Consider the following 57671-nt stretch of genomic DNA (forward strand, 5'->3'; position numbering starts at 1 on the left):
TATTCCTGCGATTGTTACCGTACCCGTTGCATCAAGTACTACTGTGATGTCTTGGCAAGCCACTACTGGCGCCGTAACATCTTCAACAGTTACTATTGCAGTACAGGTATTAGAGTTTCCATTGATATCGGTAACCGTTAAAGTAACAGGGTTATCACCCACATCACTACAATCGAAACTACTCGGGCTAACAGTGGAAGTTGCAATACCACAATTATCGGTACTTCCTCCGTCCACATCGGCTGCAGTGATTGTGGCGTTTCCAGAAGCATCTAATTGAATTGAAATGTTCTGGCAAACCATTGTAGGTAATTCATTGTCGGTAACTGTAATTGTAAAGCTACAGACGGTTGTATTTCCACCACTATCTGTTGCTGTAAATTCAACAGTGTTTACTCCTATTGGGAAATCACTACCACTTGGCAGACCTCCTGTTTGGGTTGCGGTTGCAGTACAATTATCTAAAACTATTGGCATCGCGAAAGTTACATTTGCGGTGCACATTCCTGCATCGGTATTTGCTGTAATGTCTGCAGGACAGGCTATTGTTGGTGGAATGCTATCTTCAACAGTTACAACTGCTACACAAGTACTGGTATTTCCATTAACATCGGTAACAGTAAGTGTTACATTGTTTGGACCAATATCTGCACAAGTGAAATCTGTAATATCAATTGAAGTGCTTGTAATTCCGCAGGCGTCGGTGCTTCCACCGTCAACATCGGCCGCAACTATGGAAACATTTCCTGTGGCATCTAATTGCACTGTAATATCTTGACATACTGCCGTTGGGGCAACATTATCTTCAACAGTTACAGTCGCGGTACAAGTGCTTGTATTTCCATTGACATCGGTTACGGTTAAAGTAACTGTGTTAGGACCTACATCTGCACAAGTAAAGCTACTTGGAGTAACACTCATAGAAGCAATTCCGCAGGCATCAGTACTACCGCCATCAACATCGGCCGCTACTATGGAAACATTTCCTGTTGCATCTAATTGCGCTGTGATATTCTGACAAACTGCCATTGGTGCAATATTATCTTCCACTGTAACTACAGTGGTACAAGTGCTTGTATTTCCGTTTACATCGGTTACCGTTAAGATTACATTATTTGCACCTACATCTGCACAGGTAAAGCTACTTGGGGAAATGCTAAGTGAAGCAATTCCGCAGTTATCAGTACTACCGTTATCAATATCTGCAGCTACAATACTCGCCGCACCGCTAGCATCTAACTGAATAGTAAATGCTCCCACACAACTTGCAACTGGAGGTTCGGTATCATTCACTGTTACATCAAAACTACAAGTACTTGTATTGCCTGCTCCATCGGTTGCTACAAATGTATTTGTTGTAGTTCCTACGGTAAATGTACTACCGCTTGGTAAACCAGCTGTTTGAACCAGGGTTGCACCCAGAGAATAATTCACGGCGCCAACCCAGGTTCGATTTGGAAAAATTGTTGAAAACGGATAACTGACTCCAGCTCCGGCATTAATTGTAACGTATGCATCAGAGTAAGTGTTGTTTCCATTTACATAGCCTAATCTAACACCATTATTTGTGGCAAGATAGACCCCTAATGTTTGACCTGCGGGAATTGCAATATTCACAGAACTAAAGTTTACAGAAGCTGCAGCCACCTGCGTAGGATAAACTTGTGTTTGATGTAAGGTCCAATCTCCAGGGGTAGTTTCAGATCCCGTATAAGATCCTACTTTCGTCCACAATTCAACATTTGCAGGAGTTGTGCCGTCACTTCTAAAGGCAAAATCCAAACTATTAATTAAAATATCGTTAGCTCCAGCAACAATATCGAACATTTCTCCAGACGCGCTATTATTTGGCGGGCTTGCTGAAGGTAATGTCATACTACAATTATCTGCTACAACAGGCATGGGATAATTTACTATAGCGCCACAAGTACTGGGGTCATTATTAACGGTAATGTCTCCAGGACAGGTTACTACGGGGGCTTCGATGTCATTAATAGTAACATCGAAAGAGCAAGTTTGAACTGGGTTCACTCCATCGTCGTATTCAAAAGTATTTGTAGTTGTACCCACTGGGAAGGTGCTTCCGCTAGGTAAACCTGCAGTTTGGGTGATTGTACCCACTGAACTGCAAAATACGTGATCGTTAATTATTGGGGAAAATGAATTTGTTCCAACAATCACAATAGTTTTTATTCCAGTTATAGCAAATGATACCGGAACTGGAGTCGGGTCTGGTACAGATATAGGCCCTATCACACCCAGCGAGCCACCTCCTGTATCAAAGGCTTCTACAGTAACTGTATCTGGCCATCCACTAAAAGCACTTAAATTGAAGTCAACAGAACTAACTGGCGAATCGTAATTTAAATTTAAAGTGGCGTCGGTAGCTATGGATAAGATATTCCGATTCACTTGACCGAAATAGCCTGCATCATTCCATTGAAAAATGTCTGTAGCCGAATAGACACAACCATCTGCTACAAGACCTGGACCTTGACCATTGGCTACAGTAGTCTCATCCAATGCCGTAACACCAATAAGTTGGTCTGCACCACCAGCTGGAGGCGCATAAGTTTCAAAGTCATCAGTAATACAGGCGCTAGCACCACAGGCTGCGGGATTATCCACAACGTAAGTTACAACTGCACCGCAAAGACCTGGATCGGAATCTTGCGTAATATCTCCCGGACATACAAACGGTCCACCAGGGCCGGCAATAACATTTACAATTGCAGAGCAGGTTGAAGTTGCTCCATTATCGTTTGTTACCTCAACGGGTACATTATTAATTCCTACATCTGAACAAGTAAAGCTCACAGTTGCGCCTAAAGGAGTTCCGGCGAGCACTGTAAAGCCTCCGCAATCAACGGTCACACTTTCAAGAAAGTCTGCCGCGTTTACAGTTGCGTTTCCTGAAGCATCTAGCGTAACGTCCAAAATTGGCGATACTGTATTATAATCGTAATCGATGCCCCAGCTATTTAAGGTGCCTGTATCTGCGCCGGCATTGTCGGAAACTATTAATTCCCAAATACCCATCGTGTTTTCACCATCGAAAATGGAGAGTGGATTGTTTGGTATAAATGTTCCATTTATCGTTGGCGTTGTAGTTTGACATTCGGTTTCAACAGGAGTAGCAGCTTCATCGTCTAGCGTAGCATCAATATCATCTCTACTGCAACCGGCGCCGGAGGTTGTTCTTCCTGGTCTGTCAATAATTGTAGCTGTTGTTCCTGCAGGTGATTTTAATGTAACTATTATATCACCTACCCAAGTGTGGCTGATATTTATATCTACATCTAAATCGGTAATAGTTACATTTTCTGTAACATTCATTGTCGCGGTTACGCCCGTTGGGTTATTATCTGGAATCGCCAAGCCAGGACTATCTGAGCTCGATCCAGTCATTGGAATCGCGCCAGAGCCTCTACATATTATTACAGGTGGATCGTTAGTTACATTTATATCATCGGTAAGTGTTGTTGGATTGCCAGTACAAGGGTCGTTTACGGTATAAGTAACCGTTACCAATCCTGGACCTCCAACGGTTGGGTCGAAGGTAAAAGTAGTACCGTTACCATCATCTGTTACACCCGAACCAGTATATTGACCTCCCGTGGGGCTTCCACCGGTTAATCCTGTTTGAATTCCTGCGGACATACATACTTCGTCAATAACATCTAAGTTTGAAAAACCTGGTGGTAAATCGAATGCTTCTGTACCGTCGGTTGTACTGCTAGATGAACCTTGACTCGCACTAAAGCCTAAGCCTCGTCTTGCAAAGGCTTCCCAGATAGCACAAAAATGAGCTCCGCCATACAAAGCTTGATCTGCAGCTAGAATAGCATCGCGACCATCAACGAACCCAGGGCTACAAGGTTGCAGTTTTAAACCTTCGGTTACAATCGCCAATGCCACATTATTACCTCCTGTTCCACTGTAGACGTCTGGGTCAAACCCATCCGTTGCGATAATTCCCCAAGTCATATCCCAAAGCATCGTTGCCCAAACTTCACCAACACCATGAGGTATTGCCATGGTCTTTATATCATCGTAAGTATGATTGTTAACAGCAAAATCGGTACTATAGCGTTGGGTTCTTACACCCGGTCCAGTTGTTGGTTGACCTAATAAATAGGTTCCTACACCACGGGCGTCTGTACCTGTATCTCCTAGTTCGATAGTTAATAACAAACCGTAAAAGTCGCTCCAACCTTCACCCATTTGCTCTGCGTTATTTAAACAACTAACATTGCCACCACCACCGGTTAGTCTGTTAGAAACACCATGGCCATATTCGTGAGTTACCACGCCTGCATCTAACGAGCCATCGTGGGCTGGAGTTGAATTGCTACATAAAAACATATTCATTGTAGGGTTAGAACCATCTACCGGCGTACCAAAATTAGCGTTACAGTTACCCGGCGCTTGAGCGTTGGCATTTACACTGTCTGATCCTAGCCCTCCGCGTAAGTAGTTGTTTTCCTGAAAGTTTCCACTAGCCTCATCAAACCCATATTGATACAGTACATCGTGCATAATGTTGTTCCAATAAAACAAGTTAGTTATATATGGCGCTGTATTTAAAGCTGGGTTTTGTGTTAAATCTATAGGAAAGTCGAAGTTTAATGCTGCTGTTCCGTCGGGGCGATCTATACCTTTATGAGCATCTACATTATTACCTGTGGTAACTGTAAATTCTGGTCCCGCTACCCCATCTGTATCGTGCCATCCATAAGGAGAAGCTAAGGCGTCATCAGGATCAACTTGCATGGTACGTGCACCGTGATTAGGAGACTCAACTGGCATTGCGTAAACTCGGTATCCGCTTGCGAGTGCTTCGGGTACTTCCGAGATTAAGTTTTTAGGTGTTTCATCGTAAATATAACTGGCTTCAATTTCGTTGACTGGACCAATTAGTGTAGAAAAACCTACTGAGTTTTCACTGTGAAAATGTTCATTATGTTCATCCATAATGTTACAGGAAACCGTCAAATTATTTTTATCTATTATCTTTCCTGTGGAAGCATCTACGCGAAAATTCCACCAATCGGTTGAAGTTGTTTCGGCAATTGAAAGTTCCCAAATTAATTGAGTGCCAATTCCTTCCCTATAATAGTACATTAATTTAACAGGAATATCTACCAATGAAATTCCCGCTTTATTAAATACTGCGGCTTTATTTTTACCTCCTATATTTTTAATTTCGTGAAGGTTGGTAACCTGATACCCCATTTGGCCAGCAACCGAAGTAATGGCTTGGCGTGCCGTAATACCTTGTGAGTTGTTTTTAACGGTTGCTTGTACATCATTTAAAAACATATTGTGTTCTACTAAAACCTTACCGGTATTGTCAAGATGTACGTCAGATTCTGTACCGGCGACTTCCAATCCGTTAATTGCTTGCCGTAAATAATAATGTTTAATACCGCTAAGACGGCTCACGTGTTGTTGTGTTATTACATACGTATTGCTTTTTTGCCGAATAAGTGTATTTAGCGAAATGGTTGAACGTTCAACTGCATCTTGTGCAGCTTGCTTTTCCTTTTCAGGATTTTTGTGTTGCGAAGATAGTTGCAATGGCAACATGCATAACACAAACAAAAGAAGTGTTAATTTTTTCATAATTAAGAAATTATTTAGTTAGTTCTATAAATTTATAACAAAATATTGGCAATCAACACCTTAAAAGTCATAAATTTTTTAACAACTAAATTTTCTGAAAAATTAACGCATAAAAAAAGCCTCCCAATTGGGAGACTTTGTCAGAAAAAAATTGTGTGTATTAAAGTACTTTTACGTTAACCGCGTTCAATCCTTTTTTACCTTCTTGAAGATCAAATTCTACTTCGTCACCTTCGCGAACTTCGTCGATTAGGCCTGAAATGTGTACAAAATGTTCTTTGTTGGTTCCTTCTTCAGTGATAAAACCAAAACCTTTGGTGTCGTTGAAGAATTTTACTGTTCCTTTGTTCATTGTATTTAAATAAATAATTAATATAAGCGGCAAAGATAGGGTTTTTATTTACATATATGGTTTTTTGGAATATTTATTTTAAAATTCCAAAAAAACAGAGAAACCTCTATTTTTTAACGTTTATAATGCAAATTATGCAACACCACACCTTAAAGCAGTTTACAATTGGACTGCTATCTGATTTTTTATAATATCTTCAAAAGTTTCTCTTTTTCTAATAAGATGTGCTTTTCCATTGTACCAAAGCACTTCTGCCGGACGATATCGAGAATTGTAATTACTAGCCATTGTAAAACAATAAGCTCCCGCGTTGTGAAACGAAAGTATATCGCCTTCATGAATTTCTGGTATCCTGCGATTGTTTGCAAAGGTGTCTGTTTCACAAATATATCCTGTAACTGTATAAAAACGATCTCTACCACGAGGCCTTGAAACGTTTGCAATTTCGTGCTGCGAGCCATAAAGCATTGGGCGAATTAAGTGATTAAAACCACTGTCAACCTGTGCAAATACTGTTGAAGTAGTTTGCTTGATAACATTTACCTTTACCAAAAACTGTCCTGCTTCGCTTACCAAAAACTTGCCAGGCTCAAACGCAAGGGTTAATTTTTTACCGTAATTTTTACTAAACTCATTAAAACGCTTACTCAATTTAACGCCTAATTCTTCAACGTTTGTTTCAATATCACCTTCTTTATAAGGCACTTTAAAACCACTTCCGAAATCGATAAACTCAAGGTTATCGAAATTTTTGGCAGCGTTAAAAAGTATTTCCGAAGCGTACAAGAAAACGTCAATGTCGAGGATATCGCTTCCTGTGTGCATATGGATCCCGTTGATGTTCATTCGGGTATTTTCAACAATTCGCTTTAGCAATGGTAATTGATGGATTGAAATGCCAAACTTACTATCAATATGTCCCACCGATATATTGGCATTGCCACCTGCCATTACGTGCGGGTTTATTCTAATACACACAGGTGTTGTGGGGTGCTTGGTTCCAAATTGTTCTAAAATTGAAAGATTATCAATATTAATTTGTACACCAAGTTTTGCCGCTTTTTCTATTTCTTCCAAAGAAATTCCGTTGGGTGTGTAGATAATATCTTCAGGTTTTGCCCCAGCTTCTAGGCCCAACATTATTTCTTGAATAGAAACCGTATCTAAACCACTCCCTAAATTTATGAGTAATTTTAGCACCGATATATTTGAAAGCGCCTTAACCGCATAATTTATCTTTAAACGCTCCACCTTATCAAAAGCGCTTGTTAAACGTTTATACTGCTTTTCAATTTTAGCGGCGTCATAAACATAAACAGGGCTTCCGAATTCTTGGGCTATTGCCAAAAGGTCTTGGTTTTTCATGGGTAGTATAAATTTTTTAAAATTAGGGCGTAAAAGTAGTGATGTAGGTATAAATACTTCACAAATAATTACATAATTTATCAGTTTCAACCTAACAATATAAAAGTTGCAATTAATGCCTTAAAAAACATTAGCGCAATCCTATCACATTTGTTATTTTTGCAATCCATAAACAAGTACAAATCCGATACTATGAATTTACACGAATATCAGGGAAAAGAAATTTTAAACAGTTTTGGCGTTGAAATACAGCGCGGTATTGTAGCTACTACTCCGAAAGAAGCTGTAGAAGCCGCAAAGAAACTAACTAAAGATACCGGGACAGGCTGGCACGTTATTAAAGCACAGGTCCACGCTGGAGGTCGCGGAAAAGGTGGCGGCGTAAAACTTGCAAAGAATCTTCAAGAAGTTGAAACTATTGCCGGAAATATTATTGGAATGAACCTTGTTACGCCCCAAACATCTGCTGAAGGTAAAAAGGTGCACCAAGTATTAATTGCTGAAGATGTTTATTACCCTGGCGATAATGAGCCGGAAGAGTACTATATAAGTGTTCTTTTAAACCGTTCTACCGGAAAAAATATGATAATGTATTCTACCGAAGGCGGAATGGATATTGAAACGGTTGCTGAAGAAACACCACATTTAATTTTTACTGAAGAAGTAGATCCTGCTGTTGGTCTTTTGGGCTTTCAAGCAAGAAGAATAGCTTTCAATCTCGGGTTGAGCGGGAAAGCGTTTAAGGAAATGACAAAATTTGTTACCGCACTTTACAAAGCTTACAACGAGTCTGATTCTTCTCTATTCGAAATTAACCCAGTTTTAAAGACTAGTGACGACAAAATTATAGCTGTAGATGCCAAGGTGAGTCTTGATGACAATGCACTTTTCCGTCACAAAGATTATATGGCAATGCGTGACATTCGCGAAGAAAATGCCGTAGAAGTTGAAGCACAAGAAAAAGGTTTAAACTATGTAGATTTAGACGGAAACGTTGGGTGTATGGTAAACGGTGCCGGACTTGCAATGGCAACGATGGACTTAATTAAACAAGCTGGTGGCGAGCCCGCAAACTTTCTTGACGTAGGTGGAACTGCAAACGCCGAACGCGTTGAAGCAGCTTTTAAACTAATTTTAAAAGACCCGAACGTAAAAGCAATTTTGGTGAATATTTTTGGTGGAATTGTGCGTTGCGACCGTGTTGCACAAGGAATTATTGACGCCTATAAAAACATGGGAACCATCAATGTGCCTATTATTGTACGTTTACAAGGAACAAATGCCGATGTTGCAAAGAAAATGATTGATGAAAGTGGCTTAGACGTTCAAAGCGCAATTGAATTTCAAGAAGCGGCTGATAAAGTGAAGGCAGTACTTTCTTAAAAGAAAAACTATTTTACATTCTAAAAGCCCTTCGCATTTGCAAGGGCTTTTTTTGATTTAAAGATTATGAATACTAAAGATCAAGCCCTTTTAAGCGATTTAATACAAATGGTTATGGTTGATGGAAAGATCAAACTTTCTGAAATGGAATTTATTCAGAAGATGGCTTCGCGAATGAATATTTCAGATAAAGAATTAGTAAATCTTTTTGAAAACCCACACCCATCGCAGACAGTTTACAGCGAAGTGGAACGCATTACCCATTTTTATAAATTAATTTTGGTGATGAAGATTGACAACGAAACCCACGAAACCGAATTGGTAGCTTTAAAAAATTTCGGACTTAGAATGGGTATTCGGCCCATGGTGGCAGATCAAATATTAAAAAAAATGGAACAATTTAAAGGTGAAAAACTCCCAGCCGATGAGCTACTGAAAATTTTTAAAATATATTATAATTAAGCTTCGTACATTTTTTCAATGGCGCTCACATCAGTTTCGGTATCAAACGAATTTTTAGCCTGCTCCAACAGTGTTTTTATTTCTTCATTAATAATTAGTTGATAGCTATCTTCAGCAGCTAGTTGGCTTTGCAAATACTTCATCATCCATAATAACTTCGCAACCATAATGGGGTCGTGTTTACAGTAGGTTCTTAGCGACGCCATAACATTAAATAGTAGTTCCTTAAAAGTTACAACGGCCACTCTAAGATTTGCTTTTTCGTCGTGAACAATTATTCCGTTGTCTTGCTTTTGCATGCGCAAGGCAAACAAATCGGTTAAATAATCAACGGCATTAATGGCAGTACCGGGATCGTTAATTCCGGGAGACATTGCTTTTACGGCAATTTCAGTAATTTGCTTAAACGCCAAAGTGTAATTATCTTCAATCAATTCACCGCGTGCAAAACTAATATTCGAAATAATAGACTGCACTACTTTATCATCCAATGGCTTTTCAGATTTTAAAAAAGTAGCATTTTTTAATACAAAAAGTCCTTTTGGAATGGTTAGGTAAATTTTAGTTTTTTCCGCTTCGCAAATCTGTAGAATATTATTTATTGAAAGATTCTGAAAATAGCCACTACGCCCTGCAGGGTATGCATGCCAATTTGAAGTATCGGGAAACGTTTTCGTTTGTCCTTCTTCAGATTTAATTAACCTTTCCAACCTTTTCTTTGCACTTACAAAAATACCATCCAGTATATTATTTATCTGTATGCTCTGCGAAATGTTATGAATAAAATAGATAAAAGCCACCAAACAAATAATGGTTAATACAATTCCCAAAAGCACAGAAAATCCGGGCAACGTATATTTATCTTCGCTGGGTTCAATAGAAAAAAGCGTAAAAATATTATAGAGAATAGTCGCCAAATAAATGCCTAAAATAAATTGGTGACGTTTATCGCTAATTAAGCCCGGCAGCAGGCGTGGCGAATAATTGCTAGAAGCTTGGCTCAGCAGAAGCATTACCATTGAAAAGCTAAATACCATCAATGAAATTAGCCCGCCAAGACAGGCGCTGAGCACCGATAGTGCCGTATCGCCATCCTCTACCATTAGCAGCGGAAATACATCCATTATTTCTCTAGAAATTCCGTGCTGCTCCGCAAACATCATAATTACGGCAATTAGAAAACCAGTAATTGCAAGCAGCGTAGGGTAAAAAGCAATTTTACTTTCTACAGTATTGAAGAAATCAAAAATACGGATAAAGAGTTTTTTCATATTTAAATGGTTAGCTTTAAATAAAAGTAATTAAAACCAAGCACGTTAATTCTTAAAAATGAATTAATGTTGCACTTTCTTTTTAGATAAGCGACATATCGTCAGTGTTTATGTATAAAAACACGCCAAATTGTCTTTAATATAAAACTGGAATTGTTATTGAAATAAAGTTTAAAAAAATAACGAATTATAAACAATATTATAGATATGAAAACAGTTAATAAAGATAGCGTTTGGTTGCCTGGGCTAATAGACAATTTTCTTTTTGACAATAAGCTCGATACGTTTACTAATAATTATGAAACATTTAGCATTCCAGCGGTAAATATCAGCGAAAATTTGACGAATTTTGCAATAGAAATTGCAGTTCCAGGATTTAAAAAAGAAAACTTTACTATTGAAGCTGAGGAAGATACACTAAAAGTCTCTTCAAAAACAATAGAAACCGCAGAGGAAAGCAATAAGGAAACTCGGTACACGAGAAGAGAATTTAATTACAATAAATTTGAACGTTCTTTTACGCTTCCTGAAAATGTAAAAACAGAAGACATTGAAGCCAAATATGAAAATGGCGTTTTAAAAATTACGCTTCCCAAGTTGGAAGAAAAAAAAGTATTGAAGAAAATGGTTGAGATTTCATAATTGAAATTTAATTTGGTTAGTTAGTTGAATTGACCGCGTGCTACTCAATCGGTGCGCGGTTTTTTCATGGCGTTAATTCGGGCCGCGTCTTCTTCTTCCGCCCGTGCTTTTTTGCTCCCGTTTTAACCTGCGTTCTTCACGTCTTTTTATTTCGGGTTTTACTTTTTCTTCAGCTTTTTTCCGATCTTCTTTTGTAAAAACTTTTGGCTGGCCATCGCTATCTTTTACAGCTTCTTTTAATGTTTTAAGTTCGGCTGGTGTAAGGTCGCGCCATTCCCCTACTGGTAAATCACCCAACACTAAATTCATAATCCGTATTCGTTGCAACGCTACAACTTCGTATCCCAAATATTCGCACATTCGCCTAATTTGTCTATTTAAACCCTGTACAAGAATAATTCGAAATTCAAAACGGCTAACTCTTTCAACTTTACATCGTTTTGTCACCGTATCTAAAATAGGAATCCCCGAGCCCATTCGTTTTACAAACTCATCGGTTACATGTCTGTCTACTTTTACAATGTACTCTTTTTCGTGGGCGTTTCCTGCCCGCAAAATTCTATTTACAATATCGCCAACATTGGTTAATAATAGCAAGCCTTCACTGGGTTTATCCAATCTTCCTACGGGAAAAATACGCTCCGGGTGATTTACAAAATCTACTACATTATCGTCAAAGCGGGTATCGGTGGTACAGGTAATTCCCACGGGTTTATTCAGCATTATAAAAACTTCGGTGTCGTTTTTGGTAATGAGTTTTCCGTCCACACGCACCTCATCTCCTGGCATAACGCGATCTCCAAGCCCTGTTTTTTCGCCGTTTATAGTCACTCGGCCTTTTTCAATTAAGGTATCGGCTTCCCGGCGCGAGCAGTAGCCGCTATCGCTAATTGCTTTGTTCAATCGTACAGAATCTGGGTGGTGCATGGCTTCTTTTTTACAAAGATACCATTAATGAAGCGCAATAGGAAAAGGTTAAATTTGATTTAATTGCTTTAGTAAATTTTTTAAAAAATTGTAGTTTCCACAAAAATTAAAATATGGCAATACTCGGTTCAATTATTAAAACGGCAATAGACCTTCGCGGGGCAATTGTTTCGAAAAAATCTCCAGTAGCATCGCAACAAGAAGTTTTAAGAAACCTACTTGAAAAAGCGAAGGACACGGCATTCGGTAAATATTATGGTTTTTCGAAAATTCTTGAATCGGAAGATATTTCAAAGACGTTTGCAGCAAACGTTCCGTATTTTGATTACAATGAAATGGAGTCTAATTGGTGGTGCAAAACCCAAGAAGGTTTGAAAGACATTAGCTGGCCGGGATCTCCAAAATATTTTGCCCGAAGTAGCGGTACTACGGGAAAATCTTCAAAAAAGATTCCCGTCACCGACGAGATGATTGAAGCCATTCGCACCACTGGAATTAAGCAAGTTGGCGCATTGACCAATTTTGAACTTCCATCAGATTTTTACGAAAAGGAAATTATGATGTTGGGCAGTAGTACAGATTTGGAGGAACAGGATCAATTTTTAGAGGGGGAAATTAGCGGAATTAGTGCAAGCAATATTCCTTTTTGGTTTCGCGGATATTACAAACCGGGCGACGAGATTGCACAAATGGAAGACTGGGATCAAAAAGTAGAAACGATAGCCAAAAACGCTCGTAATTGGGATATTGGCGCACTGAGCGGTATTCCTTCGTGGATGGAATTGATGATGAAACAAGTAATTGAATATCACGATGCAAAAAACATACACGAAATATGGCCCAATTTACAAGTTTATACTTCGGGAGGAGTTGCTTTTCAGCCGTACGAAAAGAGTTTTAATCAATTGTTGGCGCATCCAATTACGGTAATTGACACCTATTTGGCTTCGGAAGGATTTTTAGCATTTCAGAACAGACCCGATACTACTTCGATGAAATTGGTAACCGATAATGGAATTTATTTTGAGTTTGTGCCCTTTGAACCTGAATACATAAACGAAGACGGGTCGCTTGCGCAGGATGCTCCTGCCCTTAGCCTTGCAGAAGTTGAAACAGATGTAGATTACGTTTTAATTATCAGCACCGTTTCGGGCGCATGGCGGTATTTAATTGGCGACACGATTGCTTTTACCAATGTTGAAAAGGCTGAAATTAAAATAACGGGACGCACAAAATTCTTTTTAAACGTAGTGGGCTCGCAGCTTTCTGTAAATAAAATGGAAGTCGCTTTGCGTGAAATGGAGGAACAATTTGATATTAAAATTCCAGAATTCACTTTGGCGGCAGTCAAGATTGATGGCGAATTTTACCATCATTGGTATTTGGGCACGGAAACTAAAATTAATACTGAAGAAATAGCCGATGCTTTGGATAAAGCATTAAAAGAAGCCAATAAAAATTACGCCGTGGCTCGTTCAAAGGCGTTGGAAGGGGTAAAAGTAACCACAATAAATCCTAAACTTTTTCACGAATGGAACGCCAAAAATAAAAAGATGGGCGGGCAAGTAAAGATGGAAAAGGTTATGAATGAAGAAAAATTTGCGGAGTGGGAGGAATTTGTGAAGACGCAGAAAGCTTGAGAATAATCAACTATCCTCTTCAATATTTTCAAGTTCTTCAGCCACTTTGTTTTTATTAATAAGCTCCATTACCTCTTCGGGGGAAATGTAAAGGCGGCGGATTCGTTCCTTGTATTTTTCGGAAAGGTTGGCGTTATCTAAGATGAAATTTTTCGTTTTTATGATATAATCGCCCATTCCGTGAATAATTGCATACGTATCTGCTGCGCGTTCAACTTCTTTTATGTGCTTAAAAGAAAACAAATATTTTATTCCAAAAATTAACATCCCCAGATTTGTACGGTCGCGATAATCCATTAAATGCCCCAATTCGTGGCCAATCCAACCAACTTTTACATCAGAGGGAATATCGTCCATTGTAAATTTTTCACCTTCAATTTGAATGCTTCGGCTAATTAAAATAACATATTCTCTGTTTTCCTTACTTTTAAAAAAACTAGTGAATCTGGGTTGGGCTTGCATCGTAGATTTCCGAATGTTGTTTTTAAACTTAAATTCAATTGCGGTATCGTAAAGTTCGGGAAAAAACGTCAAAGCTTCAATTGCTTCCTTTTTGATGCTCTCCGGAATTATTTTGTTCTCCAAATTGATACTTTGTGCTGTAGCCATAGAAATGGAAAAATACAAAATAGGTTTTATCAAGGACGTTAAGAGCATTGTAAAGTTTGGGATTTGGAGTTTGTTGCTTTGTTGCTTTGGGCGTTGTTTTTTAATTATTTCATAAAATAAAACTTAAAGATTGAAGGCGTGCGATGAACTGTACATCTACGTAGTTTCTAATTGTTTTTGAAAGGATTTTATTTTGTCGCGAAGTTTGGCTGCCATCATAAAATCGAGATCTTTTGCGGCATTTTCCATCGCTTTGCGCGTATCGCGAATTTTCTTTTCTATCTGCGCTTTTGTTAAATATTCCACTTCCGATTCGGCTGCGAGACTGTCAGCAGTGTCAAAAGTATAAGCAGCCTGTCTAGATTTTGTCAATGAATTTTCAAACGATTTTTTAATCGCGGTTGGGGTGATGCCGTGTTTTAAATTATATGCAATTTGTTTTTCTCTTTTATAATTGGTGCTATCAATTGTCTGTTGCATGCTCTTGGTTATTTTGTCGGCATACATAATTGCCATCCCGTTTAGGTTTCGCGCTGCACGCCCCACGGTTTGGGTTAACGAACGTCCACTTCTTAAAAAGCCTTCTTTATCGGCATCTAAAATTGCAACTAATGAAACTTCGGGCAAATCTAATCCTTCACGCAAGAGGTTCACTCCTACTAAAACATCAAAAAGTCCGAGACGCAAATCCTGCATAATTTCCACGCGTTCCAAAGTGTCCACATCGCTGTGAATATAACGGGTACGCACTTGTACCCTTTCTAAGTATTTGGTTAATTCTTCTGCCATTCTTTTGGTTAAAGTGGTAACCAAAATACGTTCGTCCTTTTCAATGCGAAGATGAATTTCTTCTAATAAATCGTCAATTTGATTTAAACTCGGGCGCACTTCAATTGGTGGATCCAGCAAACCTGTTGGGCGAATTATTTGCTCCACATACACTCCACCGCTCTTCTCCAATTCGTAATCTGCAGGGGTGGCACTCACATAAATTACTTGGTTTTGCAAAGCTTCAAATTCTTCAAATTTCAATGGGCGATTGTCCATTGCCGCTGGCAGTCGGAAGCCATAATCTACTAAGTTTTCCTTACGGGAACGATCCCCGCCGTACATAGCGCCAACTTGTGGAATGGATACGTGGCTTTCGTCAACTACCATTAAATAATCCTTGGGAAAATAATCTAACAAACAGAATGGCCGCGTGCCCGGAAGTCGCTGGTCTAAATAGCGCGAATAGTTTTCAATGCCGCTGCAATAGCCCAATTCGCGAATCATTTCAAGATCGAAATTGGTGCGTTCCTCCAAGCGTTTTGCCTCCAAATGTTTCCCGATTTCCTTGAAATATTCAATCTGTAAAACCAAATCGTCTTGAATATTTCGGATAGCGCCCTGTAAAACATCGGGCGAAGTAACGAACATATTTGCCGGATAGATATTCAGTCTGTCGTATTTATCTTTTATAGTATTGTTTTGTGGATCGAATACTTCAATTTCTTCAATTTCATCTCCAAAAAAATGAATTCTGAAAGCGTCATCTGCGTACCCCGGATACACATCTACGGTATCTCCCTTGATGCGAAACCGACCGTGATTAAACTCTGCTTCCGTCCGCGAATAAAGACTTTGCACCAATCGATGCAATAGTTTTGTTCTCGAGATGGTCTGTCCTTTTTCTAAACTAATTACGTTTTTCTGAAATTCCACGGGGTTTCCGATACCGTACAAACACGAAACCGAAGACACAACAATTACATCCCTTCTACCCGAAAGCAAAGACGATGTCGTGCTAAGTCGCATTTTTTCAATTTCTTCATTTATGGAAAGATCTTTTTCAATATAAGTTCCGCTGCTAGGTATAAATGCTTCGGGCTGGTAATAATCGTAATACGAAACAAAATACTCCACCGCATTTTCGGGAAATAGGTTTTTAAATTCCGTGTAAAGTTGGGCCGCAAGCGTTTTATTGTGCGCCAAAACCAATGTTGGTTTTTGTACTTTTTGTACAACATTTGCCACCGTAAAAGTCTTTCCGGAGCCGGTAACACCCAAAAGAGTTTGATATTTTTCGCCCGAAGTTAAACCTTCCGCCAAGGATTTTATAGCTGTGGGCTGGTCACCCGTAGGCTGAAATTCTGAGGAAATTTTAAAGTTCATATTTTCTTTTTCAATAGGTTACAAAAGTAGTGAAAATTGACGTGAGTATTGAAACATGTCAATTGACATAGATTGCAGTTATTTCTTTTTTGATAAAAATTATACTATAAAATGAGTTTGTTTTTAGGAAATTCAAAATGCATGCCAATTCACCTATTTATATATTTATTTTTTAAAACGTTAACATTTATTGTCGAAAAATAATTTGTTTTTATTAAGTTTATTCGTTTTTAAAAAAAAACCAGTCGCTTATAAATAACAAACTACCCAAATCAGATTATGAAATCCATCGCTTTCCGAATACTAATTCCCCTACTAATTATTCTTGCATTCAATGCGTGTAAAAGCGATGATGACTCTGGTTATGTTGCTTTAAATATTGACGCCAACGCAGATATTGGAGAGGTTTTTCAAAATTCTTCATTGGAAATTCCTATTTTAGAAAACGACCTCAATGTGCCGGCAGATGGTGAAATTTTAATAACCGCACCGCAAAGTGGCACGGCGATAATAAATACCAACGGCACCCCTACAAACATTCTTGACGATACGTTGCAATACACGCCAAATGAAACCTTTGAAGGCGAAGTCACATTTCAATATACCGTTTGCGACCTAACGGGACAAAGTTGCGCCACTGCAACTGTTACTATTAATGTTTTGCCATTTTCTCCAGTGAATTTTGATATAGAAACGGTGCCATTCGACAAGCTATCCGATTATAATTTCTTTGAAGGAAACTTAGCCGAATTAGCCCCTGTTTACGGGGTTTTACCCTACGAACCCATCAACGCGTTGTTTTCAGATTACGCACACAAAAAGCGTTTTGTTTGGATGCCCTATAATGTAGAAGCAACCTACGTGAGTGATGGAGATGTTTTAAATTTTCCGACGGGGAGTGCTTTAATTAAAACTTTTTATTACGAAAATGTTTTACCAAATAACACCACACAAAATATTGAAACGCGTTTGCTAATTAAAAAAGATGAAGGCTGGATTTTTGCAAATTACATTTGGGATGAAACCCAACAAGAAGCTTTTTTGAATACCACAGGCTACGGCTTTAACGTTCCAGTTGAATGGATTGAAAACGGGGAAACAAAATCGGTTAACTACAGGATTCCTTCAGATTTAGAATGTTTTATTTGTCATAAATTCAACGATGTAATATTTCCTATTGGTCCAAAACCACAAAACTTAAATGCAATTTATGAATATGCGGACGGGATTGAAAATCAGCTTGAAAAGTGGGAAGAAATAGGATATCTTTCAAACACCAATTTACCCACTACAATTGAAACCGTGCCAAGTTGGAAAGACATTTCACAGAGTTTAGAAACGAGAGTACGCTCTTATTTTGATATGAATTGCGCTCACTGCCACATCGTTGGCGGGCACTGTGGAGCGCGGTCGTTGCGATTGGCATTTAGAGAGAGCCACGAGCACGATAACTTGGGCGTTTGCATAGATCCGGATCTTCAAGTTCCGGGATATGATGGTGCTAAACTCATAAGCCCGGGCGATGCCGAAAATTCAATTTTATATTTTAGAGTAGCAACCACCTTAGAAGAATATGCAATGCCTATGATTGGGCGTTCTTTAGCAGATGAAGCGTTTCTTCCTGTTTTAGAAGAATGGATAAACTCATTAACCGAACCTTGCAACTAACCAATTAATATTTTACTCATGAAAAAAACACTAACTATAATTTTAATTCTCGCATGTATTGGTTTCGTAAAAGCACAAGTCTCGTTTACCTCATCCCCTATTTCAACCACAGGTGCAGAGCGTGCCGCAGTTGATATGAATGGTGATTTTTTAGACGATTTAGTTTCAGTCACTGCTACCAATATTCAAATACACTATCAACAGGCAGACGGGAGTTTTGTTGAAACGAATATCACTACTTCACCAACGGCCAACACTCCTTCTTGGAGCCTCGCCGCAGCAGATTTTGATAAAAATGGTTTTGTAGATTTACTTTATGGAGGAACCTCAGGGGTTACTTTTATGAGAGCAAAAAACAATGGCACTGCCTATGAAGAAGTTTCTTTTCCGGAATATGTTTTTTCGCAGCGTTCCAATTTTGTAGATATTAACAACGATGGTCATTTAGACGCTTTTGTTTGTCACGATGTGGCACCAAGTGTTTATTACATTAACAACGGCGACGGAACGTTCACATTTCATCAAGGAGATATTGGCGATTTCCCTACAGGAGGAAACTACGGCTCTGTTTGGATAGATTATGACAATGATGGCGATATGGATGTGTTTATTGCCAAGTGTAATGTAAATGGAGATGTGAATGAAAGAAGTGAAAATCAAATTTATCAAAATGACGGTGCTGGTAATTTCGTGGAAGTTGGGGATGCTACCGGATTAAAAGACGAGATGCAAACTTGGTCTGCAACCTGGGCAGATTTTGACAACGATGGCTTTTTAGATGTATTTATAGGAAGTAGCGACAGCAATTTTACCCATAAATTAAATAGAAATAATGGCGACGGTACGTTCACCGATATTTCTGCTTCTACAGGAATACACGCCTTAACAATTACGGGCATTGAAAATTGCAGCTACGATTTTAATAATGATGGTTTTGTAGATATTGCTTCTAATGGAAATATACTTTTAAACAATGGCGATTTAACCTTTACTTTGGTTTCCCACGCGCTTCCAAATAACAATGGATCTTTGGGCGATTTAAATAACGATGGATTTATCGATTCATTTACTGGCGGAAATATTTATTACAACGACGCCAACGCAAACCATTGGATAACTATTAACACCATTGGCGTGGAAAGCAATATTAATGGTATTGGTGCTCGCGTTTCTATCACTTCAAATTTAGGAACACAAATTCGTGAAGTGCGTAGTGGCGAAGGTTTTAAATACATGAGCACGCTTAACACCCATTTCGGATTGGGGGCAGATACCGAGATTACGACGCTCACAATTTCTTGGCCGTCTGGCATTGTAGATACTTTAGAAAATGTAACTGTTGATCAAGTAATTTCTGTGGTGGAAGGCTCTACAATTCTCGGACTCGAGGAAAATTTGGTGAACAATTTAATTCTTTACCCAAATCCAACGGAAGGCATTTTAAACCTTGGTAATTTAAGCGGTTTTACAAACCCCGCCTTTTCAATTTTTGATGTTCAAGGAAAAAAAGTAAAGGACGCCAAAGTAAGTTTAAATGCTATTGACGTTTCAAGGCTAGCTGCAGGAAACTACATTCTAAAAATCTACGATAATAATGTTATAAAAACGCAGCGATTTATTAAGAAGTAATTTGTAAAAGAAATATTACGAAGCACCGTTACAAGTTTGTGACGGTGTTTTGTGTTTTTAAGTATTTATAAATAAGCCTCTTGACTAAGTACAGTGTGCAATAAGTACAATCATTTTCGGGCCGGCACCAAACCAAAAGTATTCTTCTTTCTTCGTATTCCGTTCACCAAAAAGTTGTGGCAATTTCAAAAATATAAAATTACATTTCCTTATAGAGAAACCGAGCTTTACAGTAGCCTCTTGGGGTAAATATAATCACCGCTCAATCTTAACCTGATATTTATCCAAAAGTCCCACGACCTCAGCCAAAGAAAACTTTGCGCCCTTTACTCGGTTCTGTTCGGGGTTTATGGAATAATTGGTGGCATTTCTTAAATCTGCCATTTCCAAATTTGTATTTTGAAAAGTAGCATCTTGCAAGTTACAGCCTATGAGTTTCGATTTTTTTAAATCTGCTTCACTGAAATCGACCCCTTTTAATTGCGAATTTATAAAGGCACTTCTGTTCAATTTCACTTTATAGAAAATTGAATGATCTAATTGGCAGTCTTCAAAAATTGCGGCAAATCCAAATTGATTACAAGCATCAAAATGCAAGCCGAGCATTTTACAGTTTTTAAATTTTACATTTTGAAAAGAAACGTTTGCCAAAGTAACATTGCTGAAATTACATTCAAAAAACTGGCATTCTGAAAATTTGATTTCGGAAAGCAAGCTGTTTGAAAAACTACAATTGCTGAAAGTGCAGTATTCGTATTCAGCAATTGGTAGTGGCTTTTTTAAAAAATCGCGATTTGTAAACGATTGTTCGTCTATATAGTTAATGTTCATTGTTTGGTTGGATAATTTCAAGACTATCAGCTTTTATAATTGAATCTACTTTTTCAGCTTTTTTAATTTCAATTGCTTCGCCGTAAAATTTGGGTTCAACGTGAAAAATTATATCTAAAAATGCTTTTGTTCGGGCAAAGTACTCTCTTAATTTCACTTTTAAGCCGTATGTTCCTTCAACATCCTTCGCATTAAAACCAATGGCGGCAATATCGTTTTTTTGGGCAATATAAATAGCTCTTTCATTATGAAATTGCTGCGAAATAATTGTAATATTAGTTTGCCCAAAAACTGCTTTCGCCCGTACCACCGAGTCTAATGTTCGGAATCCTGCATAGTCTAAAAAGATTACTTCCTCAGGAATTCCACGCTTTATCAATTCGTTTTTAAAAGTTATGGGTTCGTTATAATTAAGCGCTCGATTGTCGCCACTTACTAAAATAAAATCGATTTTATTGTTGTTATAAAGTGCAACGGCAGCATCTATTCTATATTGAAAATACAGGTTAATTCCGCCGTCTTTATAATATTTTGCGGTACCCAAAAGCAAGCCTACCCTATTTTTTTGAATCGTGGAAACATTTGAGAATGTTTTATTTTTAGTCGCTTTTGTAATTGTATAATTAGAAAAGAAAATTAAAAGCATCATGGCAAATACTGCCAACCCTGCAAATTGTAATATTCTTTTTTTGGTCATTTTTTTAGTTTATAAAAATCAGTTGAAATTGTAATAAGACGGAGACTTTTTGAAAGTGAAAATTTGGTTTTTTGTGCAAGTATAATTTCAGTTCAATTTTATACTTTAACGCTATATCTACTATCTTATTTCAGTTAGTATTTCAGTGAAAACGTTTGTGTTTAAATGTAGGTCGGAAATTGCGCAGTAAAGTTTCAACTATAAAAACAACTCAGTAATTATACCTTCGGGTCTCTTCTAAATACCTCGGCCAGATTAAAGAGTAAAATACAGAAAAACACCCAGATTAAACCAGCAATAAACCCACCTGCAACATCGGAAGGATAGTGTACTCCGAGATAAATTCGGCTAATACCGATACTCAGGATAACAGTAATTAAGAAAATAGTAATTACATATTTTATCCATCGGTTTATTTTAAATCTGTAAAAAAGATAAATTAAAAAGCCGTAAAAGGCCATGGCACTCATGGCGTGCCCGCTGGGATAACTTAATGTTTCTACAACTACCAAATGTTCGGCTCCCGGTCGTGCGCGATCTACCAATCGTTTTAATAAAACGTTTGAAATAGAGGCTAACAATAAAACAAAAATCGTTTGTAAAATGTATTTCCAATTTTTAAAATAAAGAATTGATGCCAGAATAGCAATGGCAAACATGACTAAATAGCCGTAAACATCGCCTATATTTGTTACAAATATAAAAAACTCGGTTAGTGCCGGGGAACGGAATGAAATAACAAAATCTGAAATAAGCTGATCGTACTGAGACAATTCGTCTTCCCTCAATGTTTCGGTCAATTCAATAAAAATATTGGTTCCCGCGATTACAAGAATTAACGCAGCCAACGCGATAAGTATATAAGGAAGTTTGGGATTGTCTTTTCTAAAAGTATGTCTTAGAAAAGACACTAGTTTTTTAATTAAATTGAATAGCGTCTGTCTCATATGAAAATGAAAAGCTTTAAAGATAAGGGCAATCTACCTTGTAGCGTTGGTTTTTAAGTGAAATATTCCAGAAAATATAATTTGAAACAAATTAAATAAACGTTTTTTATTTTAGTAATTTCTGAAATTGACTATCTCTATTTATGATAATGTTTGATCTTTTGATTTCTGCCTATAAGAAAATACAAAATAGCTCCAAAAAAACTACCGAGAAGAACTACGTGAATCCAAACGATTTTATTGTTTCTGGGAAACTCATTTTTCAATATATCTATTAAAGCAAGCAAGGTGGATAAAATGAAAACACCTACAAGTGACAGAATGATTATCTGCCAAACTCCAATCATTCCTAAATAGATCATCGGCAAAAATTTTATACGGTACTTATTAAACCTTATGCTTTGAAGCAACTGAGTCGTTAACTATTTTCCATGCCTTTTACCTAAGAATGTGATAATTGAAAGTATCTAAAAAAAATAAACATATGATAAAAATAGATCAGATAGTTTTTAAAAGTGATTTAGACATTGACAATCTACTGACTAAGACAATAAGCAATATATTCAATCCAAATAAAGGTAGAATAAGTCCAAGGATTGCGATTACTAAGAAAATAATTTTTCCTGGGAAAAAATTGGAGGGTACAATAGGAATCTCCAGCTTTCCCTTTCGTTTTCGCAATAGATATGAAATAATAGCCGAAAGGCTCATAATAAACAATAAGAAAGCAGTGCATGCGATAATTAGAAAGTTCCAAGTGCCAAGTTGACCTTGGTGAAAAGCCATAAACCACATTCTACCGCGCATTAAAACTCCCACATCAGACCAACTATGCTGTAATAATAACTTGCCAGAATATTGATCAAAATGAATAATTTTTTGGGCATTCAGATCCTTGTAATAGGTGTTTGATAGGCTATAAATTCCCTCCTTCCCTTTAGGAAAAGCTAAACTCACTGTTCCTGGTAATGGGTGCTCTTTTGCAATCAGGATCATCTCATCAAGTGACAATGAATTTTCAGTAGGCAGCGATTTCAATCCTTGCCCGTCCCAAGTAGCAGGATAACCCGTGTTAGTAACTTTTTGGAGGCGTTTAAAATTATTTCCGAAAACTTCCGTCCAAGGTAATCCTCCAGCCAAAATCATTAAGAGTAAGATAGAAATCCAAAAACCGGTAATTGCATGAATATCTCTGAAAAATGTACGTCTCCCCTGCTTTATCCTCGGAATAAAAAAACCAAATACACTCCACTTCCTAACTGGCCACCAAATGTAAATTCCCGTTAGTAGCATTACGAATAACCAGCTGCCAACAAACTCGATAATTCTGCCTCCCCAAACACCCAGAAACAATGATCCGTGCATTTTACGAATTTGCCCCATTGGGCTATCATTCTCGAAAAATTTCCCAGTGATGGCTCCATTGTAAGGATTAACAAATAGATGAGAAACATTTGCGAATTTTCCTGAAATAAATTCAGTTGCTTCATCTGTTTTACCAGAAATAATTATGGAATGTGGTTTGGCATCACTATTCCTTCCAGCAATTTCCCATTGCTCCTGAAAGGTGAGTCGCTCATTTTTTACATCTACATACCGAAAATCACTTATCTGTGGGCTTTCATACGTATTCTTGAAAAGATATATAAATCCGGTAACTGATAGCATCAAGACAAAAGGGAGAATAATAATTCCAGAAATAAAATGCCATTTCATCAACCATTGGTGCAACTTAAGGTTCCTTTTCATAAAAAATAATTTCAAAGTAAGTGGTTAAACCTCGCTTTCAATAACCCCAGCTTTATAAATGATACTTAATACCAAAGTGAAAGGCACGCGGACTACCTACGGTAAATGTGTTCTCCTTTCGAAACACATTGTAACTTGAACGGACTGCATAAAGAGTATCAAAAACATTCAATAAATGCCCCCATAATTCAATTTTTTTGGTTCTGTATAGCGCACTCAAATTAAAAACATGATGACCGGGATAGGTTGCTGTAGTTGGCAAATTTTCATTCGTAACAGCCTGACCTTCAAAACTGGTCTTGTAGCCGCCAACAAGTTCGTATTCTAGTCCAATTGTTAATTCATTTAAATATGTTGGGGTGTAATTCAGGCGAGATTGGCCTAAAATTTTTGGTGCGGCAGCCATTTCAGTGTGGGAATAGTCTACGCCACGATCAAAAAAATCAATGTATCGATGGGATGCGAAACTACCGTTATGCGCTATTGAAAACTGCGGGAGAAACTGATATTTAAAACCATATTCAATTCCCATCGATTGTGTTGACCCTATATTGGCATTAAAAAAATTGTCGCTTTCATCACGTAAACTAACCAACGTATTCTCTCCATTTAGTAGATATAACGACAAATCAAATTTAAACTTAAAACTTGGCTGATAGTAGCCTCCAACTTCAAAGTTGTGGTACGTACTCGGTTTAAGTTCAAAAATATTGCCTCCCGTTTCCACAAAATTATTGCGGTATAGATCTGATGCTTGAGGCGGCGTAAACCCGTTTGAGTAACTGGTATAAGTACCGAGAGTACTAGAAAAATTATAGTTTACACCAAGTTTTGGAGAAAAGTGATTGTAAGTTGAATAAGTGTCTTTTGCGCCAGCGCTTGTTTCAATTAGATTGTTATAATTGTATTCAAACTTATCGTAACGCAAGGCAGTTGTTATTTTTAAAGCAGGTATTGGAGAAATTTCGTATTGAAGATAACCCGCGTAATTGCTAATATCAGCGGTATAATTCAATATAAATTTACCTGGGTTTAGTTGATAGTCTAAATTCTGTCCAGTCTCTGTGTCCACAATTATATCTATTGGGTTGGCAATGTATTCTTGTGGCGTATAATCCAAGGACGCTCCAAGAATTAGCGAGGATTTTTTAAAATCGAAATTTAATTTATGTTGTATCAAGCCTACTATACTCCTAAACTTATCGGAATTTATTTCGCCTATTGCCTTTCCGGTTAACTGGCCATCTTTTTTAAACTGGGTTATTCTATAGAAAGGTATTTGGCCAAGTTCATTATTTCTAAAAATAAAATTCAAGTTCGTCTTATTTTTTGAAGACCATGTTTTAGAGAGCGTACTTCTGAAGCGAAAACTTTTAGCTACTCTTTCAGTAAAAGTCTGATCGCTTTCGTAGTTTCCATTTTTATAATCTTCAGTACTCAAGTCGCCATTAGAATCTGAGCGATAATCGATTAAATCAATGACATTGGTCCAAGTTGTCGTGTTGCTTAGGTGATGGACAGTTTTAAACGTGAGCGCAAATTTTTCATAATCGCTGTGCGCCATTGGCCCGTTCTTTCTTTCTACATAATGTCCCCCAAAATAAAACCCAAAATCTTCATTGGTAAATTGTGACATTTCGAGTTCGTAACGTTTAAGACCCATATCATTTATTTCAAATCCCACGCTTGAACGGAAATCTCTACTTGGAGATTTGGTTATAAAATTAAAACTTCCTCCAATGGCATCGCTGCCATATATACTGGATGAAGGTCCTTTTAAAACTTCTATTCTTTGAAAAGATGTTCCGTTCATTTCCAAAAGAGCATTGTGGTTAAATACTGCCGTTGGCCTAATGGGAAGACCATCCTCCAAATAGAGAAAAAGTGCCTTTGTGGTAATTGGAGAACGGACGGCCATCATATGTTCTTCATTGCTCGCCACGGTAGAAGCAGACATAAAGACACCGGGCACCTGATTAACAAGCTGCTCTAGCTCTACAGTTTTAGTGTTTTCAATAGTAGTTGCACTCAGCACACTAATAGCCCCTGGAATATCGCGCCTACTTTGTTGCTCGCGGCTTGCCGAAATAACAACTTCGTTCAAAAGTTCCGAGTCCAATTCAAGTATAATAGTGGTAAATTTTTCGGAAAGTGTTAAGATTAACGTCTTATATCCCAAATGCGTTATTTTTACCTGTGTTTCAGATTCTAAATCAATTTTAAAACGCCCTTGAAAATCGCTCGTCGTACCTATTGAAGGATATTTCTCCAACCTAATTTCCACTCCTGATAGTGGCTGTTTATCCTGATCTACTACAATTCCGGTATAAGTAATCTGTCCATAGCTAACCATGCCAACAAATAGGAAACCCAAATTAAAAATCCGTTTTATTTTACTGAAAAACAAACTCATAGTTTTATATAATAATTTGGCAATCTCTATATATTTTTTTTTATTTTATTTTTAAAATATGCAATACAAAAACCTCTGGTTCCAGACAGATTCCTTTCATTGAAAATATATAGCATTTAATGGTATCCTTTTAATGATACGGATGCATTTTAAAAATATAATCCATTACATTAGCAACAATTGTATCGCATTTTGAATTGCCAAAGTCAAAAATAGTTGAATGGTCTGTAAGGTTTAATATTGAGTCTCGCAACATAATTCTAGCTCTGTGCAAGCGCACTTTAACATTGCTATTTGAAAGGTCTAAGCTGCTAGAAATTTCAGAAATTCCAATGCCTTCCACCTCTTTTAGCATATAGACAATTTTATATTTTTCGGGTAGCGTGTCTATTGCCTTTTCTATAAAATATGACGATTCTTTATACATAGTTTTGCGTTCGGGATCCATTATATTGCGATCTTCAATTTGTAATACTTTATCTTCCTGTTGTATGGCAACAGTTTGATATCTGTTTGCTTTTCGCTTTCGCTGTAAGGCTTCATTTATTCCTATTCGAATGAGCCAAGTTGAAAACCTTGCTTCGTTTTTAAATTGATACAGTTTTTGAAAAGCCTTTATATAGGTGTCTTGCATGGTATCTTCTGCATCGGTTTCAATAGTAATATAGCTTCTTATTGTTCTGTATAATAATTCGTTGTAACGGCGCATTAGTATCTCGAACAATTCCACTTGTCCATCGAGGATTTTCTCTATAATTATCGCTTCGGTTGGTTCTTTTTGTTCAATTGTATTCGTATTCATAAAAGGTCTGTTTTAGTTTAGATGCCTAAAGTCTTTTTCGGTTACATTTTGTAACCACCGTCGTTTCTGGGCATCTAAATAGGAGCGCAAAAGCAAATGCTAAGTCGATAAATAAAAATCAATTCAAAATAATTTATATAAGAAATGAAAATTAACGGTGAAGAAAATCTGGATGCCATGGTATTACCACACAGTTCGGTACACATTAGCAATAAAGCAAAATGTGATACTGAAAAAATGGATGCCATAAAATATCACTTTTCAAAGATTATGGAAACATTGGGTCTAGACCTCGATGATCCAAGTTTGCAAAAAACTCCAGAAAGAGTAGCAAAAATGTATGTGAACGATGTTTTTAAAGGACTGGACCAAAACAATTTTCCAAAGGTTTCTTTTTTTGAAAATACGAGTAATTATAAAGAAATGATTCTTGTAGATAACATCACGGTTTACTCCTATTGCGAACATCATTTTGTGCCTTTCTTCGGAAAAGCTGCCGTGGCATATATTCCTAAAGACAGGGTAATAGGATTGTCAAAAATTAATAGGATTGCGCAATTTGTTGCCAGTAAACCGCAGATACAAGAACGACTTACTATGGAGGTTGGCGAAAAATTTAAAGAGCTTTTACAAACTGACGATATTGCAATTTATATTGAAGCCAATCATTTATGTGTAGCTTCGCGTGGGGTTAAAGACAACAACAGTACAACCTCAACTACTTTTTTCGGCGGAAAATTTGCGAAGAATAAAATGAAGAACAGATTTCTAAATTCAATACATAAATAATTTTTATCCGAAAAGTGCAATCTGCACGTGAATATTTCGGCACCTTTTCACTAAACTAATTTATGTTTCTTATTCGCTTTATTTCTAAAATAAGCTATAAAAGATAAAACGAGCATTCCCGCGACTGTAATATATATCCACGCGGGAATTGGCATAGGGTCGCCAGCGGCATAGGAATGTAATCCGGACAGATAGTAATTCACCCCGAAATAAGTAAATATAATAGACCATATAGCCCAAAGGCTGACGATATTAAAAATCAGTTTCCCTCTAAGTTTCGGTACTAATCGCAGGTGTAAAACCACCGCGTAAAATATAACCGAAATAAATGCCCAGGTTTCTTTGGGGTCCCAGCTCCAATATCTTCCCCAGCTTTCATTGGCCCACATTCCTCCCAAAAAAGTGCCCACGGCAAGCGCAAAAATGCCAACGGTTAAAGCCATTTCGTTGACTATCGTTAATTCCTTGATGGCATTTTTAATTTTTTTAGTGGGTTTAGCACTGAACAGTATTAACGAAATAGCACTCAACACAGCAGACAAACCAAAGAAGCCATAACTAGAGGTAATGATGCCCACGTGAACCATAAGCCAGTACGATTTTAGAACGGGTTCCAAAGGTGTAATCTGCGGGTCCAGCATAGACCCACCGTGTGCAAACCCCATCATAATCATGGCTACTAAAGCTCCGGCTGCTGGAATAAACGCATTTCTATTTTTGTAAAGCAGCAATCCGGAAAGCACCCCAATTCCCGAAATAAATACAATCGCCTCATAACCGTTACTCCAAGGAGCGTGTCCCGAAAGGTACCAGCGAACTCCTAAAGCAGTGACTTGAATGGTCAAGGCTAAAACCATCAATCTCAAGAGTGTTTTGGTTAAGAGGCGAATTATATTATTATATTTTGATCCCGACGAAAATACTTCGGCAAAACCAAGTATGACCATAAACATACCCAACATGCTGTACGCTATCATCAGCCAAAAGAAAACGTTGAGACGATTATAGAGAATTTCCAAATTAACTTTTGAAGCCGACGGCACAATGGCTTTTCCCCAAGTCTGCTGAAATTCACTTATGGCTTTAATACTCTTATCGGCTTTGTTCCAGTTTTCGGTTTTCAAGCCTTCTTTTACGCCATCAAAATAAGGGGTTAACAGTGCATAAGCCGTCTCGTCTATCGCTACCGGGTTTTCTTCAGCGCTATAAATCCAGCTTCTCCAAGTTTGTGCTGGATCATTTTTTACAGGAATGATGTTGGTATAATACCCAAAAGCAATACTGCTAAAAATATTGAAACGTTCGGTTACCTCAATAACGGCTTTGTCATATTTAGACTGGTCTGCTTTTCGTTTGCTGAAAGATTTGTTATCCTGTTCTTCCAATTTAAAAATTCCAGTATTCGGGTCTACTAGATTGGAATATGAAGTATAACCTTCTGCATTGGCACCGGTTTCCTTTAAAAGTTTGTCGCCTCCTTTAAGGCCTACTTTAATTAAAGGTTCATTGGCCCAATACCCAGGATCTACTTGCATAGAAATAAACCATTGTTCGGGTGAAATGGTAACATTTCCTTTTTGATAGTTATCTTTTTTGTGAATTTTTCTGAGCAATTCCAGCGCATGCGTATTTATAGGTTTAATGCGACCTTGAAAATCCTGTGCTAAAAGCCGTCCGAATTTTTCAGCATGATTTAAGTCTATTATCCGGTTCGATCCTAGTTCGTTGAGTTTTGCGAACTGAGCGTTTGGGCCAACCTTTTGTTCCAATACGGTTGTAGTGTCACTTGTTTCCCCAATACTATTCTGGGCAAAACTGGAATTTGTACCAATTCCAAAGAGAAATAGCAAAGGCAGAACCACAAACTTTTTTTTATGCATTTTCTTTAATGAATTATTCAAATTCCAGAAATGAGTTCCTTTCCAAAATAGGGTGAAAAACATTCCTGCAAACAGCAGGAAATACCCAAAATAGGTTACGGTTGTTCCCCACCAGTCAGCATTTACAGAAAGAATAGTTCCACTTTCATCTGGGAAGTAGCTCGCTTGAAAGAACCGATAACCGCGGTAATCCATAACGTTATTCATATAAATATGATGTCGTTTTTCTGAACCTTTATCAATGACCGTTATCTTACTTTCATAAGATGATGGATTATTTGATCCCGGATAGCGTTCCAACAGAAAATCGTCGCAACGCAATTCAAATTCCGTTTTAAGAATCTTCGATCCAAATCCCAAAGAGACATCTAGCCCATTAATTTTTAAAGTTTTGTTTAGTTCGGTAACGCCTTTTCCACCTTTTATCAATAATGTATCAATTTCGTTGCCCGATCTTAATTCTACTTGAATAACCTCCAAAAGATTTTTGTCCATCGGGTTGTTTTTATCGCCTTTGTAATAAACCATTTTTCCGTTGAAAGCACTTTCGGGAATAATAAAATTAGTGTTGCTTACCGTGTAAAGTGTTCTGTGATTCAGCGTATCCGTTTCATTCGCTTTAATATTTCCCGATTGTTGCGCCAACAATGTAGTATCAGTTATTACGCCCTTTTGCTGCCCTTCCATAGACATGTATCGCCCATCTGTTGGGAGGGTAAGCATTAAAACGCTATCCTTTTCCCTTAGTTGAACCGCATCTTGAACTGGGCTGTTATAACTGAAAATGGTACCGTCAATGTTTTTGATTTCACCTTCGGAAATATAATTATTTACCCTACTGCCTTTCCCTATGGTTACGATGTTGAGCATCTTCTTTCCCGATTCGGTTATTTGAAGGGAATCTTTAGCCAGTGGAATATAGTCTAGGGTTTTTAAAGAAATAACCTTGTCGTCAAACCGATAATTTTGTTCGAAAGTTCTTTTGAATGGCCATTTGGTGTCTTTGGCATTAAAGTAAGACATCATATATGGGTTCTTGTCATAGACGCGCGTTTTATTTCCATCGCTGACGTTGAGTTTGAAATAAGTGAGGTCGCTAATAATTTCGTTGGTGGTCTGCCCTTCCTTTATTGGCATTTGCCCTTCAAAACTAACGTAGCGTGTAATTGCGCCTCCAATAAACATAAAAATAAACGCCAAGTGAAATACCAGTATTGGCCACTTTTCTCGTCTTGTAAGGTTGTAAGTTTTAATATTTGCAACAAATAAGAGTATCAGCCAAAGCATCAGAATTTCGAACCAAGTTGCATTGTAAACTAGTGTTTTTGCGGTGGGCGTATCGAAATCATTTTCCACAAAAGTTGCCACAGCCATGGAAATACCATATAGCAGCAAAAGCACTGTCATAGTTCGGGTGGAGAACAATATTTTTTGTAAGCGTGGCAATGCGTTTGAAATCATTTCTAATGTTCAAATTTTTTAATCCTTTAAAAAATAGCTTGCATTTTTAAACAATGCACCTCCTTAGAAGTTAGTTTAACTGGGGATAGATTCTTCTAAAAGAGATGCATGTGAAAAAAATAATTCTAAAAAGGCTAAGTTTATAGTGTACTTAGCATATTTTTATAGTGATTTCAGATATTCAGTAAGATCATCCTTTTCTGACCCCGTTAAGGCGAGATTATTTACTTCATTATATCTATTCACTACATCAGCCAAAGTTGCTGCGGAACCATCGTGGAAATACGGTGGGTGTTGCCAAATACCTTTTAATGGGGTAACTCTCCATTGTTTGGTAGCAGATCGTTTCACATAATCTTTATCTGGTGCTACAGACGCACTTTGAGGGTGTAATTTTCCACCATCAACAACATCGGTAAACAATGGTCCGGAGTGGCAAGTTGCACATTGTGCTTTTCCTGAGAAAAGTTCTTTTCCTCGAGTAGCCGCGGCCACATCAAAAGAACCAACTGGTGGCGTTGGAGCCGAAATTGAGAATTGATACTCCTGTAAAGCCGGAAGTTTATCGGTTACTAAATCATCACCTTCTCTGTGATCTACTTCCAAATTTAGACGCGGATCTGCAAAATATCCATGACCACGCATTTGGGTAACGGCCACATATCTATTCCAATACGCAACTGGTCCTGCAGGTTCGTGTTCAACATCGCCATCACCAGTAAAAATTGCTTTCGGCAAGCCATATAATCCATACGCGGGCGGAATAACCACTGGGTTATTAAGACCATCATTACTGTATCTAGGATCGTATATTCCAGGGCCCCACGAAGCGTAAACGTCTTTCTGAGCTTGGGTTAAAGCTGGAGACAGAGAGATAATTAAACCGGGGTCTAAATCTCTATTCGGCCACCCGTCTAAACGGCTTCCTATTCCAGGAGCAAAAGAGTCATCAACAGTTGAGTGACAAAGCGCGCAAGTAATACCCATTCTATCCAACTTTAAAGTACCATCGGTATTTTGGCTCACTTCGCCCTGTACCCCAACAACGGCATTTAATTGTAATAAAACAAGCGTGGTTTGGGGGTCGTCTAAATCAACTTGTCCATTTTGTATTGCTTCAACAACAGCGGGTGGCAAAGCCTCTGCGTCTACTTTTAAGCCCACAGCCAAGGCGGTATTTGGGCTTACTGCAGCTTCCACAACTTCATTCATTTGTAGCACATCTGTCCAAAATGATTCATCGCCAAAAGTGTCGTATCTAAATATTTCTTTTCCTTCTGCTACCAACTGCGCGTCCAACGGAGGCAAGTTTAAACTGCCTTCACCCGGAGCCAAGCGACCAGTATCGTCGTCATCATTACTACAACTATAAAGGCCAAGCGAAGCAATTACAGCTATTAACAACGTAGAAATCATAAATTGTTTTTTCATAATCTTTAGTTTTTATTTGTGAATTGATAAACTTCCCCTGATGCGGAAATCAATTCGGGGTTGAGATTCTTTAACTTTAGATTAATAAACTACTGTTGGGTTACAAAAAATCACAGATCATTTTGTGATTATGAAAAAATTTCACACGTTGAAGTCATTATAGGAAGCATAAAATGAACTGAACAAAGACTTTACGAAGTAGCGTAATTTCTGATACGAACTACAGTCGTGACAAAAAATTAGATATTGTAGCCTGTTTGAATATTTCGTCGTTTAACGCCAATTGTTACCAGATGCGATTTAACATCTTTTTCAAAGTTTCTTGGTCCACAGATGTAGAAGTATTGCTCTGTATTGCAGATTCTACTGGAAAGGTAATCCTCATCAATTTTCCCGAAAGTAATATTTCTAGATTTTACCCTACTTAAAATTAGCGATAGCTTGTTATTGAACATAGCCTTCAATCTTTTGTAGAACAGCACATCGCTCTTACTTTTGTCTGCATAAATTAAACTGTGCTCCCGTTTCACGTCAACACCGTTATCTGCAATAGTTTCGAAGATGGGAAAAAAAGCTGTAATTCCAGCGCCTGCGGCAATAAAGGTACCACTGCCTTTATATGCATAAGAATTCCACGGAGAAGATATTTGCACTATTTCATTTGGTTGAAGTTTTGAGATTGCCTCCGTAAGTCCTTTTCGAGGATACACTTTTATTATAAACTCCAAATGATCCTCCGCCGGAGTATTGGCAATTGTAAATGAAGCCACGGAAAGTTCAAAACCCGGTTTAAAAATACTTAGATCAACCACTTGTCCAAGTTCAAATTCAAACCTAAAAGGCTTTTCAATTTTTAAAAGAATAACGTTCTCGTTGATAGTTTCAACATTCAAGACTTTAACTCTGTACGGAAATATAAAACCCATATCCAATCGTTTTTTTGTTCACACTTTGGATGTGTTTTTAGCCATTTGGTTACAAATGAGGTTGTACAAGAACGATAGCTCCAATTCTCTGAAATCTGAAAAGCCAGCCATACAAGCACAACATTCAGTATTTGTCAACTCAAAAAATAACCATTCAAAAACCGAAAAAATTATTTCTTGCCAGCACTTCAAAATATAATAATTGTTTTTACGCTCACTTATTGAGATTACCGGAAATCTTATTTATTTTAGCAGGTTGAAGTATACCACTTAAAGTAATTCAAAAAATAAACCGTATAAAAAAGATTCTAAAAAAATAAAATTTTAATCTAGTTTAGTTTGCAGAACACTCGGGAAGGAGTTACAATATAGTCAACTCGTATGCCCAAAACAGAAGACAACCGAGCATAGAAGATTTATACAAGATAGCCGAATTACTCAAAGTTGATGTGAGAGATTTATTAACGGAGAGCCAAAATAAATAATGGAGAAATTGAAATTAAAATTTATTGACCTTTTTGCAGGACTTGGTGGCTTTCATAAAGCCTTACACGAACTTGGACACGAATGTGTGTTTGCAAGTGAACTCGACCCAACTCTGCGAAATGTTTATCAAACAAATTGGGGAATTGAAGCCCAAGGTGACATTAAAAAAATAGTTGATAAAGAAATAGAAACTATTCCTCCACACGATATTTTATGTGCAGGATTTCCGTGTCAACCATTCTCAAAAGCAGGTAAACAATTAGGTCGTGACGATGATAGAGGAACCTTGTTTGACGAAATAGCAAAAATCCTTGAATTTAGAAAACCAAAATTTTTCATACTTGAAAATGTTCCGTTCATCAGACAACACGACAATGAGGAAACTTGGAATTATATGCACGAAAAACTTGCAAGTTTAGGATATGAAGTTAATAACCAAATTTATTCTCCTCAAGATTTTGGAGTTCCCCAACACAGAAAAAGAATTTTTATTGTTGGGTCATTAATTGGACTTGACCATTTTTCATTTGACGAAATAGACAATCAAAAATCAAATTTCATTAACATTCATCAATTTATTGAAGAAAAGCCAAAATTGTTCAAGGAATTGCCGAAGGCAAACCAAGAGTGTCTCAAACTTTGGCAAACATTCATTGACCAAATTCCAAATGAAACCAAACTACCCGGCTTTCCAATTTGGGGAATGGAGTTTGGAGCTACCTACCCTTATGATTCAACTCCGCCAAGTAAGATGCCAAAATATGAATTAGCCAATTACAAAGGGAACTTTGGCAAACAATTGACGCTTGAAATGACCAAAAAAGAGCAACTACACAATTTGCCAAGTTATGCAAGGGTTACGCGAAAATTCCCTGATTGGAAACAACGATACATAAAGCAAAGCAGAGATTTTTACGATGACCATAAAAAGCACATTAGCGATGTTGTCGCTGAAATTGCTAAATATCCTTCTCAAAGTTGGCAAAAATTGGAATGGAACGTTGGCGACGGAGAAAGAAACATAAATAATTATATTATCCAATTTAGAGCTTCGGGAATTAGAGTAAAAAAAGCTGATTTTTTTCCTTCGCTTGTTTGTACTAATACGCAGATTCCAATCATCGGTTGGCAAAAACGATACATAACTAAAGAAGAAGGCTTAAAACTGCAATCTTTGGAAGGAATTTCATTACCTCAAAACGACAATGCTGCTTTTAAGGCTTTGGGAAATGCGGTCAATTCTAAAATAGTCAAATTAATTGCAGAAAAACTCATAAAGACACAACCCAAAGTTTTAAAACTAAATGGTGCTAAAAAAGTAATTAACGGAATACAAATAGATTCCAATGAAACAAGTGAATTAAGCTATGAAAGAATTAAATAATGTAAACATCCGCCCAGGTGTAACAATTCTTTCTGTTTTAAAGCACCTCAATTACAAATCTTATTATGCATTAGCTGAATTTGTTGATAATGCCATTGACAGCTATTTGAAAAATGAAGAAGAATTAAAGAAGATTGAAGGCGATAACTTTAAGCTAAGAGTCGATATTGAATTTGATACCAATAACGGCAGAATCAATATAAAAGACAATGCCGCAGGAATTCATTCAAGTGATTACCAAAGAGCATTCAGAACCGCTGAACTACCACCTGACAATACTCGACTTTCAGAATTTGGTATGGGAATGAAATCTGCAGCTTGTTGGTTTTCCAACAAATGGCAGGTTAAAACAAAAGCAATTAATGAAAATGTTGAACGGACAGTAGTTTTTGATATTTCAAAAATTGTAGAAGATAAAATTCAAGAACTACAAATTGACACAAAGTCCGCCAATCCTGATTCTCACTATACCTTAATCACGCTATATGGGATTGAGGAGAAAATGCCTGTAAGAAGAGGTCTTGGGAAGGTAAAAAGGCATTTGGCAAGTATTTACAGAGATTTTTTCAGGAAGGATATTTTAGACTTATACATTAATGGAGAAAAATTAACTTATAAGTCTCCAAAAATCTTAAATACTGCTTATTATGAAACTCCTGAAGAAGAAAATATTAATTGGAAGCAAGAAGTTGATTTTGACTTTGGTGATGACCATAAAGGAGGGAAATTAAAAGCCAAAGGATTTGTTGCCATTATGGAAACAATGTCCGTGAGCGATAGCGGATTTGCTTTATTTAGAAGAGGGAGAGTAATAGAAGGAAGTGCAGATAATGATGAAGGGTTTAGGCCACCCGCTTTATCAGGCTCTTTGGGTAGTCATAGGTATAAACGGCTTTTTGGAGAATTGCATCTTGAAGGTTTTAAGGTAAGTCATACAAAAGATGGTTTTCAATGGGATGATAATATGGAAGCCTTTTTGGAAATTTTGAAGGAAGAATTAGAAAGTGAAAAATCTCTTCCCATTTTAAAGCAGGCCGATAAATACAGGGTTCGAGAGAGTGCAAAGAATTACCAGAAAGTCTCTAAGAAAGTAGTAGACAATACTACTGAAAAAATTCAAAACAACATCTCTCGGGATGTTCAAAATATTATTACTAAGCCAATTCCAGACAGGTTTGAAGAGCCTTCGCTAAAAGAAGTTTATAAATCATACCACAAAAAATTTCCTTTGAATATTTCCAACATTGATTATATGGTTCATATAGAGTTATCCTATGATGAAACTATTGACGAATTAGTTCAAGTTGGAGACCATTTAATACCTGAAAGAACTCCAAACTTTAAGAATATTGGTGTTAGATTATCTCTCATTCATCCATTTATGGTTGAGTTTGCAGGTGATGACCACAAAGTGATTGAACCACTTTTACGGATGGTTGTAGCATTAGGTTTATCCGAAATAATTGTAAAAAAATCAGGTGCTCCGATAACGGAATTAAGAAATAATATGAACGAACTTTTACTTGGTTCTTTATCAAAATTGTAACGTATGTCCAAAACTGAAAACATAAACATTATGTCTGAATCACCAAATAACAACAATTGGACACCACAATACGGTGAAGAAACAGAAAAATTACTGAACAACGTTTTTGGTAATGATACAGATGCAAAAGAAAAAGTAAAAGAAGAAACATACCACATAATGAAATTGTGTGGAAATCCAAATGAAGCAACCAACAACGATACAGGATTGGTTTTTGGTTATGTTCAAAGTGGTAAAACTCTTTCCTTTACTGCACTTACAGCTTTAGCAAGAGACAACGATTATCAAATTGTAATTGTGCTTGCAGGAATTTCAACAAATTTGGTCAATCAATCATACAACAGACTACGCAAGGATTTAGGAGTAAATCAAGGGTTTCACAAAAAATGGCTAATGCTTAACAATCCAAAAGACCCAAACCGAAATCCGCAAGATAAAAACAACATTCAAAGAGAACTTCAAAATTGGAAAGAGCCCAATACTCCTGATGACTTTAAAAAAACATTACTAATTACGGTAATGAAAAACACAAGCCATTTGAAAAATTTGCTTGCAGTCCTTAAAAAGCTTGATTTATCACACGTTCCGACCTTGATAATTGATGACGAAGGAGACCAAGCGAGTATGAATACAAAAGCCAGTTCCAATGCCAAAAGAGCTAAAGAAACAGGTATTCACACAGAGCAAGAGATGAGTACAATTTATGGTAGAATAAGAGATTTAAAACGCACCTTGCCGCATCATACTTTCATTCAATATACCGCCACGCCTCAAGCTCCATTGTTCATTAATATCTTAGACAATCTATCGCCTAATTTTATTCAATTATTAACACCCGGGGATAAATACACAGGAGGTAGTGCATTTTGTTTAGAAAACCATTTTATTATAAGACAAATCCCTTATTCCGAAATTTATAGTGACGACAATATTTTTGATGAGGCACCAGAATCGTTGAAGGAAGCAATGCGAATTTTCTTTTTAAGTGTAACGTCAGGTCGCTTATTGGGTGCTACAAAAGGAAATCCGAAAAATCGCTCAATGATGGTGCATCCATCCCGTTTAGTAGATGACCACGGAATTTATTATGAATGGGTTACGCACATAAAAAACCTTTGGGGAAAAGTTTTATTGGAAAGACCGGATGATGACGAAACTAAACAACAAATTATTTCAGAGTTCAAAGAGGCTTATAAAGATTTGAAAGCAAATGCTTCTGAAATACAACCGTTTGAAGACCTTTTGAAAACTTTGGGTTATAATATTAGTAGTACCGCAGTTGAACAACTCAATTCAAAGGCAGGAAGTTCAGTTGATTGGAGCAGTAACTATTCCTTTATTCTTGTAGGTGGACAAGCTATGGACAGAGGGTTTACTGTGGAGGGCTTGACCATAACATATATGCCAAGGAATAAAGGAGTTGGAAATGCCGACACCTTACAACAAAGAGCTCGTTTTTTTGGCTACAAAAAAGATTATTTAGGTCATTGCCGTGTTTATCTTGATGCAGAAAACATACACCTGTTTAGCGAATATGTCAATCACGAAGAGGATATACGAAAGAAATTATTAGAGCATAAACTTTCAGGACAACATCTAAACGAGTTGGAAAGAAGGTTTGTACTTGACGAAATGTTTAGATTAACAAGAAAAAATGTTCTATCAGAAGATTTAACAAGAACCACTTTTGGCAACAAATGGGTTAGAATAAGAGCTCCTCACGACAGCGAAATAATCATTGAAAACAATAGAACTGTAGCTGAAAGGTTTACTGAAAAATACAGGGAATTATTCGTAGAAGACGAAGGACATAAAGACAGAACCGAAGAACAAAAACATCTTGTAGCAAAACTTCCTTTAAAAGAATTATTTACAGACTTACTAAAAGAATTAAAGTTTACAAGGCAAACAGACTCAACTACCTATACAAATTTAAAATCAGTTATTGATTTATATACTGACGAGTTTCCTCCAGAAGATAGTTTTGTATATCTAATAGCAAAAGGTAATCCAAGAAAAAGACGTTTAAAAAAGGATGAAATTCAGCAATTATTTCAAGGTAAAAACCCAAGAACAGGAGAGGTAATATATCCAGGAGACGAAAAAATTAAATCCAATGATTCCGTAACTGTTCAAATTCATAATCTTGATTTTCGAGATACAGAGTATGAGAACATCATCACAATTGCAGTATGGATTCCTGCTCGTCTATCACAGTCACTAATTTCCAAAGAGAATGATTGACTTAAAGAAAATATATGACAATCTGCCCTTGCCTCAAAAGCCAAGCCCAAATAGCTATTCAGCAAAAGCTATTGATGGGTTTGAAAATCATAGAATTGCCAAAAACTTTAATGATAATCCAAGTCTTTTAATTTTAATTTCAGAAAACAATCAGGACTTTTTCATTGCAAATCAGAGTCTGTTTAATATTCAAGTATCGCACAATGTAAAATGCAAAATTGAAACAAATAATAAGATAAGTCATAATAATTTTTCCGTTGTTTCATACATCGGTCAGAATGATGAAGTAAAAGATATTTTCTTGAAAACTTGTCAAGTCTTGATAAAGTCACTTGGACAAAATCCAGCAAACAAGAAAATAAAACAGACCGTTGACAAATTTATCGAACTATTCAAAGCAATTAAAGAACCTCCAAGAAAATCCATTCAGGGGCTTTGGAGTGAATTATTTTTAATAGAGCAGTCCAAATTCCCTGAAAAACTCATTTTGGGTTGGCACAGCATTCCCGAAGAAAAATTTGATTTTAGCTTTGGTAAATTACGGATAGAAGTGAAAAGTTCGGCAACAGAATCAAGAGCACATCAATTTAGTTCAGCTCAATTAAATCCTGTAGGCGATATAGAAATATTCATTGGTTCTATCCTTGTAAACACAAATGTTGCAGGAGTAAACATTCTTGATTTAATAAAAAAAATCAGCGATAAGCTTTATGATTTTCCAAAACAAAAAGAGAAACTGCACCTTTTGGTTTATTCAACATTAGGTATTGATGTTGAGCGTATTAATGAAGTTAAATTCAATTACGAATTAGCAAAAGAATCTTTACGATTTTATAAATCAGAAGATATTCCAAAGATTCAAACTGTTAACATTCCTAAGGAAGTTTCCAACGTCAGGTTTACAAGCAATTTGATAAACTCCAATCCTACTCTTTTAAAAATTGACAAACTCTTAAAGCCATACTTAAAAGACAATTCACAGTAAAATCATTGGAGGAAAACAAATCTCAAATAATCATATATCAAACGGAAAACGGGGAAACAAAATTAGATGTTCGTTTTCAGAATGAAACCGTTTGGCTTACCCAAAAATTGATGGCGGAGTTGTTTCAAACCTCGGTTCCGAATATCAATATGCACCTCAAAAACATATTTGAAGAAGGTGAATTGGAAGAAAATCGAACTATTAAGGAATTCTTAATAGTTCAAAAAGAAGGAAATAGAGAGGTAAAACGAAAGCAGGTTTTTTACAATCTTGATGCTACTATATCGATTGGTTACCGTATAAAGTCACATATAGCAACCAAATTCAGGCAGTGGGCGACTATTCACTTGCGTGAGTATATTGTAAAAGGATTCGTTTTGGACGATGAACGTTTGAAAAATCCTGATTTGCCTTTTGACTATTTTGAAGAATTAGAAAAGCGAATACAGGACATCCGAACTTCCGAGAAGCGGTTTTATCGGAAAATTACAGACATCCGCAGATACTCACCAATTATTTCCAAAAAGCTAAAATCGCTAAACCTCCAACGAGAGTTTTGCTTCTTTCAGTAATTCTAAAAATAAATCGATGTCTTTTTTATGAGTTCTGAAAGACAATATCGCAGCGCGTAATGTGAGTTTATTGTTTAAAACGGTGGAAGAGATAAAAATTCTGCCGTCTTTCTGAATAAAGTCCAGCACCTTTTTGTTCTGCTCGTCGTTGCTGTATTGCTTTAACTCTAGTCTAAAAGCGACAACGCTTAATTCTGGTTCACAGATTACTTTATAACCAATTTCAACAAGTTTTTGTGCTAAATAAGTAGTCAGTTGTAATTTTTCATTTAGGTAATCTGTAAATACCTGCTGTCCGTATAACTTCAACGGCAGCCACATTCTCAGTCCACGGAAATGCTTACTCAATTCTGGCGACAAATTTGATGGAGAATATTGACCTTCAATATAGGCATCGCGCATGTAATTAGCGGTATAACTATGGGCGGCGGCTAAATGTTTTACGTTTTTCACCAGTACAATTCCAGAGCCGTACGGTAAAAACATGCCTTTGTGAGGATCTAAAATTATAGAATCTGCCAGTTCAATTCCTTTTAGTTTCTCTCTTCCTTTTTCAGTGAGCATAAAAAATGCGCCATAAGCACCGTCAACGTGAAACCACATTTTATGCGTTTTGGCAATATTTGCTAAAGACACCAAAGGATCTACGGCACCCACATCGGTAGAACCGGCGTTTGCAATTAGTAAAAAGGGAGTAAAACCGTCCTGCTCGTCAACACGCACTTGGTCTTCTAAAGCTTTAACCGAAATTCTAAATTGTGCATCCAAAGCAATGACACGAATAATACAATCTTCAAGCCCTATAATTTTCAAGGCTTTATTAATACTGTGATGTGATTGCGCCGTACAATAAACCACACTTTTGGTTATTGTTGACCCTGTAATGTTTTTGTGATGCTTGGCCGTGTGAAGCGCAATTAAATTGGCAATACTTCCCCCTGAAGTTAAGTTTCCTCCAAAGCCTTCAGTATAACCCATAAGCTTGCCAGCCCAATTAACTAGCGCATCTCCCATCCTAACGGCGCCGGGCGAGGCGTAAAACTCGCCAGCGTATCTATTGGTAATAGCTGCGAGATAATCTGCAATGGCCGAGCTGAAGATTCCTCCGCCGGGAATGTAGCCCAGATGCCCACCGGAAGTAGGATTTAAACCAGTATCAAGTACCCGTTCCTTAAAAAAATCCAAAACGTTTTCAATCGAATTTTTTTCATTATTTATACTGAAGAATGAATCGGAATCCGTGGTTTGATGGGTGTTGTAATGGAAAGCTTTTCGCTCGGGAAGACTTTCTAAAAATTCTTCGGAAAAGCTATTTACTTTATCAAAAAGCGCCTTTCGTTCTAAGGCTGTTTCTTCAAGTTCGAATATAGAATTGTGGAAATTTAAATCATTGTCTTTCATATGAAGGGGGATAATTAAGACAAAATTAAATAAAAATATAGAAAACTACTGTTTGTATTCGTCCCGTACTTCATTGCTATTTGCAAAACAAACCGGCGAAGTATTTTGTTGAATTGTGTTTTTAGACTCAATCCACTTGCTCATATACTTTGTGGCTTGCAGCGTATGATGTTGCAATAACTGCCCAATAAAATTATGCTGCCGATGGGTTTCAACATCTGCTAAAAGCTTACGAACAAGCCTTTTAAATTCTTTAGAAAAAAGTTCTTTTTGAAATCGCTTTTGGATAATTTTGAAACCATCTGCCTGTGCTTGTTGCCAAGAATTTTCATCGGAATAATATTGCAGTGCATTTTTGATAAAATCTTCTTTTGAAAAAGTAATTGCGCCACCAAAAGTAAATTTTCCGCACATGCCCTCTGCGCCAATCGCGGTAGTTATCGTTGGCAACCCAAAGCGCATGGCATCGAACAGTTTGCCTTTAAGTCCCGCGCCAAAGCGAATTGGAGCCAGTTGTACGCGGTAGTTTTTCATTACAGTTTCCAAATTTTCAGCCCAGCCTTTTATTATAAAACCTTCCTTTTTATTGTTTAGCTGAAGAATTTGCTGTGGTGCGTACGCTCCGTAAATATGTAGTTCTACTTCGGGAATTTGCTTTTTAATTTCAGGCCAAAGTTGCTTTAATTGTAAAACCGAATCTACATTCGGCGCGTGCAATAAATTGCCAATTGCAATAAAGTTTTGGCGTTTTTTAAATGAAGGAGTCTGTATTTCTTCGGAAGCCGATTCAATTAAAAAAGGTAAATAGTGAAGAATTCCACCGGAAATTTTAAATGTATTTTGAAGCAGTTCCATTTCATATTCCGAAATGATAAGCGACAAATCGCAACGTAAAATACTCGCCAATTCCCGCTTTGTTATTTCGGAAAATAGGTTTGCTTCAGAAATTGGTTTGTTCTTTTTAATTGCTTCTTCCCTAGCCTTCCGTAGAAAATGCAAATCTTCGGTATCGAGGATTTTTAAAGCGTTCGGACATTGTTCCGAAACACGCCAACCAAATTGCTCTTCGGTAACGTAACGGTCAAAAAGAACGATTTCAGGATTTAGTTCTTTTATAAATTCATCAAAAGACGCATCGTTCAACAGAATGTTTTTCACTGAAATTTTGTTGTTTGCCAAATCTTCTGTCCGTTCAGAAATCGTCGCGGTACTGGCGAATGTAATTTGGTAATTTTCTTCAGTAAATAATTCAATCAATTGCATCATTCTACTTCCCGCTGCGGTAGTGCTGGGCTCGGGAAAAGTATGACCGATGATGAGAAGTTTTTTCAATTGTAGTTTTTTTCAAAGATACAGATTTGCAAAGTGTAATATTTCTTATAAATTTGCAATAGTAATAGCCGCTGTTTTAATAGATTTTTTCTTGCCATCAACCATGGTCCAAGCGGCATAAAGTGTATTGTCGGCAATTTCCAACTGCGGAAAACCGCTGGCGCGTTCAAAACTTGTCTTCGAAATTGTAACGGGAAAGCCTTTGGTTCCATCTGCGGAAACACGCATAAGCTGTATTAAAGTTTCTTCGCCTACATTTTCCATCCAACTTACAATAGCAGTGTTTTCAGAGGTCATTACAACATCAACCCTTCCCAGCGTTTCGTAAGTATTTATTTGAATTGGAGCCGCAAAAGTTTTGCCTTTATCATTTGAAAAAGCAAGCTGAACTTTTGGATTATCATTTACAGCGGTAAACCAAGCAACCGCCGCGTTATTTTTGAAAGAAGCAATTGAAGGACCATTAACAGGGCAGCCCGGAATTTCCCAGTTATCATTAAAAACCGGCTGCGATGCAGAAAATGAATCATCAAAAAGCCCGATGCGGGAAATGTCGCGAACTTCAGTATCTGTCCGGTCTCTGTAAACAAGCAAGGGTGCATTTTCTATGGAAGTCATTGCCGTTTGGCAGCAATCGCAAACGCGGTTGTCCAACGCTACATCGGGCTGCATTGTGCCATCTGCGTGCACCAGTCGTCCGCGAAGCGACATTGCGCCATCACCGTGATTATCGTGGCCACCAGCTTTAGCCGTGGTGTTTCTTCCATCTAACCAAACTGCATAAAACGACGATTTTCCTTGTGGCACAATTGAAACAAAACCGTGTTCACTGGCAGTGCCATCGTTGTGTAAAAGGATGCCTTTTTGCCAAGTTTGTGTTTCAGCCGAAAAAAGATTGATTTTGGCATCATACGTATATTTTCCGTTGGCGGATTTTTGAAGATAGCTAATTATAATGTTTCCATTATTTTCTGCAATGGCGGGAAAATCTGCCCAATTAATAAACCAATCACTGCCAGAATTTACTGCGAAAGGGTTTGCCCATTTGCCGTCTTCAAAAGTTGAAAAATACAACACTGAAATGGAATCTTTTTGTTCAACCCACGACATAAAAAGTTGCTTTTCTGTTCCAAAAAGTCGCGGTAAAGCGCTATTGCCAGCTGTTGGGTTTTCCAATAAGGTAACGGTTTTAGCAATGGCTTCAACTTTGAAAGCGGGGGTCGTTTTCTTTGTCGTGTCGGTTCTACACGAAATGAGTATTGTTGTACAAAATAAAATGGGGATGATTAATTTGAAAAAAGTCATAGTGGTCGCTATTTAAACCAAACTCGGAAAGGTAGGGTTTTTACACACATATTATACATTTAAATCAAAACCCGTAAAATTCACACATAAGTCCCAAGTTAAAAAAAGCGGAAAGCGCCCCCATAAAAAGCATGGCACTAAAGAATAAAGTAGCCAGAATGACTATTTTTTTAGTGGAATGATAATTAATATAATTTAATACAACCTGAAAAACCAGGGCGACGGACTGGGCCACCAACATACGCTGGGCACAAACGATCACCGGTTCTTTATAGTATAAAAAATACGTGGCAAGCATAAGCACAATATACAAGCCCGTAATCCCGAATAATACTGTTTTGGGAAATTTAAATCTTTGGGAATTTTTCATGACGTTGGTCTTATTCCAAAGATAATAAATCGGCTAAGAATGTCCCAATTGCCTTCTCAGGTATTTGAGCACATAAAAAAAAACTTCCAGAGAAGATTTCACGCAGATAGTTTTTGGCTTTTGGTTAAAGAATAAGCTCGTAAAGCGTATTATCAGCACCCGCTGCTAAATCAGGTTCCCCATCAAAATAAATAATAAAGACCGAGATTATGGTTTTTCTATTTAAGAAGCTGAAATAAATCTTTGATAAGATAAAAATTGGATGTCCTTTATTTAAGGTTTCAAATAAATTATTTTACAACCTCCGCATAAAGATCGAAGTCCTCTGCAGCAGTGATTTTTACAGTGAAGAATTCACCAGTTCGCAAATAATCGTCTTCAGCATTTATCAACACTTCGTTGTCTACATCTGGGCTATCAAATTCTGTTCTTCCCACAAAATAACCACCTTCTTTGCGGTCAATCACAACTTTAAATTCCCTTCCAATTTTCTGTTGGTTCAATTCCCAAGAAATCTGAGATTGAATTTCCATAATTTGGTTGGCGCGGTCCATTTTTACATCTTCCGGCACATCGTCTTCAAGATTGTAAGCGTGCGTATTTTCTTCGTGACTGTATGTGAAACAGCCCAAACGCTCAAAGCGCATATCTTTAACCCATTGTTTTAAAGTTTGGAAATCTTCTTCAGTTTCACCCGGATATCCAACAATTAATGTAGTTCTAATTGCCATTTCGGGCACGGCAGCTCTAAAATCTTCCAGTAATTTTGTTGTCTTGGCCTTTGTGGTGCCGCGACGCATAGATTTCAAAATTGAATCTGAAATATGTTGCAACGGAATATCGATATAGTTACAGATTTTAGGTTCGTTGCGCATTACTTCTAAAACATCCATCGGGAAGCCCGTTGGGAAAGCGTAGTGCAAACGAATCCATTCTATACCTTCAACCTTTGCAAGTTTTTGAAGCAATTCTGCTAGGTTTCGTTTTTTGTATAAATCTAAGCCATAATACGTTAAATCCTGAGCAATTAAAATCAATTCTTTTACACCTTTGGCAGCAAGCTTTTCAGCTTCCGTTACCAAATCTTCCATTGGCGTACTTTTGTGTTTTCCGCGCATAATCGGGATTGCACAAAACGAACACGGACGATCGCAACCTTCCGCAATTTTAAAGTAAGCGTAATTTTTTGGAGTGGTTGTAATTCGTTCGCCAATCAATTCGTGTTTGTAATCGGCGCCCAAAGCTTTTAGCAAGCCGGGAAGTTCTGTTGTACCAAAATACTCATCAACATTCGGAATCTCCTTTTGAAGATCTGGCTTATATCTTTCAGAAAGACAACCAGTAACAAAGACTTTATCTACAGCTCCCTCTTCCTTTTTCTGAACGTATTGAAGAATGGTGTTTATACTTTCTTCCTTCGCATTCGCAATAAAACCGCACGTATTTATAACCACGATGTTACCTTCTTCCTCGTGTACAACTTCTTTATCGCTGGCGCGCAATTGGCCCATTAGCACTTCGCTGTCGTATACATTCTTGGAGCAACCAAGGGTTACAACGTTTATCTTGTTCTTTTTTAAGGTTTTGGTACGCATTGTTATGAATTCTGAATTTTTAAGAGCGTGCAAAGATACAACTAAAAAAAGTAAACAAATGCTAAATTTCAATTACTGCAGCTACGACTGAACACTGCAACTTTTTAAGTAACTTTACAACTCCTATAAATTCAATAATTATTTACACATGAAAAAAATACCATTCCTGCTGGCCTTTCTTTGCGCTGGCTTTTTGTTCGCTCAAAACACAATGACACCCGAGCTTTTATGGCAGGTGAAAAAAGTAAGTCCGATTGGAGTTTCTGACAACGGCGAAGTGCTTTTTTACAAGGTTACAACACCAAACATGGAAGAAAACAGTTTCGACTCCAAGTATTACGCAATGCGCGTTGCGGGAGGTAATTTTGCCGAAGTAACAAAAGAAGAAGCCAAAGTTGCCGATAAAAATCTATCGCCAGATGGAAAGTATCTTTTGATGGATAAAGAAGTACACGTGAAAGATGTAATGGCCAAAGACATTTATAGCGATCTTCCAAAAAGCGATGCCTATGTTTACACTTCCTTAGATTATCGCCATTGGGATAAATACAACGATGGCAGCTACAGTCACGTATTTTATAAAGATGTGAAAACTGGCGCCGAAACAGATATTACGCCACAGCAACCGTATTATACGCCACAAGCTCCTTTTGGTGGCGATGAGGATTATATTTGGGGCCCAAAAGGCGAAAACATCTATTACGTAAGTAAAAAAGTAGCTGGAACAGATTATGCCATCAGCACCAATACTGATATTTACAAGTATAACCTGACCAGCAAAAAAACCGAAAATATAACCGAAGAAAACAAGGGGTACGACACCCAGCCAGCATTTTCAAAAGACGGTGCGCTGGCGTGGCTTCAAATGAAAACTGACGGATATGAAGCCGATAAAAACGACATTATTGTACTGCAAAACGGAATTAAGCAAAACTTAACCTCACAGTGGGATGGAACCGTAAATGGTTTTACTTGGGCTAAGAATAGCAAAGACATTTATTTTACCGCGCCAGTTGACGGCACTAAACAAATCTTTAAAGTTGATTATCCTGGAAAAACGAGAAAGATGGCAGTTGTGGAGCAACTTTCCAAAGGACAATTTGATGTAACTGGTATTGTTGCCGAAATAGATGATCAGTTAATTGTTACCCGCACCGATATGAATCATGCCACTGAAATTTTTTCTTTCGATTTAAAAAGCAAAACTTTCAAACAACTAACACAGGTAAATACGGAGTTCTACGGAAAGTTAGATTTACCAACAGTTGAAAAGAGAATGGTTACCACAAAGGACGGGAAGCAAATGTTGGTTTGGGTAATTCTTCCTCCAAACTTCGATAAAAACAAAAAATATCCAACATTGCTTTATGCGCAGGGCGGGCCACAATCTGCTTTATCGCAGTTTTATTCAACGCGATGGAATTTTCAATTAATGGCTTCGGAAGGTTACATAATTGTAGCGCCAAACCGTCGCGGTATGCCAGGTCACGGTGTGGATTGGAACGAAGCTATTAGTGGCGATTGGGGCGGCGGCGCAATGCAAGATTATCTCGACGCTATTGACGATGTTGCAAAAGAACCGTATGTAGATAACGATCGTTTGGGTGCTATTGGGGCGAGTTTCGGTGGTTATTCAGTTTTCTGGTTAGCAGGAAATCACGATGGGCGTTTTAAAACATTTATCGCCCACGACGGAGTTTTTGATACCCGTGCAATGTACGGAACAACGGAAGAATTATTCTTCGTAAATTACGATATGGGCGGCGCGTATTGGGAGAAAGACAATGCAATAGCCCAGAAAGCTTTTAATGAATTCAACCCCATAACTTATGTAGATAAGTGGGACACGCCTATTATGATTATTCAAGGTGGAAAAGACTACCGCGTACCAATTGAACAAGGTTTAGGTGCTTTTCAAGCCGCGCAATTACAGGGTATAAAAAGTAAACTGCTTTACCTTCCGGAAGAAAATCACTGGGTGCTACAGCCGCAGAATGCGCTGGTTTGGCAACGCGAGTTTTTTAGTTGGTTGAAGGAAACATTGTAAAAAGACTTAAGACCACTGCGTAAAAGATGTAAGATCGCTGCGCTATAAGACGTAAGACGTAAGACGTAAGACTAAAAAAGGCCACGAATTCACGAATGATATTAATTCGTGAATTCGTGGCCTTTTTTATCCTCCGTAAGGATTGAAGCTATCAAAAAAAGTTAGCAGACTACTTTGCGAAAGGTGAAAAAGTAGAATTAATATCACATAAAAAATTACGTGTCCTTTTTTGAAATATTTCTTTTTAGCGAAATAGAGTCCTAAGATTAGCAACCCTAAAAGGAAAGGAATAAAGGACAAATAAGGGAAAGCCAAGTATTTGTAAAAATCTAAAGGCATCAACGGGTTTGGTACCGATTTTAAAAAATACTGAATAATTTTAAACGTGTGATACCCTGTAAGAATTCCAATATAACCAACCAAAAAAAGCAGGATATACTCATAAATCTTGCTGGATTTTTTAATTGTCCTTTCTTCCATTTATTTAAAAAATGAATCTACAAACTCAAATTTATTGAAAACTTGAAGATCTTCCACACCTTCACCTACACCAATGTATTTTACAGGAATTTGAAACTGGTCACTAATTCCTATAACTACACCACCTTTTGCGGTGCCGTCAAGTTTTGTTACTGCGAGGGAAGTTACTTCGGTTGCTGCTGTAAATTGTTTGGCCTGCTCAAAAGCATTTTGACCGGTTGAACCATCCAAAACTAAAAGGACATCATGGGGCGCATCTGGAATAACTTTTTGCATTACGCGCTTCACCTTTGTAAGCTCGTTCATTAAGTTTACTTTGTTGTGAAGACGTCCAGCTGTATCAATGATAACAACGTCGGCATTTTGAGTTACCGCGCTTTGCAGGGTATCAAAAGCAACACTGGCAGGGTCGCTACCCATACTTTGCTTAACGATGGTTACATCTGTGCGGTCTGCCCAAATTTGAAGTTGATCAATGGCTGCTGCGCGAAAAGTATCTGCCGCCCCCAACACAACATTCTTCCCAGCTTTTTTAAACTGATGGGCAAGTTTACCAATGGTCGTGGTTTTTCCAACGCCGTTTACACCCACTACCATAATTACGTATGGTTTTTTGTTTTCGGGAATTTCAAACTCGGTGGCGTTTCCGGAATCTATTTCGCTTAAAAGACCTGCAATTTCTTCACGTAGAATTTTATTTAATTCGTCTGTTCCTAAGTATTTATCTTGGGCTACACGTGCTTCAATTCTATCAATAATTTTTAGGGTTGTATTTACGCCAACGTCACTAGATACGAGAACTTCTTCCAGATTATCTAAAACATCATCATCAACCTTACTTTTTCCAGCAACGGCTTTGCTCAGTTTGTCAAAAAAAGAAGTCTTTGTTTTTTCGAGCCCTTTATCGAGGGTTTCTTTTTTCTCTTTGGAAAATATTTTTTTAAATAGACTCATGGTTCGGTTGTCTGTTAACTGTTGTCGGTACTTCAACTTTGCCAAAAGTTTTAAGCTTTGACAAGGTTATTTTTTTGAGATGGTAAAAATACGAAAAGCCACCTTCGCAAAAAAGTGGCCTTTTCAATATATTTTAAGCTGGTTATTTTTTGTTTAACCAGTCGTTTACCATTTCTGGAGCCATTATAGCTTCAGTAAAAGTATATGCTCCTGATTTTGGCGATTTAACCATTTTAATTGCTTTGGTTAAACGCTTTGAACCTGTTTGTAACGATGCTACTGATTTCTTTGCCATGACTTATATTATTTAATCTCTTTATGAACCGTCATTTTTTTAAGAATTGGGTTGAATTTCTTCAGCTCCATTCTGTCCGGTGTATTCTTTTTGTTTTTGGTAGTGATGTAACGAGAAGTTCCTGGTTGTCCAGACTCTTTGTGCTCTGTGCACTCCAAAATTACTTGTACTCTATTTCCTTTTTTAGCCATTGTAACAGACTTTATTAATTAGTGCAATTATTTAGTTAAAAAGCCTTTTTCGCGAGCTTCTTTCATAACCGCTGAAATACCTTTTTTATTGATGTCTTTTATAGCAGAAGCTGAAACACGTAGGGTAACCCACTTGTCTTCTTCTGGAATATAAAAACGCTTTTTTAGCAAGTTTACATCAAACTTACGTTTGGTTTTATTCATTGCGTGCGATACGTTATTTCCAACCATCGCTTTCTTTCCGGTAAGTTCACAAACTCTAGACATTCCTTAACCTTTTTAAGTTATTTTTAAAACAGGGTGCAAATTTAAGTAATTCTTTTGTGATGTACAACAAAAGAAAATTAGTTTTTTGAAATTTCTTTTAAAAGCATTTCCAAGGCCTTGTTTGTCGTCTTTTCAATCACGCGAAAACGGTCGTTTCCAAAACTAAATTTTTCTGACACAACTCCACTGGGAGCAGCAATAGCAATGCATACAGTACCTACTTCATCTACTGCATCACCTTTGGTTGGACCTGCAATTCCGGTTGTTGCAATGGAGTAATCTGTGTTAAAAAGTTTACAGCAATTAGCGGCCATGCTTTCTGCAACTTCAATACTTACTACTGTATGTTCTTTTATTAACGTCGTTGGGACCCCAAGAAGTTTGGTTTTAAGTTCTGTTTTGTACGGAACGATGCTTCCTAAGAAAAAGGAAGATATACCTGCTTCCGAAGTAATTTGTTTCACAATTGCACCGCCCGAACAACTTTCTGCCAAACTCAATGTTTGATTTTTTTGATTTAAAATATGCGCAATTCTATCTACAATACTAGTTTCATCTTCAAAACCAACTGCAATATCTGAAAGCATGTTGCTCAAAACCTCCATCTGAGAATCTATACGCTCTTTTAAAAGCGTTTCATTGTTACCAGTTGAAGAAAGGCGCAATCTAACTTTGCCCAGCGAAGGCAAGTATGCGAGCTTAATGGTATTAGGCAAATTGTCTTCCCAATTGGCAATTCGTTCGGCAATGGCACTTTCACCCAAACCATAGGTTAAAAGTGTTTTATGATAAATATGTGGACGATTAAAGCGCTTTATAACGCGTGGCAATACCTCTTCCTGCATTAAGTGTTTCATTTCGTAGGGCACGCCGGGCAATGAAACAAAAACTACTTTATCTTTTTCCAGCCACATACCGGGGGCTGTGCCGTACTGATTCATTAAAACTGTAGCTTTGGAAGGAACCATTGCTTGTTGAAAATTGGCCGGCAATGGTTTATTGAGCTGATATTTTTTGAAGAGTTGCGCAACGTTTTCAATTACGCTTTTGTCTTCAACTAAAACATCTTCAAAAAAATCGCAGAAGGTTTGTTTGGTTATGTCGTCTTTGGTAGGTCCCAATCCGCCCGTAACTATTACAAGATCGGCATGTTTTTTAGCGTCCTCAAATGCTTGTAGAATATGGTCTCTATCGTCCTGAACAGAAGTTATTTGGTAAACCTTTACTCCTATTTTATTGAGCTCTTTGGAAATATATGCTGAATTAGTGTCAACAATTTGGCCTATGAGAATCTCATCGCCTATGGTAATAATTTCTGCAAGCATATTATAATTGAAAATCTTTCTTCAACTCTTCAAACACATTTTTTAAGGTGGTTAACACATTTTCTAAATGTGGAATTACCGTAGCTTTGTTTTTAGAAGTTTTAGACCAGGCCTCAATACTTGTAATATCTTTTAGTGCATCTATGCCAAACATTTCTATGTTCGGTTTCATTTTATGAGCAAATTGATACGCCAATTCTCTATTATCGTTTTCTATCGCCTCTTTCATTGAGTATAAATCTGGCGGGATTTCATCTAAAAATGTCTGTGCCAGTACTTGTAAAAAATCCTGATCTCCGTCAGCGATTTCATTTAGATTTTCTTTGTTATAATATTTAGTCATATTATTTTACTTTAATGGAAAACATTTCTGTTTCACCTATATACCCTGTTAAAACATCGTTAGTTTCTACTCTTCCAACTCCAGCAGGCGTTCCCGTAAAGATAACGTCTCCAATTTTCAGGGTGAAATATTTTGAAATATATTCGATTAACGCATCAATTTTCCACATCATCAACATAGAATTGCCCTTTTGAACCGTTGATTCATTGCGTTTTAGGCTAAAATGAATGTTATTTATATCTTCAAAATTATCTTTTTTTATAAAATTCCCGATCACTGCTGCCCCGTCAAACGACTTTGCTTTTTCCCACGGCAGGCCTTTTTCTTTCAATTGAAGCTGTAAATCTCTGGCAGTGAAATCTATTCCCAAACCAATTTCATCGTAATATTTATGCGCAAATTTTTTATCAATATGCTTGCCAATTTTATTGATGCGCACCAATAGCTCTACTTCGTGATGTACATCGTTTGAAAATTCTGGAATAAAGAACGGCTGCTTCTTTAATAATATTGCGGTGTCTGGTTTTAAAAAGATAATTGGCTCTATTGGTTTGGCGTTATCCAGTTCTTTAATATGGTCGGCATAGTTGCGACCAATGCAGATTATTTTCATATTGCCGCTAAAATTTTGTGTTTAACTTTTGAAGTCGGATGCGTGTTAGCACCTGTTTGGTGTAAAGTGGGAAGTCTGCATTTAATAACCATCCAAAATAGCCAGAGTCCTTTTCTAAAACATCCATCACCAAACTTCCCTTGTATTTTCCGAAGGAGAAGATTTCAACGCCATCTTCGTTATAACTAATAAAACCAGCAAAATCTGCGTGATCGCGGTGCGAACTAAAATCTGCTAAAAAGTTTACATCGTTTTCCAAATCGCTGTATTTGTCTAATTGCGCCTTTAAAACTTCGTAAGTAGCATGGGTATCTGCTGCTGCGCTGTGGGCGTCTTTTAAATCTTTGTTGCAATAAAATTTATAAGCTGCTTCCAAGGTGCGCTTTTCCATTTTATGAAAAATAGTTTGTACATCTACAGATAGCGCCTTTTTCATATCAAAATCAATTTCGGAGCGCAGTAATTCTTCTGCCAGCAATGGAATATCAAAACGATTGGAATTGAATCCACCCAAATCACTATCCTTAATTAATGCATAAACTTTAGGCGCCAGTTCTTTAAAAGTTGGTTCATCAGCAACCATTTCATCGGTAATTCCGTGGATGGCAGACGCCCCTTCCGGAATTGGCATTTCAGGATTTACGCGCCAGGTATGGCTTTCCTTGTTGCCATTTGGGTAAACTTTTAAGATGGCTATTTCTACAATTCTATCTTTTGCCACGTTAATTCCTGTGGTTTCCAGATCGAAGAAGCAGATTGGTTTTTTTAAGTTCAGTTCCATTGTATAGTTTTAAAAAGGTAAAGATACCTCTTATTCCAGCTTCCAAAAAAGATAAAAACTGCAAAGGGGATTCTGAACCCAAAACCCCCTTCTTTTTAGAATTGTTGTAATTTAAATTTCTCTATTTAGGTCCCAGTCTTCTAAATAATCGGCCACACGTTTTACAAATTGACCTCCCAATGCACCATTTACAACTCGGTGGTCGTAACTGTGCGATAGAAACATTTTGTAACGAATGCCAATAAAATCGCCTTCCGGTGTTTCAATAACCGCAGGCACTTTTCTAATGGCGCCCAAAGCTAAAATACCAACCTGCGGCTGGTTGATAATAGGTGTGCCCATTATACTTCCGAAGGTTCCCACATTTGTAACTGTGTAGGTTCCGCCTTGAATATCGTCTGGTTTCAATTTATTTTCACGCGCGCGGTTTGCGAGATCGTTTACTGCTTTGCTCATTCCAAGTAAATTTAATTGGTCTGCATTTTTAATTACAGGAACAATTAAATTACCATCGGGAAGGGCTGCTGCCATTCCTAAGTTTATATTTTTCCGTTTTATAATATTATTGCCATCAACTGCAATATTCATCATTGGGAAGTCTTTTAGGGCTTTTGCCACGGCTTCCATAAATATTGGAGTGAAGGTTAGGTTTTCACCTTCGCGTTTTGCGAATGGGCCTTTTACTTTGTTTCTCCAGTTCCAAACATTGGTAACATCGCACTCAACAAAAGACTGAACGTGGGCTGAAGTTTGCGTACTTTCAACCATATGATGGGCTATTAATTTACCCATTCTGGTCATTTCTATAACCTCATCGCCCCCATTTACAGAAACTGGAGCCTTAGGTTTTGCCGATTCGGGTTTTTTAGCGGCATCGGCTTTCTGAGTTTGTTGGTCTTGACTAGGTTCAGACGCCTGATCTTGTTTTGCTGAAGAACGATTTTCTACATATTTTAAAATATCGTCTTTGGTAACCCGTCCGTCTTTTCCTGAGCCAGTGATTGCATCGAGCTCAGCTTGCGAAATACCTTCGGCAGCTGCAATATTTTTTACCAATGGAGAATAAAAACGATCGCCCGTATTTTCAATTGGTGCGTTTACGGTTTCTTTAGCAGTTTCAACTTGTTGTTCAACTTGCTTTACTACTTCGGGTGAAGGAGCGGTTTCGGCAGTTTTTTCGGATTCATTACTTTCGCCGTCTGTTTCAATTATTGCTATAGTTTGCCCTACTTGAACCACATCATCTACATTGAATAGTTTTTCAACCAAAACGCCATCTACCTCACTTGGCACTTCGCTATCTACTTTATCGGTAGCTATTTCAAGCACTGCCTCATCAGCTTCTATGGTGTCTCCCACTTCTTTTAGCCAGTTGGTTAAGGTTGCTTCTGCAACACTTTCGCCCATCTTGGGCAATTTCAATTCAAATTTTGCCATAATATTATTTCAATGTCGAATTTTGTAAGCACTTGCGCGCCCGTTTTAAAAACGTTGCAAAATTAGTTAAAATTTGTTCGTTTCGGGTTTCAAATTTCTTAAAAAACAACTACCCCGCCCTTTTCGTCGCTTTGGTCGCTCCCTATAATATAATTACAGCCGAAAGGTCTAATACGAAAAATATTGCCTTTTCCTTTAAGTTGTTTCATAATTCTGAAAATTTCGGTGTACGAAATATATTCAACATCAAAAACTAACAGACTGTTTTCGAGGGTGATCTGTGTGTGCATGTTTTTTGAAACCATTTGAAATACAGTTGCTGTACTCGCCGAAAGTTTTTCGAGGAGCTCAATACTGTCTGTAAAAAAATAATTTCTTTCTAATTTTACAATTGGTTTCGATTTAATTTCGGGTGAAAACTTCCGAAGTGTTTTTGCTAAAGTTACACCTGCGGTAACCGAATTTTCCAATAGGAAGTTTTTATTGAAATGTTTCCGATAAAAAATTCGCATGGCGCCGTAAAAGCGTTCAAAATAGGCATCGTCAATTTTGGTGCTCTCACCCTTGTAATGAAGCACCGTTACATTTCCCAAATAGTGATTTTTATAGCCGGCTTTCGATATTTTATAGCTAAAATCTATGTCTTCGCCGTACATAAAATAATCTTCATCGAAGCCGCCAACTTGGGTATAAATGCTTTTTTTAAGAAGCATAAAAGCGCCCACAAGTACTTCCACTTCGCCGGCTTCGTTTTTGCCAAGTTGATTGGCATAATATTTTTGGGTAAAACCCGTCAGTTTTAGCAGTGATACTTTTGGTGTGGGTAGATTACGCTTGCTTTCGGGTAGATAATTTCCGGTACCGTCCATTAAATAAACCCCCAAAGCTCCTATATTTTCAACACTTTCGGCGTAGTTTAATGCATTTATAAACGTGTTTTCGGCAACTGCCGTATCTGGATTTAGAATACAAACATAGTGTCCGTTGGCCACTGCAACGGCCTGATTGTTAGCTTTGCTGAAACCAACATTTTCTTTATTTTCAATTAAAACCACATTCGGAAAGAGGGTTTTCACCATTAAGCAACTGTCGTCTTTAGAGTCATTATCTATCACAATAATTTCGGCGTCTAAGGTTTCAATTGCTGTTTGAACAGAACGTATGCACTGTTCTAAAAAATAGCGCACATTATAATTGAGAATAACGACGGAAAGTTTCAATCTTAATTATTTTTTAGTGAGGATTCAAAAGGAACTCGATGCAAGATACTTCTTCCCAAGGTAATTTCATCTGCATATTCAAGCTCATCGCCCACTGCAATACCGCGTGCTATAGTTGTAGTAGCAACATTGTAGGGCTCAATCTGTTTATAAATATAGAAATTGGTGGTATCGCCTTCCATTGTTGAGCTGAGCGCAAAAATAAGTTCGCGAATAGTTCTATTTTTCACTCTATTAACAAGTGAGGGAATGGTTAAATCGCCCGGGCCAATACCGTCCATAGGCGAAATCTTTCCACCCAAAACATGGTAGTGCCCGCGATATTGACTGGTATTTTCAATTGCCATAACATCGCGAATGTCTTCAACCACGCATACTAATTGTTCGTCGCGACGCGGGTTGGCGCAAATTTCGCAAAGTTTTGAGTCGCTAATATTGTGGCAGTTTTCACAAAAATTTATTTCCTCCCGAACTGCAACCAAACTACTGGCCAATTTTTGCGATTGTTCTTTGGGTTGTTTCAGTAAATGCAGCACCAAACGCAGCGCAGTTCGCTTACCAATTCCGGGGAGTTGGGACATTTCGTTTACTGCATTTTCAAGAAGTTTTGAAGAAAATTCCATAGCCTAATTCCTGCTGCGAAGTTATAAAAAAAATGCTTCAGAAAAAGATGTTTTTCCCGAAGCATTTTTTAGAAAAATTTCCTCTTAATTTATAAGAAGCTTTTTAGTTACGGTTCCTTCTTCACTGCTAATGCGAACAAAATACGTTCCTTTTGTTAAAGATGAAACATTCACCGAATGTTTGTTTGAAATTAAGGCTTCAGCTTCATAAACGAGTAATTT

48 protein-coding genes and 1 pseudogene (1 of these 49 running past the window's edge) are annotated in these 57671 nt (G+C 37.4%); 14 read left to right on the forward strand and 35 right to left on the reverse strand.

Annotated elements, in window-relative coordinates; translation table 11 throughout:
• The 3 genes from K8089_RS11420 to lysA all read right to left on the reverse strand — a co-directional run.
• On the reverse strand, positions 1-5625 hold a 5625-nt coding region (locus K8089_RS11420; RefSeq protein WP_237603423.1), incomplete at its 3' end, for a M36 family metallopeptidase.
• 160 nt (positions 5626-5785) lie between these two features.
• Positions 5786-5977 (reverse strand): cold-shock protein, encoded by a 192-nt coding sequence (locus K8089_RS11425; RefSeq protein WP_026451656.1) that lies wholly within the window; start codon positions 5975-5977, stop codon positions 5786-5788.
• A gap of 159 nt (positions 5978-6136) precedes the next feature.
• On the reverse strand, positions 6137-7342 hold the full coding sequence (gene lysA / locus K8089_RS11430) for a diaminopimelate decarboxylase (protein WP_237603424.1): 1206 nt from the start codon (positions 7340-7342) through the stop codon (positions 6137-6139).
• A 192-nt stretch (positions 7343-7534) separates the two neighbouring features.
• Here lysA and sucC point away from each other — a divergent pair, with 192 nt between their 5' ends.
• Positions 7535-8725, forward strand: coding sequence for an ADP-forming succinate--CoA ligase subunit beta (gene sucC, locus K8089_RS11435; protein ID WP_237603425.1), 1191 nt, complete (start codon positions 7535-7537; stop codon positions 8723-8725).
• Positions 8726-8791: 66 nt separating this feature from the next.
• On the forward strand, positions 8792-9187 hold the full coding sequence (locus K8089_RS11440; RefSeq protein WP_237603426.1) for a TerB family tellurite resistance protein: 396 nt from the start codon (positions 8792-8794) through the stop codon (positions 9185-9187).
• Here K8089_RS11440 and K8089_RS11445 read toward each other — a convergent pair.
• Positions 9184-10458, reverse strand: coding sequence for a DUF2254 domain-containing protein (locus K8089_RS11445; RefSeq protein ID WP_237603427.1), 1275 nt, complete (start codon positions 10456-10458; stop codon positions 9184-9186). The genes K8089_RS11440 and K8089_RS11445 overlap by 4 nt on opposite strands.
• 207 nt (positions 10459-10665) lie before the next feature.
• Between K8089_RS11445 and K8089_RS11450 the strand changes: the two genes are divergently transcribed.
• Positions 10666-11100, forward strand: coding sequence for an Hsp20/alpha crystallin family protein (locus tag K8089_RS11450; protein WP_237603428.1), 435 nt, complete (start codon positions 10666-10668; stop codon positions 11098-11100).
• A gap of 72 nt (positions 11101-11172) precedes the next feature.
• On the opposite strand, the gene rluF is transcribed toward K8089_RS11450, so the two are convergent.
• Positions 11173-12027, reverse strand: coding sequence for a 23S rRNA pseudouridine(2604) synthase RluF (gene rluF / locus K8089_RS11455; protein ID WP_237603429.1), 855 nt, complete (start codon positions 12025-12027; stop codon positions 11173-11175).
• A gap of 113 nt (positions 12028-12140) precedes the next feature.
• Between rluF and K8089_RS11460 the strand changes: the two genes are divergently transcribed.
• Entirely contained in the window at positions 12141-13667 is a 1527-nt protein-coding gene (locus tag K8089_RS11460; RefSeq protein ID WP_237603430.1) for a GH3 family domain-containing protein, read from the forward strand.
• Between the two features lie 6 nt (positions 13668-13673).
• Here the strand turns inward: K8089_RS11460 and K8089_RS11465 are convergent, their stop codons facing one another.
• Together K8089_RS11465 and uvrB are read right to left on the reverse strand one after the other, a co-directional pair.
• Positions 13674-14324 carry a hypothetical protein gene (locus K8089_RS11465; protein WP_237603431.1) on the reverse strand — a complete coding sequence of 217 codons (651 nt, stop codon included), beginning with the start codon at positions 14322-14324 and terminating at the stop codon, positions 13674-13676.
• 108 nt (positions 14325-14432) lie between these two features.
• Positions 14433-16430: an excinuclease ABC subunit UvrB gene (uvrB, locus tag K8089_RS11470; protein WP_237603432.1), complete on the reverse strand. Its 1998-nt coding sequence runs from the start codon at positions 16428-16430 to the stop codon at positions 14433-14435.
• A gap of 279 nt (positions 16431-16709) precedes the next feature.
• Here uvrB and K8089_RS11475 point away from each other — a divergent pair, with 279 nt between their 5' ends.
• The gene (locus K8089_RS11475; RefSeq protein ID WP_237603433.1) at positions 16710-18098 is read left to right on the forward strand and encodes an Ig-like domain-containing protein; all 1389 of its coding nucleotides are present in this window, start codon (positions 16710-16712) and stop codon (positions 18096-18098) included.
• A gap of 18 nt (positions 18099-18116) precedes the next feature.
• The gene (locus K8089_RS11480) at positions 18117-19727 is read left to right on the forward strand and encodes an FG-GAP-like repeat-containing protein (protein WP_237603434.1); all 1611 of its coding nucleotides are present in this window, start codon (positions 18117-18119) and stop codon (positions 19725-19727) included.
• 255 nt (positions 19728-19982) lie between these two features.
• Here K8089_RS11480 and K8089_RS11485 read toward each other — a convergent pair whose 3' ends face one another.
• From K8089_RS11485 to K8089_RS11515, 7 genes are all read right to left on the reverse strand, one after another.
• Entirely contained in the window at positions 19983-20558 is a 576-nt protein-coding gene (locus tag K8089_RS11485; RefSeq protein WP_237603435.1) for a pentapeptide repeat-containing protein, read from the reverse strand.
• Entirely contained in the window at positions 20548-21255 is a 708-nt protein-coding gene (locus K8089_RS11490; protein WP_237603436.1) for a SanA/YdcF family protein, read from the reverse strand. Before K8089_RS11490 ends, K8089_RS11485 begins: the two co-directional genes overlap by 11 nt.
• Positions 21256-21473: 218 nt before the next feature.
• Entirely contained in the window at positions 21474-22202 is a 729-nt protein-coding gene (locus K8089_RS11495; protein WP_237603437.1) for a phosphatase PAP2 family protein, read from the reverse strand.
• 137 nt (positions 22203-22339) lie between these two features.
• Positions 22340-22564, reverse strand: coding sequence for a PLD nuclease N-terminal domain-containing protein (locus K8089_RS11500; protein WP_338149254.1), 225 nt, complete (start codon positions 22562-22564; stop codon positions 22340-22342).
• A gap of 136 nt (positions 22565-22700) precedes the next feature.
• Positions 22701-23951 (reverse strand): PepSY-associated TM helix domain-containing protein, encoded by a 1251-nt coding sequence (locus tag K8089_RS11505; protein WP_237603438.1) that lies wholly within the window; start codon positions 23949-23951, stop codon positions 22701-22703.
• A gap of 52 nt (positions 23952-24003) precedes the next feature.
• Positions 24004-26364, reverse strand: coding sequence for a TonB-dependent receptor (locus K8089_RS11510; protein WP_237603439.1), 2361 nt, complete (start codon positions 26362-26364; stop codon positions 24004-24006).
• A 130-nt stretch (positions 26365-26494) separates the two neighbouring features.
• Positions 26495-27166 carry an RNA polymerase sigma factor gene (locus K8089_RS11515; protein WP_237603440.1) on the reverse strand — a complete coding sequence of 224 codons (672 nt, stop codon included), beginning with the start codon at positions 27164-27166 and terminating at the stop codon, positions 26495-26497.
• 144 nt (positions 27167-27310) lie between these two features.
• Between K8089_RS11515 and folE the strand changes: the two genes are divergently transcribed.
• Complete coding sequence (gene folE / locus K8089_RS11520; RefSeq protein WP_237603441.1) at positions 27311-27955, forward strand: GTP cyclohydrolase I FolE; 645 nt, start codon at positions 27311-27313, stop codon at positions 27953-27955.
• 50 nt (positions 27956-28005) lie between these two features.
• On the opposite strand, the gene ccsA is transcribed toward folE, so the two are convergent.
• The 3 genes from ccsA to K8089_RS11535 form a co-directional block, all read right to left on the reverse strand.
• Positions 28006-31296, reverse strand: coding sequence for a cytochrome c biogenesis protein (gene ccsA / locus K8089_RS11525; RefSeq protein ID WP_237603442.1), 3291 nt, complete (start codon positions 31294-31296; stop codon positions 28006-28008).
• Positions 31297-31458: 162 nt separating this feature from the next.
• Positions 31459-32727: a hypothetical protein gene (locus K8089_RS11530; protein WP_237603443.1), complete on the reverse strand. Its 1269-nt coding sequence runs from the start codon at positions 32725-32727 to the stop codon at positions 31459-31461.
• Between the two features lie 239 nt (positions 32728-32966).
• Positions 32967-33653 (reverse strand): FAD-binding oxidoreductase, encoded by a 687-nt coding sequence (locus K8089_RS11535; protein ID WP_237603444.1) that lies wholly within the window; start codon positions 33651-33653, stop codon positions 32967-32969.
• Between the two features lie 353 nt (positions 33654-34006).
• Between K8089_RS11535 and K8089_RS16530 the strand changes: the two are divergent.
• The 6 genes and pseudogenes from K8089_RS16530 to K8089_RS11565 form a co-directional block, all read left to right on the forward strand.
• Positions 34007-34138 (forward strand): annotated as a pseudogene (locus tag K8089_RS16530) (helix-turn-helix domain-containing protein); the annotation flags it as partial.
• Entirely contained in the window at positions 34138-35523 is a 1386-nt protein-coding gene (locus tag K8089_RS11545) for a DNA cytosine methyltransferase (protein ID WP_237603445.1), read from the forward strand. The pseudogene K8089_RS16530 and the gene K8089_RS11545, both read left to right, overlap by 1 nt.
• Positions 35507-37069, forward strand: coding sequence for an ATP-binding protein (locus K8089_RS11550; protein WP_237603446.1), 1563 nt, complete (start codon positions 35507-35509; stop codon positions 37067-37069). Before K8089_RS11545 ends, K8089_RS11550 begins: the two co-directional genes overlap by 17 nt.
• A gap of 3 nt (positions 37070-37072) precedes the next feature.
• Complete coding sequence (locus K8089_RS11555; RefSeq protein WP_237603447.1) at positions 37073-39313, forward strand: Z1 domain-containing protein; 2241 nt, start codon at positions 37073-37075, stop codon at positions 39311-39313.
• Entirely contained in the window at positions 39306-40298 is a 993-nt protein-coding gene (locus K8089_RS11560) for a PD-(D/E)XK motif protein (protein WP_237603448.1), read from the forward strand. Before K8089_RS11555 ends, K8089_RS11560 begins: the two co-directional genes overlap by 8 nt.
• A 5-nt stretch (positions 40299-40303) precedes the next feature.
• The gene (locus K8089_RS11565; protein WP_237603449.1) at positions 40304-40870 is read left to right on the forward strand and encodes a virulence RhuM family protein; all 567 of its coding nucleotides are present in this window, start codon (positions 40304-40306) and stop codon (positions 40868-40870) included.
• Here K8089_RS11565 and K8089_RS11570 read toward each other — a convergent pair.
• From K8089_RS11570 to rimO, 5 genes are all read right to left on the reverse strand, one after another.
• Positions 40835-42271 (reverse strand): pyridoxal phosphate-dependent decarboxylase family protein, encoded by a 1437-nt coding sequence (locus K8089_RS11570; protein WP_237603450.1) that lies wholly within the window; start codon positions 42269-42271, stop codon positions 40835-40837. The two genes, K8089_RS11565 and K8089_RS11570, sit on opposite strands and share 36 nt — an antisense overlap.
• 45 nt (positions 42272-42316) lie before the next feature.
• A complete protein-coding gene (locus K8089_RS11575; protein WP_237603451.1) occupies positions 42317-43603 on the reverse strand; it encodes a glycosyltransferase in 1287 nt (428 codons plus the stop codon).
• A gap of 45 nt (positions 43604-43648) precedes the next feature.
• On the reverse strand, positions 43649-44908 hold the full coding sequence (locus K8089_RS11580) for a hypothetical protein (RefSeq protein ID WP_237603452.1): 1260 nt from the start codon (positions 44906-44908) through the stop codon (positions 43649-43651).
• Positions 44909-44972: 64 nt separating this feature from the next.
• Positions 44973-45278 carry a hypothetical protein gene (locus tag K8089_RS11585; RefSeq protein WP_237603453.1) on the reverse strand — a complete coding sequence of 102 codons (306 nt, stop codon included), beginning with the start codon at positions 45276-45278 and terminating at the stop codon, positions 44973-44975.
• 290 nt (positions 45279-45568) lie between these two features.
• Positions 45569-46873 (reverse strand): 30S ribosomal protein S12 methylthiotransferase RimO, encoded by a 1305-nt coding sequence (rimO, locus tag K8089_RS11590; protein ID WP_237603454.1) that lies wholly within the window; start codon positions 46871-46873, stop codon positions 45569-45571.
• Positions 46874-47021: 148 nt separating this feature from the next.
• Between rimO and K8089_RS11595 the strand changes: the two genes are divergently transcribed.
• Complete coding sequence (locus tag K8089_RS11595) at positions 47022-48920, forward strand: S9 family peptidase (protein ID WP_237603455.1); 1899 nt, start codon at positions 47022-47024, stop codon at positions 48918-48920.
• Between the two features lie 126 nt (positions 48921-49046).
• On the opposite strand, the gene K8089_RS11600 is transcribed toward K8089_RS11595, so the two are convergent.
• From K8089_RS11600 to K8089_RS11660, 13 genes are all read right to left on the reverse strand, one after another.
• Entirely contained in the window at positions 49047-49400 is a 354-nt protein-coding gene (locus K8089_RS11600) for a hypothetical protein (RefSeq protein WP_237603456.1), read from the reverse strand.
• Positions 49401-50354 (reverse strand): signal recognition particle-docking protein FtsY, encoded by a 954-nt coding sequence (ftsY, locus tag K8089_RS11605; protein WP_237603470.1) that lies wholly within the window; start codon positions 50352-50354, stop codon positions 49401-49403. It lies immediately after the preceding gene.
• Positions 50355-50496: 142 nt separating this feature from the next.
• On the reverse strand, positions 50497-50649 hold the full coding sequence (locus K8089_RS11610) for a DUF4295 domain-containing protein (protein WP_237603457.1): 153 nt from the start codon (positions 50647-50649) through the stop codon (positions 50497-50499).
• 8 nt (positions 50650-50657) lie between these two features.
• On the reverse strand, positions 50658-50840 hold the full coding sequence (gene rpmG, locus K8089_RS11615) for a 50S ribosomal protein L33 (RefSeq protein WP_081211513.1): 183 nt from the start codon (positions 50838-50840) through the stop codon (positions 50658-50660).
• 27 nt (positions 50841-50867) lie between these two features.
• Positions 50868-51107 carry a 50S ribosomal protein L28 gene (gene rpmB, locus K8089_RS11620; protein WP_014782807.1) on the reverse strand — a complete coding sequence of 80 codons (240 nt, stop codon included), beginning with the start codon at positions 51105-51107 and terminating at the stop codon, positions 50868-50870.
• Between the two features lie 77 nt (positions 51108-51184).
• The gene (locus K8089_RS11625) at positions 51185-52432 is read right to left on the reverse strand and encodes a competence/damage-inducible protein A (protein WP_237603458.1); all 1248 of its coding nucleotides are present in this window, start codon (positions 52430-52432) and stop codon (positions 51185-51187) included.
• Between the two features lies 1 nt (position 52433).
• Positions 52434-52775, reverse strand: coding sequence for an Hpt domain-containing protein (locus K8089_RS11630; RefSeq protein ID WP_237603459.1), 342 nt, complete (start codon positions 52773-52775; stop codon positions 52434-52436).
• Position 52776: 1 nt separating this feature from the next.
• Positions 52777-53388: a fumarylacetoacetate hydrolase family protein gene (locus K8089_RS11635; RefSeq protein ID WP_237603460.1), complete on the reverse strand. Its 612-nt coding sequence runs from the start codon at positions 53386-53388 to the stop codon at positions 52777-52779.
• 7 nt (positions 53389-53395) lie between these two features.
• The gene (locus K8089_RS11640; protein ID WP_237603461.1) at positions 53396-54169 is read right to left on the reverse strand and encodes a 3'-5' exonuclease; all 774 of its coding nucleotides are present in this window, start codon (positions 54167-54169) and stop codon (positions 53396-53398) included.
• A gap of 111 nt (positions 54170-54280) precedes the next feature.
• On the reverse strand, positions 54281-55606 hold the full coding sequence (locus K8089_RS11645; protein ID WP_237603462.1) for a dihydrolipoamide acetyltransferase family protein: 1326 nt from the start codon (positions 55604-55606) through the stop codon (positions 54281-54283).
• A gap of 98 nt (positions 55607-55704) precedes the next feature.
• Positions 55705-56826, reverse strand: a complete 1122-nt coding sequence (locus K8089_RS11650; protein ID WP_237603463.1) for a glycosyltransferase family 2 protein — start codon at positions 56824-56826, stop codon at positions 55705-55707.
• Positions 56827-56828: 2 nt separating this feature from the next.
• Entirely contained in the window at positions 56829-57449 is a 621-nt protein-coding gene (gene recR, locus K8089_RS11655; protein WP_237603464.1) for a recombination mediator RecR, read from the reverse strand.
• 84 nt (positions 57450-57533) lie between these two features.
• Positions 57534-57671 carry the 3' portion of a T9SS type A sorting domain-containing protein gene (locus tag K8089_RS11660; protein WP_237603465.1) on the reverse strand. Its footprint extends 2352 nt past the window's final position, so the window shows 138 of its 2490 coding nt (coding positions 2353-2490); its start codon lies off the right edge, out of view; the stop codon is at positions 57534-57536.

The sequence above is a fragment of the Aequorivita vitellina genome (assembly GCF_022008365.1).
In the GTDB taxonomy this organism is placed as follows: Bacteria; Bacteroidota; Bacteroidia; order Flavobacteriales; family Flavobacteriaceae; genus Aequorivita; species Aequorivita vitellina.

Bases quoted from the DNA above. Each gene is read 5' to 3' on its own strand.
- K8089_RS11425 (WP_026451656.1), bottom strand. From the start codon at position 5,977: ATGAACAAAGGAACAGTAAAATTCTTCAACGACACCAAAGGTTTTGGT.
- lysA (WP_237603424.1), bottom strand. From the start codon at position 7,342: ATGAAAAACCAAGACCTTTTGGCAATAGCCCAAGAATTCGGAAGCCCT.
- sucC (WP_237603425.1), top strand. From the start codon at position 7,535: ATGAATTTACACGAATATCAGGGAAAAGAAATTTTAAACAGTTTTGGC.
- K8089_RS11440 (WP_237603426.1), top strand. From the start codon at position 8,792: ATGAATACTAAAGATCAAGCCCTTTTAAGCGATTTAATACAAATGGTT.
- K8089_RS11445 (WP_237603427.1), bottom strand. From the start codon at position 10,458: ATGAAAAAACTCTTTATCCGTATTTTTGATTTCTTCAATACTGTAGAA.
- K8089_RS11450 (WP_237603428.1), top strand. From the start codon at position 10,666: ATGAAAACAGTTAATAAAGATAGCGTTTGGTTGCCTGGGCTAATAGAC.
- rluF (WP_237603429.1), bottom strand. From the start codon at position 12,027: ATGCACCACCCAGATTCTGTACGATTGAACAAAGCAATTAGCGATAGC.
- K8089_RS11460 (WP_237603430.1), top strand. From the start codon at position 12,141: ATGGCAATACTCGGTTCAATTATTAAAACGGCAATAGACCTTCGCGGG.
- K8089_RS11465 (WP_237603431.1), bottom strand. From the start codon at position 14,324: ATGCTCTTAACGTCCTTGATAAAACCTATTTTGTATTTTTCCATTTCT.
- uvrB (WP_237603432.1), bottom strand. From the start codon at position 16,430: ATGAACTTTAAAATTTCCTCAGAATTTCAGCCTACGGGTGACCAGCCC.
- K8089_RS11475 (WP_237603433.1), top strand. From the start codon at position 16,710: ATGAAATCCATCGCTTTCCGAATACTAATTCCCCTACTAATTATTCTT.
- K8089_RS11480 (WP_237603434.1), top strand. From the start codon at position 18,117: ATGAAAAAAACACTAACTATAATTTTAATTCTCGCATGTATTGGTTTC.
- K8089_RS11485 (WP_237603435.1), bottom strand. From the start codon at position 20,558: ATGAACATTAACTATATAGACGAACAATCGTTTACAAATCGCGATTTT.
- K8089_RS11490 (WP_237603436.1), bottom strand. From the start codon at position 21,255: ATGACCAAAAAAAGAATATTACAATTTGCAGGGTTGGCAGTATTTGCC.
- K8089_RS11495 (WP_237603437.1), bottom strand. From the start codon at position 22,202: ATGAGACAGACGCTATTCAATTTAATTAAAAAACTAGTGTCTTTTCTA.
- K8089_RS11500 (WP_338149254.1), bottom strand. From the start codon at position 22,564: ATGATCTATTTAGGAATGATTGGAGTTTGGCAGATAATCATTCTGTCA.
- K8089_RS11505 (WP_237603438.1), bottom strand. From the start codon at position 23,951: ATGAAAAGGAACCTTAAGTTGCACCAATGGTTGATGAAATGGCATTTT.
- K8089_RS11510 (WP_237603439.1), bottom strand. From the start codon at position 26,364: ATGAGTTTGTTTTTCAGTAAAATAAAACGGATTTTTAATTTGGGTTTC.
- K8089_RS11515 (WP_237603440.1), bottom strand. From the start codon at position 27,166: ATGAATACGAATACAATTGAACAAAAAGAACCAACCGAAGCGATAATT.
- folE (WP_237603441.1), top strand. From the start codon at position 27,311: ATGAAAATTAACGGTGAAGAAAATCTGGATGCCATGGTATTACCACAC.
- ccsA (WP_237603442.1), bottom strand. From the start codon at position 31,296: ATGATTTCAAACGCATTGCCACGCTTACAAAAAATATTGTTCTCCACC.
- K8089_RS11530 (WP_237603443.1), bottom strand. From the start codon at position 32,727: ATGAAAAAACAATTTATGATTTCTACGTTGTTAATAGCTGTAATTGCT.
- K8089_RS11535 (WP_237603444.1), bottom strand. From the start codon at position 33,653: ATGGGTTTTATATTTCCGTACAGAGTTAAAGTCTTGAATGTTGAAACT.
- K8089_RS11545 (WP_237603445.1), top strand. From the start codon at position 34,138: ATGGAGAAATTGAAATTAAAATTTATTGACCTTTTTGCAGGACTTGGT.
- K8089_RS11550 (WP_237603446.1), top strand. From the start codon at position 35,507: ATGAAAGAATTAAATAATGTAAACATCCGCCCAGGTGTAACAATTCTT.
- K8089_RS11555 (WP_237603447.1), top strand. From the start codon at position 37,073: ATGTCCAAAACTGAAAACATAAACATTATGTCTGAATCACCAAATAAC.
- K8089_RS11560 (WP_237603448.1), top strand. From the start codon at position 39,306: ATGATTGACTTAAAGAAAATATATGACAATCTGCCCTTGCCTCAAAAG.
- K8089_RS11570 (WP_237603450.1), bottom strand. From the start codon at position 42,271: ATGAAAGACAATGATTTAAATTTCCACAATTCTATATTCGAACTTGAA.
- K8089_RS11580 (WP_237603452.1), bottom strand. From the start codon at position 44,908: ATGACTTTTTTCAAATTAATCATCCCCATTTTATTTTGTACAACAATA.
- K8089_RS11585 (WP_237603453.1), bottom strand. From the start codon at position 45,278: ATGAAAAATTCCCAAAGATTTAAATTTCCCAAAACAGTATTATTCGGG.
- rimO (WP_237603454.1), bottom strand. From the start codon at position 46,873: ATGCGTACCAAAACCTTAAAAAAGAACAAGATAAACGTTGTAACCCTT.
- K8089_RS11595 (WP_237603455.1), top strand. From the start codon at position 47,022: ATGAAAAAAATACCATTCCTGCTGGCCTTTCTTTGCGCTGGCTTTTTG.
- K8089_RS11600 (WP_237603456.1), bottom strand. From the start codon at position 49,400: ATGGAAGAAAGGACAATTAAAAAATCCAGCAAGATTTATGAGTATATC.
- ftsY (WP_237603470.1), bottom strand. From the start codon at position 50,354: ATGAGTCTATTTAAAAAAATATTTTCCAAAGAGAAAAAAGAAACCCTC.
- K8089_RS11610 (WP_237603457.1), bottom strand. From the start codon at position 50,649: ATGGCAAAGAAATCAGTAGCATCGTTACAAACAGGTTCAAAGCGTTTA.
- rpmG (WP_081211513.1), bottom strand. From the start codon at position 50,840: ATGGCTAAAAAAGGAAATAGAGTACAAGTAATTTTGGAGTGCACAGAG.
- rpmB (WP_014782807.1), bottom strand. From the start codon at position 51,107: ATGTCTAGAGTTTGTGAACTTACCGGAAAGAAAGCGATGGTTGGAAAT.
- K8089_RS11625 (WP_237603458.1), bottom strand. From the start codon at position 52,432: ATGCTTGCAGAAATTATTACCATAGGCGATGAGATTCTCATAGGCCAA.
- K8089_RS11630 (WP_237603459.1), bottom strand. From the start codon at position 52,775: ATGACTAAATATTATAACAAAGAAAATCTAAATGAAATCGCTGACGGA.
- K8089_RS11635 (WP_237603460.1), bottom strand. From the start codon at position 53,388: ATGAAAATAATCTGCATTGGTCGCAACTATGCCGACCATATTAAAGAA.
- K8089_RS11640 (WP_237603461.1), bottom strand. From the start codon at position 54,169: ATGGAACTGAACTTAAAAAAACCAATCTGCTTCTTCGATCTGGAAACC.
- K8089_RS11645 (WP_237603462.1), bottom strand. From the start codon at position 55,606: ATGGCAAAATTTGAATTGAAATTGCCCAAGATGGGCGAAAGTGTTGCA.
- recR (WP_237603464.1), bottom strand. From the start codon at position 57,449: ATGGAATTTTCTTCAAAACTTCTTGAAAATGCAGTAAACGAAATGTCC.